We start from the raw sequence: 57,671 nt of genomic DNA on the forward strand, positions 1-57,671 counted from the left end.
GGGCACCGCCGAGTACTACTCCCTGGACGTCGACGGGCGGACCAACCCGGACGCGGCCTGGTACTACGCCGACCCCGAGCCCGCGGCGGAGCACATCCGCGGCCGGGTGGCGTTCTGGCGGGGCGTCGAGATCACCGACTGACAGGGGGACGGCCGCAGCGCGATCCTGGGCCGTCGGGACGACGCCGTGGCCGTCCTGTCGCAGGACCGGGACACCCCCGGAGCGTACCGCCGCGCCCCGCCGGGTACGGCCTCAGCATGGCAATCTTCAGGAAGCCGGGACGCTCCGGGCAGCCCGCGCCCACCCCGGACGACGTCGCCGACGAGTTGGCCGGCCTGGTCGAGGAACTCGAACCGGCCGCCCCCGGGGCGCCCGCCGAGGGCGCCGGGGGCGTCGCCGAGTACCGCGCGGACACCGAGCGCGGTCGGCGGCGCGGCGCCCAGCTGGTCACCGACATCGCCCGCCGGCTCGGCAGCGGCGGCCGGGCGGCGGCCAAGGGCGCCGCGTTCGGCGGCCGGGCGCTGGCCGAGCAGTTGCTGCAGGCCGCCCCGCGGATCCCCGTCCGCGACCTCGCCACCCTGCGCGCCCAGCACCCCGGCGCCACCGACCCGGAACAGCTCGCCGACCTGCTGGTCACCGGCGCGGGCCGGGCCTCCAGCGCGCTGGGCGCGGGCGTCGGCGCCGCCGCGATGCTCCCGGTGCCGCCCGCGATGCCGCTGGAGATCGCCGCCGAGACGCTCGCCGTGGCGGCCGTCGAGATCAAGCTGATCGCCGAGCTGCACGAGGTCTACGGCCTCCCCGCCTACGGGAGCACCACCCAGAAGGCCGGCGCCTACGTCACCGCCTGGGCCAACCGGCGCGGCATCGACGGCTCGCTGCTCGCCAAACCGGCCGGACTGGCGGCGATGGCGCTCGGCGGCGAGGTGCGCCAGCAGGTCCGCCGCCGGCTCACCCGCAGCTCGCTGCGCCGGCTGCCGTCGCTGACCCCGCTGCTGGTCGGCGCGGGCATCGGGGCCACGGTGAACCTGCGCGACACCCGCAGGGTGGCCCGCGAGGTCCGCGCGGACCTGCGGGGCCGCCGCCCGGTCGACCCCGGGTACTGGGCCGCCGCCGCCCCGGTTTCGGGACCGGCCGAGGGAGGACCGAGGCTCACCAAGGGGTCGGCGGGGTCCAGGGCGGAACCGGACGACCGGCCGTGAGGCGTGCGTGAGGTGTGCGTGAGGCGGCTGTGCGGCGGTACTGACCGACCCCGGGCGGGCTCGGTCAGTACCGCCGCACAGCCGATGGGCCGGTCAGCCGGTCAGCCGGTCAGCCGGTCGGGGCCGGCGGGGCCCCGGAGCCGCGCCCGGTCTTGACCGCGTTCACCATCGCCTGGTGGACGGCCCGCGCGGTGGTCTCGTCGGCCGCCGGGACGGGGCTGCCGGCCACCGAGTACCAGTCCAGCGCCCCGGTGTACTGGACGGTGAGCCGCGCCTCGCCGTCCACCCAGGTGGTGTGCACGGTGAGGTCGCCCGAGATCGGGCCGACCTCGACGGTGGTCACCCCGCCCGGTCCACTGATGATCGACTGCGTGGTCCAGGTGGCCCACGAGGCCCGGGGGTCCACCGGCGGCTCCACCGGCCCCGTCGGTCGCTGCCCCGTCGGTCGCTGCGCCGCCGTGCCCTGCTGCTGTTCGGTCATGCGCCCATCCTCTCCGGCCGGTCCGCCGCCGTGCGGGCGGCGACACCGGCGGTCGCGGAGGCCGCCCAGGGGTCGGGCGGCCTCGTGGCAACTCGTCGGTTCGAGCGGATCAGCTGCTCGCCCCCGGTTCATCCTGGGGTTCGCCCTCCGCCTGTGAGGTGTCCTGCGCGTGCAGGTTCTGCATCGAGGTGATGCCCTCCTCCGGGTCGGCCGCGCGGACGTCCTCGTCCTGGTCGACGCTCACCTCGGAGCGTGCGCTCATGTCGGTCATCGCGGGCTCCGTCTCCTCGGCCGGCCGGGGCGTCCGGGCCCGCTGCGGTACGCCGTGGTGCCGGGCGGCCGCCGGTCCGGTTTCTGTCTCGCACCTCCAGCCTGCCCCCGCGCCCCCGCGAGGGCCAACCGGACCGGCGTCCCGATGGTCCGCGGGCCACCGGGACGCCGGTCCACCGAGCCGGGTCAGCCGGTCCGAGCCGTGTCCGGCGGCCCGCGTCCGCCCGTCCGCGCCCGGCCGCCCGCGGGCGGTCACCAGGCGACCGGCAGCTCCCTCAGCCCGTAGATCAGCGCCTCGCTGCGGAACTCCAGCTCCTCCTCCGGCACCGCGAGCCGCAGCCCCGGCAGCCGCCGGAACAGCGTGGCCAGCGCGATCTGCAGCTCCGCCCGGGCCAGCGGCTGCCCCAGGCACTGGTGCACGCCGAAGCCGAAGGCCATGTGCCGGCGCGCCTCGCGGTCGAGGTCGACCTCGTCGACGCCCAGGTGGCCCTCGGTGCCGAAGAGCTCGTCGTCCCGGTTGGCGGTCGACAGCATCGCCATCACGCCGTCCCCGGCCCGGATCAGCGTGCCGCCGAGCTCGACGTCCTCCAGCGCCTGCCGGGGAACCCCGGTGTGCACGATGGTGAGCAGCCGCAGCAACTCCTCCACTGCCCCGGGCACCGCCGCCGGGTCGGCCAGCCGGGCGGCCTGCTCCGGGTGGCGCAGCAGCAGCGCGGTGGAGAGTCCGATCATGTTGGCGGTGGTCTCGTGCCCGGCGACCAGCAGCAGCACGCCGGTCGAGGCGATCTCGCGCGGGGAGAGGTCCTCGCGGGTCACCAGCCGGCTGAGGATGTCGTCCCCCGGCTCGGTCCGCTTGAGTTCGGCGAGCCGGGCCAGGTAGTCCAGCAGGTCCTCCTGCGCCCGGGTCACCACCCGGTCGTCGGCCTCGATGTCCAGCATCAGCCGGCTGTTCGCCTGGAACTCCTCCCGGTCCTCGTACGGGACGCCCAGCAGCAGGCAGATCACCAGGGAGGGCACCGGCAGGGCGAAGTCGGCGACCAGGTCGGCGGGCCCGTTCGGGCCGCCCCGGGCGGTCATCCGGTCGAGCGCCTCGTCCACGATCCGCTGGATGCCGGGGCGCATCTCCTCCACCCGCTTGACCAGGAAGTCCCCGGTGACCATGCGGCGCAGCCGGGCGTGCTCGGGGTCGTCGAGGCGGATGAAGGAGGGGTTGGCGGCGACGAGTTCGCGTCGGCCCTCGGTCAGGAAGGGGAACGCGGGCCGGCGGGCGTCCGCGCTGAACCGGTGGTCCGAGAGCACCGTACGGACCTCCTGGTAGCCGGTCACCAGCCAGCAGGGGCTGCCGTCGGGGAGTTCCGCGCGGGTGACCGGGCCGGTGCTCGCGGCCTCGGTGTAGGCGGGCGGCGGCGCGTACGGGCAGGCCGTGTCGTGCCGGGCGGGGATCAGGGTGACGGGGGCGGTGGGTGTGCTCAAGGTGGTCTCCTCGCGTGACAGGTGGGGCTGTGGGCCCGTGGCAGGCGGTGGGAGACGGCGGGCGGTCGCTAGGGCCGGACAGGCCCTAGGTGGCGGAGCCGGCCCCGTCGTCCTCGGTGACGGTGATCGCGCCGCCCGGGCAGAGCTCGGCGGCGAGCCGCACCTCGGCGAACCGTGGTGCGGGTACGGCGGTCAGGCGGACTCTCACCAGACCGTCCTGGTCGTCCTGTTCGAAGATCTCCGGCACGGTCATGACGCACTGGCCGGAACTGCAGCAGCGGTCCCGTTCGACGTTCACGTGCATGTCGGGCAAACCTCTCTGGTGTGGCACCGGATCGCCCGGGCCGTGCCGCCCCCGCTTTCGTCGTCAAACTAACCCCGGATCCCGTCGCACACGAAGAGAGCACGGCCGTCCGGCGCAGAATGGCCGATTTGCCTCCGGTCGTGAACGAGTGTGAGGAAAAAGAAGTTTGATCACTCGTCAGACGGGATGTCCGGTCCGGCTGCGGGTGCGACCGGCCCGTCCGGTCCGACCGCCGGTGCGAGCCCCTCCGCCGCCGCGATCTCCCGGACGGTCCCGACGGTGTCGGCCTCCGCCGCGCTCTTGTCGGGCCGGTAGCGCACCACCCGGGCGAACCGCAGCGCCAGCCCGGCCGGGTAGCGGGGGCTGCGCTGGAGCCCGTCGAAGGCGATCTCCACGACCAGATCGGGCCGCACCCGCACCGTCCAGGCGTCCCGGTCGACCTCGCGGGCCAGCAGCGCCTCGGTCTGCCGGGCCAGGGTCTCGTCGGTGAGCCCCTTGAAGGTCTTGCCGAGCATCACCCAGGGGCCGAGGCCCGGCTCGCCGCCCGACCGCGCGCCCAGGTGCAGGTTGCTCAGGAAGCCGGTCCGCCGGCCGCTGCCCCACTCGGCGGCCAGCACCACCAGGTCCAGGGTGTGCCGGGGCTTCACCTTGATCCAGCCCGCGCCGCGCCGCCCGGCCCGGTAGCCGGCCGCCGGGTCCTTCAGCAGCACGCCCTCGTGGCCGCGCGCGAGGGTCTCCCGGAAGAACGCGAGGGCCTCCTCCCGGTCCCCGGTCTCGGTGCGGGCCACCCGCAGCCCGGCCGGGACGGCCTCGGCCAGCGCGGCCCAGCGGTCCCGTCCTGGCCGGTCCACCAGGTCCTCGCCGTCCCGGTGCAGCAGGTCGAAGAAGTGCGCGCTGAGCGGGACTTCGGCGCGCAGCAGCTCCGGGTCCCGGCGGGCCGCCGTCCGGGCGGCGGTCTCCTGGAAGGGGCGCGGCCGGCCGTCCGGACCGAGGGCGATCGCCTCGCCGTCCAGCACCGCCGACCGCACCGGCAGCGCCAGCGAGGCCTCCACCACCTCGGGCACCCGGGCGGTGATGTCGTCCAGCGACCGGGTGAAGACCCCGACGTCCCGGCCGTCCCGGTGCACCTGGACCCGGATCCCGTCCAGCTTCCACTCCAGCGCCACCGGCCCGGGGAAGCGCTCCAGCGCCGTGCCGACGTCCGGTGCCGACGCCGCCAGCATCGGCCGCACCGGCCGGCCCACCTCCAGCCGGAAGGCGGCCAGCGCCGGCTCCCCGGCGGTCAGCGCGGCCGAGGCCACCGCCCGCGCCGAGCCGCGGAACATCAGCGCCCGCCGCACCGTCGCCGCCGGCACCCCGGCGGCCCGGGCGACGGCGTCGGCGACCACCGCGTCCAGGGCACCCTGGCGCAGATCGCCGACCAGGACGGCGCGCAGGAAGGCCTGTTCGACGTCGGTGGCCCGGCCGAACAGTCCGGCCAGCAGCCGGTGCCGCTCCGCCCGGGCGCCCGCCCCGTGCACGGCGGCGATCGCCTCCAGCACCTGCTCCGTCTCGCGCACCCCCAGCACCGGCTCGGCGGCGGGCGGCGGGAGCTCGCGCAGGGCGGCCGGGCCGAGGCCGGTGCGCAGCCGCTGCGACTCGCCCGAGAGCAGCGCGACGGCCGAGGGCGCCTCGTCCGGACCGAGTGCGCGCAGACAGTCGGCGAGCAGCTCGGTCTTGGCCCGGCGGCCGGGCTCGGCCGCCACGGCGCGCGAGGTCTGGGCCAGGCGGCGGAGCAGCATCGAGGGCCTCCTCGGGAGGGGCGGTGGGGCGGGCAGGGGGCGGGCGTCCAGGATCGGCGATGCGGGCCGCCCGCGCGCGGGGACGACCGGCCGCCGGCGCGGGGCGGCGACTGCCGCTCCGTAGCAAAGCGGTCGTGTTCTTGGCCGTCCTGTCGATCGGCGCGGATCCGACGGGCCGTCATGCTGTCCGGCGTCCACCCGTGCACGCACGGTACCGACCCCCCACCCACGAGGAGCCTCCCCATGAGCCCGACCAGCAGCGCGCCGACCGCCGACCGGTGGACCGTGGACGCGCCCACCGGCGACGACTTCGCCGCCTGGCGGGAGCTGTTCCGCGACTACTGCGCGTTCTACCGGGTGCCGATGCCCGACGGGAAGGCCGAGCTGGTCTGGTCCTGGCTCACCGATCCGGCCCACGAACTGGACGGCCTGCTGGTCCGCGACACCGACGGCACCCCGGTCGGCCTGGCCCACTACCGCCCCTTCGTCCGTCCGCTGCACGGCGCGGTCGCCGGCTTCCTCGACGACCTGTTCGTCACCCCCGCCGCCCGCGGCACGGGAGCGGTGGACCTGCTGCTCGCCCGGCTGCGCGAGATCGCCGCCGAGCGCGGCTGGAACACCGTCCGCTGGATCACCGCCGACGACAACCACCGGGCCCGCAGCAAGTACGACCAGGTCGCCACCCGCACCATGTTCGTCACCTACGACATGCCCCCGGTCGGCGCCTGACCGGCCAGCGGGGTCGGACGGCGGGATCGGCCGGCGGGGTCGGACGGGGCCCGGTCGGTCGGGCCTACCGGGTCGGCCGGCGATGCGGCATCATGGCCCACCGCCGCCCCGCCGGTGCACCGGTTCGTTCGGAAATCAGTTCGTGCTTTTCTGTTATCCGCCCACCGCCCCGTGGTCTCCCAGGTGTCGGCGGTCGTCCGACGGCTCCACCGGATCGAACACAGGAAGCGTGCGCAGGTGAACAGCGAAGACCGGACCAGCATCCTCCCCGCGACCGGGCGCCCCACCGGCGCCGGCGGGCGCGGCGCGCGCCGCGCCGCCGAACGGCGGCGGGGCCAGGGCCGACGCCGTCGGCGCGGAATGGTGCCGGTGGTGGCCGTGGTCGCGGCCGTCGCCGGGACGGGCGTGATCGCCGCGGTGACCGGCGCCGGGTACGCGGTGTACCGGGGCGAGGAGGGCAGCGACAGCGGGGCGCGGGCGGCGGCCTACGCGCCGCTGGTCGCCGCCGAGGCCGGCGACCTGAACGGCATCCAGGTGCCGGGCGCGGGCGGCGAGCCGGCACCCGACCCCGCCGCGACCGACCAGGCCCGCGCGGCCACGACCACCCCCGCGCCCACCACCGCCCCGGCGACGCCGTCGGCCTCGGCCGGGACTCCGGGCCGGAGCGCCTCCACCGCGCCGACCACCGCCTCCGGCAGCCCGCGCAACCCGGCCGCGAGCCCGAGCGCCGGCACCACCGGCGACAGCACGGCCGGCGCTCCCGACCCGGGGAAGCCGACCACCCCGGCCGCGACCTCCTCCGCCACCACCGCCAAGCCCTCGACGACCGCCCCGCGTCCGACGGCCACCACCGCCCCGGGCGGCTCGTCGAACAGCTCTTTCGCCCAGCAGGTGGTGGACCTGGTCAACAACCAGCGCTCGCAGGCCGGCTGCTCCCCGCTCAGCATGGACTCCAAGCTGACCACCGCCGCCCAGGCCCACAGCGACGACATGGCCAACCGCAACTACTTCGACCACGCCAGCCCCGAGGGCTACCACGCCGACCACCGCATCGAGGCGGCCGGCTACCGCTGGAGCGCCTGGGGCGAGAACATCGCGCGCGGGCAGAAGGATCCGGCGGCGGTGATGGAGTCCTGGATGAACAGCCCCGGCCACCGCGCCAACATCCTCAACTGCTCCTTCAAGCAGATCGGCGTCGGCGTCCGGACCGGTTCGGGCGGCCCCTGGTGGACGCAGGTCTTCGCCTCGCCGTCCTGACTACCTTCCTGACCACTGTCCCCGCACTGTCACGACTGCCCTGCTGACCGCTTTCCCGCATCGCCTTCCTGATCGCGTCACCGCCCCGGCCGGGTCGACGGAGGCCGTTCGGACCCGCACGGGCCCGGCCGGCGGCTCCGTCGTCCGCCAATTTTCCGAATCCGCGCGAATTGTTGTTATCTGAGCACTCCCCACAGGTCTCCGAGGAGGCAGCGGCGGACGGACGACAGCTGGACGGAGTGCGGACCCATGAACGTTGACGTGCAGAGCAGGACCGGGACGACCCTCGTGCGCGCGGCACAGGCGGGCGACCCGCAGGCGCGCGAGGCGCTGGTCGCGGCCTGGTTCCCGCTCGTCTACAACGTCGCCGGCCGGGCGCTGAACGGCCATGCCGACGTGGACGACATCGCGCAGGAGACCATGATCCGGGCCCTCGACGGCCTGGAGGGGCTGCGCGACCCGGGGGCGTTCCGGTCCTGGCTGGTCGCGATCACCATGAACCAGGTCCGCAGCCGGTCGACCGGCCAGCAGCAGGCGGCCGTCGGCGGCCTGGACGAGACCTGGGAGATGGCCGACCCGCGCGCGGACTTCACCGACCTGACCATCCTCCGGCTGGGCCTCTCCGGCCAGCGCCGGGAGGTCGCCGAGGCCACCCGCTGGCTGGACCCGGACGACCAGGAACTGCTCGCGCTCTGGTGGCTGGAGGCCTCCGGCGAACTCACCCGCGCCGAGCTCGCCGAGGCGCTCGACCTGACGCCGCAGCACACCGCGGTCCGGGTCCAGCGGATGAAGAAGCAGTTGGAGGCCGGCCGGGTGGTGGTCCGGGCGCTCACCGCCTACCCGGCCTGCCCGGGGCTGGGTGAGGTGACGACGGGCTGGGACGGCACACCGAACTCGGTCTGGCGCAAGCGCATAGCCCGGCACGTCCGCAGCTGCGTGTCCTGCGACGGGCTGGGGCGCGACCTCTTCCCGGCCGAGGGGCTGCTGGCCGGGCTGGCGCTGGTGCCCGTGCCGATGGACTCCCCGAGCGCGCTCGCTTTCCAGGCCGCGGGCGCCACGGCCGACGGATCGTCCGGCGCCGCGACGTCCGGCGGAAGCGGTGGCGGCGCCTCTGGCGGCACCCCGCCCACCGACCCGGCCGGCGGCTGGGCCCTCCGTAAGACCGTACTGGCGGGCGGGACGGCGGCGGTGCTCGCGGCGGCGACGCTGGCGATGGTCTGGCCCCAGCTCACCCAACCGGCCGGGCCTGCACCCGAACCGACCACTCCGGCCACCGCCCTGGACGCCACCCTGCCGCAGTCCGCCGCGCCGACACCGGCGGCCGAACCGCCCGCGCCCAGCCCGACGGCCACCACCCCGCCCGCGCCGAGCAGCCCGGCGGCCACCCCGACCGCGACCCCGAGCAGCAGTCGGCCGAGCACCGCCCCGCCGAGCCTGGAACGCCAGCTGGTCGACCTGGTGAACGCCGAACGGGCCCGGCGCGGCTGCGGCCCGCTGCGGATCGACCCGAAGCTGCACACGGCCGCCCAGAAGCACTCCGAGGACATGGTCGCCCGGAACTTCTTCGACCACCTGACCCCCGACGGCACCCGGGCCGACGCCCGGCTCAACGCGGTCGGCTACCGCTGGTCGCAGTGGGGCGAGAACCTCGACCGGGGGCCGAGCGCCCCGTCGACGGTCTTCTCCCGGTGGATGGACGGCGGCATCCACCAGTCGAACATGCTGGACTGCGCCTTCAAGGACGTCGGCATCGGCGTGGCCACCGGCCCGGCCGGCCTCTACTGGACCCAGGACCTGGGGGCCCCGCTCGGCTGACCGGCGCGCTCGGCCCGTCGGGTCCGACCGCCTGCCCGTCCGCGTACCGGTACGTCAGGACGGCAGGCTGACCAGACCCGGCGCCTCGCCCGTGACGTGGCCGGTCGCCTGGCCGACCACGCCGCCGGCGTCCCCGACCTGCCCCGGCAGGGCGTCCGGCGCCGCGGCGAGCGGGCCGCTCTGGAGCGGTCCGGCCAGGTCGCCCTGACCGCCGACGGCGGCCGCGTGGGCGCTGGGAGCGGTCAGGGAGGCCACGACGCCGACGGCGAGCGAGGCGACGGCGAGCATGCTGCGCTTCTTCACGCCCTGTCCAACGACGCTCGGCCACCCGGGTTACGGGGCAGGGCTCAGCCGGCCGAGGTGACCGGGCTGTTCGTGGCGGTCCCGAACAGGCGGACCGAGGCGGCGAACCGCTCCAGCATCGCGAGGGTCTCCTTCGACGGGCGCCGCGTACAGGCCGACAGGTCCACCACCTCCGCCTGCCCGGTCGGGATGATCACCTGCTGCGCGCGGAGCTGCCGGGTGCCGCCCTGGGCCGAGCACTCCCGGTCGATCGTGGTGTCCTGGAGCAGGACCGACTGGCCGATGGCCTTGGTGACCACCTCGTTGTCGCGGATCAGCCGGATCGAGACGAACACCCCGTCGTCGGCCAGCACCCCCGAGGCGGGGCACAGCGGCGCCTGCCGGCCGTCGCGGATCGGGCAGTCGGGCTCCCGGGCCAGCGGCTGGGAGGCGACGGAGCCGACGCTCTCCGGCCATCCGGGGGCGGCCAGGAGCGTGCGGTCGTACCAGGCGTCCGGGACGTCGATGATCACGCCGTCCAGCGGGGTGAACCGGGTCGGCCTGACGGGGTAGGACCCGTCCTCCGCGGTGTCCGCCGAACCGTCACCACCGGCTTCGACGCCGGGCGCGCCCTCCGGCGTGGGGCGCGCCGGGACAGCCGGTGACGTGTTGGGCAGCATGGCGGTCGGCGTGGCGGTCGGTGTGCCGGCCGGCATGTCGGCCGAGGCCCCCGGGGAGCCGGCGGGCGAAGCGGTCGGGGAACCGGCCGGCGGGATCGCGCCGAGGGCCGGTCCGGAGGCGGCGGGGCTGAGCACGATGCCGGTCGGACCGGGGGCGAGCGCCGGGGCGGCGGCCAGCACGGCCGCGGTCAGACCGACGGCCAGTCCGGCCGCGAGGGCGGCCCGCCGACGGTACCGCCGCGTCCGGGCGGCCCGCGCCAGCACGCGTTCCATCCGGTCCTCGGGCGCCGGCAGATGGGGCGCGGCCAGCTGGAGCAGGACCCGCAGTTCGTCCGCCACCTCGCGGTCCTCGTCCGCCGCACGGTTCAGGGCCGCCTCCGGGTCCCAGCCGGAGTAGTCATGCTCCGTCACGACGACCCCCGTCCAGGAGCAGCTCCCTGGCGGGGAGCTTGCCGCGCAGCGCCTGCAGGGCGCGGTGCGTCTGGCTCTTGACGGTGCCCGTGCTGCAGCCCAGCGCCTCGGCGGTGTCCTCCACACTGAGGTCCTCGAAGAACCGCAGCACCACCACCGCCCGCTGCCTGGCCGGCAGCGCCCGCACTGCGGCCACCACCACCTGGCCGGTCACCACGTCGTCGAAGGGGTCCTCGACCGTCGGCGGCTCGGGCAGCCGATCGTGCGGCAGCTCGCCCTGCCAACGGCGCCGCCACCAGGAGACGTGCGAGTTCACCAGGACCCGGCGGACGTACGCCTCGGGCCGGTCGATCGCGACCTGGTCCCAGCGCGGCCACACCTTGGCCAGCGCCGTCTGGAGCAGGTCCTCGGCCAGATACGGGTCGCCGGTCAGCAGCCAGGCCATCCGGAGCAGCCGGGGGCTGCGGGCGGCGACGAACTCCTCGAAGTCCGGTCTCGCATCGCTCATCCCGCCGCCCCTGCCATGCCGCTCCCGCTGCCGTGTCCGTTACCCGCGCCGCCAGGTCAGTGGCGGCGGTCCTGCCGGTCGGCCGTGGCCGCCGGGTCCTCACTCTCGTTCTCACGGCTGCTGAACGCGCTGAGGTTCGCCCCTGGTTGCCTGGCCGACCGGCCAATTTTCCCGGGTGGCCCGGTTCGGGCCCTCGGCGGGGTCGCCCGGGGCGCTGCGCGACGGCGGTCCGGGCCGGAGGAAGGGGCGGGCGGGGGTGCGGGCGACGGGGTGGGCACGGGTCGGCCGCGAACGTTGGACGGCCCGCGAGCCGGCCGGGACTGGGCCGGGCGGCGGGCGGGCCGTGGTCACCACGATCCGCTCGCCACCGGCACCCGCCAAGGGCGCGCGGAGGGCGCCCGGGCGCACCGGCCGGGCGCGCCGGGTGCGGCCGGTTCACCGCCCCCGCGCCGTCCCGCCCCGCGCCTCCCCGGCCCCGGCCCGTCCCTGGCCCGTCCGCGTACGTCCCCGTACGTCCCCGGCCCGTCCCCGCCGCTGCGGCACGTCCGCCGTCAGAGCGTCCCCGACCCGTGCGGCGCACCTCCCGTCCGCCGTGCGGCGCCCGGGTCGACCGGGTCCACCGTCCAGTCGGGGTGCCCCGGCATCGGCGGGGTCCGCTCGCCGTAGAGCCACTCGCGCAGGAAACCGCTCAGCGGCTGCCCGGAGACCTCGTCCGCCGTGCGCAGGAAGTCCGCGGTGGTGGCGGTGTCGTGGCGGTGGCGCCGCAGGAAGGCCTGCTCGATCCGGTCGAACACCTCGGGCCCGACCCGCTCCCGCAGCGCGAACAGCACCAGAGCGCCGCCGGTGTACCGCTGGCTGTCGAACAGCGTCGCGGCGGTCGGCGCGGCCACCGGGCCGGAGTCGTGACGCCACTGGTCGCCCTTGGCGTAGACGCTCCGCATCCGGTCGGCGAGGGTGGTGAAGCCGCCGGAGTCCGGCCAGCCGCGCTCGTAGCGGTACATCAGCCCGTAGAGGTCGGCATGGCCCTCGTTCAGCCAGAGGTCGGCCCACGTCCCCGGGGTGACGCTGTTGCCGAACCACGAGTGCACCAGCTCGTGCATCATGTGCGAACCGATCTGCCGCTCCGGCTGGCGCAGGAAGTTCGGCTTGTAGAGCGTGAGCGTCTGCGTCTCCAGCCCGGTGAAGTCGAACGCCGCCGGGTCGTCGGTGTCGGCGGGCAGCAGCCCGTACGTCTCGAACGGGAACGGCCCGAGGTGCCGCTCGACCCAGGCCAGCTGGTCCGGCGTCAGGGCGAGCGCCGGCTCCAGGTCGGCGGCCCGCGCGGTGGGCACGACGTCGCGCAGCGGCAGCCCGTCGTGGCTCCGGCGCTCGCGGACGGTGTAGCGGCCCACCGAGGCCTGGAGCAGCTCGGTCGCCATCGGCTCGCGCGAGGTGTACCGCCGGGTGGTGGTGCCGTCGGGGTGCGGCTCGGTGGCGGTGAGCAGACCGTTGGCCACGCCGTACAGCTCGTCCGGCGCGGTGACGGAGACGGTGAAGCGGGCCTTGTCGCCCGGCCGGTCGTTGCACGGGAAGACGGTGTGCGCGCCGTCCGGCTGGCCGGCCACCGCGAAGCCGTCGGGCGTCACCACCCAGCCGGTGTGCGGCAGCGCGGCCCGCGGATCGGCGGTGTACGCGACCTCCACCTTCAGGGCGGCGCCCGCCCGGACGGGCCGCGCCGGAACCACGGTCAGCTTCTCGTCGTGCGCCCGGAAGCCGGCCGGGCGCCCGTCGACCCGCACGGAGTGGACGTCCAGACCGAGGGCGTCCAGCTCCAGGCTCGCCAGCGCGGTGCGCGCGCGGGCGGTCATCACCATGGTGGCGTCGACCGTCCTGGTCGCGGGGCGGTAGGTGAACGCGAGGTCGTAGGAGCGCGCGTCGTAGTCGGTGGTGCCGAGCGCGGGGTACACCGGATCGCCGGTGCCCGGCGGCCGGGCGTCCATGGCCGGCGGGCTCTCCTCGGGGGTGTCCGCGGCCGCCGGGGCCAGGCCGAGCGGGAGCGCCGCGAGCGCGAGCGTGGCGGCGAGGACGGAACGGTGCCAGGACAAGGTGATCACCTCTCTCAGGTCGGACGGTCCCGCGCCCCGGTCCGGGCGGGGCCCGTTCCGGTGAGCGATCTTCCGGGCACGGACCGTAGCAGAGGGCTCCGACAATCCGCCGCCCCCACTGCCCTGACCTGCGAAGATCGCCTCTGGACCCGGGCCGCGGGGACCGGGGCGACACGCGGCCGTCCCCCGGACGGACCACCGTGGTGGCCGAGCGGCTGCGCGGTGTCATACCTTCGAAGAGCCCCACCCCCTGACGGGTGGGGCCACGGCCGTCGGAGAACCTGGCCAGGTCCGGCGGCCGTACTCATGCCCGCGTGCGGACGCCCGCACGCCTCTGCCCGGCCCCGTGCACGCCGTCCCCGGGGGTCCGGGCCACCTCGTAGGCTGGGCAGCCGTGCCGGCCGCCCGCAGCCCCGCCGGCGCACCGGACCGGCAGGAGCAGCCCCGTGACCAGCCCGCACTTCGTGGTGATCGGCGAGTGCGTCGCCGACGTCGTCCGCACCGACGGCGGACCCGATGCCGTCCACCCCGGCGGCAGCCCGGCCAACGTCGCGTACGGGCTGGCCCGGCTGGGCGAGCCGGTCACGCTGCTCACCCAGCTCGCCGAGGACCCGTACGGCCGGCTGATCCGCGCGCACCTGGAGTCGGCCGGCGTCGCCGTCCGGTCCGAGCAGCCGGCGGACGGCACCCCGCGCACCCCCTCCGCGGTCGTCCGGCTGGACGGGCAGGGGCTGGCGCACTACACCTTCGACATCGGCTGGACCCTGCCGGTCGTGGATCTGCCTCTTACGCCGGGGCACCTGCACATCGGCTCGATCGCGGCCGTCACCGAGCCCGGGGCGGCGGCGGTGCTCGCCCTGGTCGAACGGTGGCGCGGCCGGGCCGCCGTGAGCTACGACCCGAACGTGCGGCCCGCGCTGATGGGCGAGCACGCCGGGGCCGTCCGCCGGGTCGAACGCTGTGTGGCGCTGAGTGACCTGGTCAAGGCCAGCGACGAGGATCTCGCCTGGCTCTACCCCGGCCGCACCCCGGAGGAGGTGGCCCGGCACTGGCTCGGCCTCGGCCCGGCCACCGTCGCGGTCACCCGCGGGCCCGCCGGCGCCTTCGCGCTCACCGCCGACGGCCGCCACGCCGAGGCGCCCGCCCGCGCGGTCGAGGTCGCCGACACCGTGGGCGCCGGTGACGCCTTCACCGCCGCGCTGCTGCACGCCCGGCACACCGGCGCGAGCCTCGACGCCGCGCTCGCCCGTGCCACGGCCGCCGCGACCCTGACCGTCACCCGCCCCGGCGCCACCCCGCCCGACGCCGCCGAACTCGCGGCATCCCTGGGCCGGTCTTGGTAACAGGGGTCAGCCGCTGTCGCCCAAAGGGCGGGTCTGCCCGGTCTCGGAGTCGAAGCTGCGGGCCGCGGTGAAGGTGCCCGTGAGGTCGGGGTGGCGGCCGAGGACGGTGTGGGCGCGGGTGAGGTCGTCCGGGGTGAGGCGGCGGGTGAGGCCGAGGTGCGGGGACCAGCGGCCGGGGACGTAGTGCCGGTCCGGTTCCTCGGCGCCGTCCAGCGCCTCCCAGGCCCGCTGGTGGAGCCGCACCAGCTCGACCGTGGGGACGATCGACCAGCTGAGCACCCGGCGCCGGCTGCGCGCCGCGAAGGACAGCAGGCCGGTCAGCCGGACGGTCAACGGCAGGGCCCCGGCGAGGAGTTCGTCGAGCCGCTCGGGCGCCCCGGCGGGCATCCGGGCGCAGGCGGCCAGGGTCAGGTGCGGGCGGTGGCCGGGGTGGGGGTTGTGGGCGAGGCTGTCCACCCCGCCGTCCGCGAGCCGCTGCCAGACGGTGCGCACGGCGCGGTCGAACGGCGGGTCGCAGAGCAGCTCAACGGTCTGCACGGGCCCCGTCCGGCAGCTGCTCCGGCGCGAGGTCCTTGGCGTACCAGACCTCGGCGTAGGGCCCGTGGCTGTACGCGGGGATCTCGCGGTACCCGTGCCGGCCGTACAGCGTCCGGGCCTCCACCAGGTCGAGCCGGGTGTCCAGGACGATCCGCCGGGCGCCGAGGGCCCGCGCGGCCTCCTCGACGGCGGCGAGCAGCCGCGCGCCGCCGCCGCTGCCGCGCCGGGAGGGCCGGACGTACACCCGGGTCAGTTCGACGGTCGTGGCGTCCACCGTGCGGAGGCCGGCGCAGGCGTCCGGCTCACCGCCGTACCGGCCGAGCAGGAAGACGCCGGTGGGCGGGGCGAGGTCGTCGCTGGGCGAGTCGGCCAGCCCGGTCTCGATCTCCTCGGGCGTGCAGTCCCGCCCGAAGTGGAGCCGGTAGTACCGGTTGGCGACGTCGGTGTAGTACTCGCGCAGCAGGGCCAGGGCCTCGGCGGACCCGACATCGGCGGGCGCGACCGCCCAGCTTCCGGTGGTGCTCTGCCGCGTACTGATCGTCATGCGCGCATTATCGGTCGCCGGTCGATCGCGCCGCGAACCCTTTTCGATCATCGACGGGCGGGAAGGCGCGCGGGAGGGTGGGCGCGCGGGCGCGGCTCCCGATGGGCCGGGTGGGTGACGGGGGGATTGGGTGGACGGCGTGTCGGGGGAGCAGTGGGTCTATGGATAGACCATCAGATAGTCGTACTAATGGGGGGTTGGCGGGGCGTCGCCGGGCACCGGCCGGGCTGGTCGCCGCGGCGTGCCTGGCCGCCGCCGTCGCGGGGTGCGGCGGGCCGGCCGGGGAGGGCGCGGTGCCGTCGTCGGAGCGGACCGGGGCGAGCACGGCCGCCGACCGAGGCGCACCGCGGCCCCCGGCCGCACCGGTGGCCCTGCCGGGGCCGGCCCTGGCGGAGGAGGAGACCAGCAGCGAGGCGGTGGCCCGCCGGGCCGAGGCCGTCCGGGCGACGCTGGAGACCGCCCGTCGCTGGGGCCTGGCACGGCCGCCGCTGCCCGCCCCGCAGCCCCCGGCGAGCCGGCCCGCGCTGCGCGCCGCGCAGGGGGTGAAGCTCGCGGACGGGCTGCCGCCGGTGGTCTACCGGGTGCCCACCGAGGAGCGGATCGTCTTCCTGACCGTGGACGACGGCGCCGAGAAGGACCCGGAGTTCAGCCGGATGGCCGGCGAACTGGGCATCCCGCTGTCCACCTTCGTCGCCGACTACCTGGCCCGCTCCGACTACGGCTACTTCCGCGGGCTGGCCGCCCAGGGCGACGCGGTGAACAACCACACCATCAACCACCGCAACCTCAAGGTCCTCGGCTACGCCACCCAGCGCGACGAGATCTGCCGCCAGCAGGACCAGTTGGAGGGGCAGATCGGCGCCAGGCCGCGGCTGTTCCGCCCGCCCTACGGCGAGTACAACGAGGACACCCTGCGGGCCGCCGGCTCCTGCGGCATCGAGGCGGTGCCGATGTGGAACGAGGAGGCGTTCCCGGACCGGATGGAGTACCGCTACGACGACCAGCGGCTCCACCCGGGCGACATCATCCTCACCCACTTCCGCGGCACCGACCTGTGGCCCGGCACCATGCCCGAGCTGCTGCGCAAGGTGGTCGACGAGGTCACCGCGCAGGGCTTCGCCCTGGCCCGCCTGGACGACTACCTCTAGGGCCCGCCCGCTCCGGTCGGCGGCTCAGTCGAGCGAGAGGGCGTCCAGGTAGGGGTCCCAGTAGTTCTCGCCGAAAAAACAACGCTAAGGATTGAGCCCCAGGTCAGGCTGTGGGCTCCAGAGTGGCTGTGGCTGTCTGTTCGTCGTGTTCGCGCAGCATGCGCATGACGGTGGCCGGGGCTGGGTGCTGGCCGCGCTTCTTGCCCGTGCGGATAACGAGGCGGGAGGCGATCTCGCGCAGGGACAGGTGTTCCTGGTCGCGCAGTCGGAGGGCGGTGGCGAGCATGTCGTCGTCGGAGACCTTGACACCACCGATGGCCTTGCCGTTCTTGCGGGCGGTCTCCTGCCCTTCGAGGGTCTTGTCGCGGATGTAGTCACGTTCGGACTCTGCCATGGCGGCGAAGAAGGCGAACAGGGCGGCCCCGTGGCCGGACGGGTCGTGCTTTCCGGCGAGGGGGCCGGTGAGGAACTCCAGCTCGATTTCCGCGTCCCGCAGTTCCTCGGCAACCTTCAGCAGTTCCAGGGCCCCGCGGCCCAGACGCTTCATCTCGTGCACCACGAGGGTGACCTTCGCTCCCAGAGAGCGGTACTCGCGGGCCGCCGCCAGGGCCGCCTTCATTTCGGGGCGCTCGCGGACCCGGGTGCTGATCTGTTCCTGGAACAGCCGGTGCACGCCGGAGGCTTCGAGGGCGTCGACCTGGGACTGGATTTCCTGCGTCCGGGTCGAGATGCGGGCGTACGCGAGCCGGACCTCCATCGGCACGGCCGGTGCCGCGAGCTTCTGCACCGGCAGGGCTGTCCAGACGGAGCCGGGATGGCGTACGGCCGGGATGGCGACGTGCAGTTCGGAGCGGAGCGCGGGGACGAGCTGGAAGCGGGCGGTGTGGTACTTGAGTGCGACCTTGCCGGAGGTGGTGCGGCAGGGCGAGCCCGCCGGGGCCTGGCAGGTGGACATCGGGCAGACGTGCGACTCGACGAGCCGGTACGGATCAGTGATCACGCCGGGATCGTTTCAGGAATGCGTTTCACTGGTCAAGAGGAAGGAAACGACCGGTGAAACAATTCGACCTGCGGCGATGCCGTCGGCGCCCGGTGTTGAAACGGGGGCCACCTATGAAACGCTGCCGCCGATCGTTGACGGCACTGCGGCTCACGCCGGACCTACCGCGACGTTGGTGCCGTCAGTGGAACGGATTCACTGGCGCAAGCGCTGTTGTGCCTGTTCTTCGGCGGCGTCGAGTGCGGGTTCGAGTGTGGCGAGCGCGGAGCGGAGCAGGTCTGGTAGCGAGCCGGACGGCACGACGAGCCCACCGCTTGCGAGGGGTGCGGCCGGAGGTTGGAGCCACTGCTGGAGTGCGATCCGAACCGCAGCGGCCACGCTCGCCGCGAGCACGCGGGGGGCGGGCGTGCCGGTGTAGCCGAGGCGCTGGTCGATCGCGGCGGCGAGGGGGTGTTCGATCGCCGCGGCGGCGTCGAGGAACGTGTCACGCAGCGCGGGACTGGCGGTGATCAGCAGCAGCTCGTCGTGGTCACGCGGTTCGGTGTACTGCTCCAGGACCGCTTCGGCCAAGGCGTCGGCGAGGCGGACGTGGGCGGGCCTGGCTGCCACGGCCGCGGCGACCCGGGATTCCCGTTCGGCGGTGACGGCGGCGACGATCGCCTGTTCGCGACTGGAGAAGTAGTTGTTGTAGGTCCTCGGCGAGACCCCGGCTGCCTCGGCGATGTCGTCGACACGGACATTGTCGGGCCCGTGCTTGAGGGCCAGCCGAAGTGCCGCCTCACGCAATGCCACTCGGGTGGCCTGCTTCTTCTCCTCGCGCAGCCCGGTCCGCCTTGTCGTCACCCTCGAAGTATCCCAGCCTGAATGCGTGCACGCAAACTTGCGTGCACGCAATATTTGCTTCTACTCTCGGGCCTTCCTACAGAAAGGTCAGACGCATGCGAGCCAAGGGCATCTGCTACGACACCGGCTTCCTCCGCAACGGCAGCAGCTCCCGGGAGCACTTCGACCCCGACCTGGTCAAGAAGGAGCTGACCATCATCCGCGACGATCTCCACTGCACCGCCGTCCACATCACCGGCGGCGACCCGGGCCGCCTGGAGCTCGCCGCCCGTCACGCCGCCGAGCTCGGACTGGAGATCTGGTTCTCGCCCTACCCGCTGGGGCTGACGACCGACGAAATCCTCATCCTGATCGCTGACTGCGCAGAGCGGGCCGAGCGACTCCGGACACAAGGAGCCGAGGTCGTGTTCGTTACCGGCGCCGAGCTGAGCGTCATGAACCATGGGTTCCTCGAAGGCGACAGCACCGAAGAGCGACTCGGCTGGCTACTGAGCGACCCGGCCCGTCGGCCCGAGAGAATCGCCGCAGTCGGCACCCGCCTCAACGCCTTCCTCCGCGAAGCCGTGGCGGTGGTCCGCGAGCGCTTCCACGGCAAGGTCACCTACGCCGCCATCCAGTTCGAAGCCGTCGACTGGGACTTGTTCGACTTCACGACCTTCGAACTCATCCGATCTGCGGAGGTAGCCGACCGATTCCGAGACGCTGTGCGCAGCCTCGTCGCACAGCCCAAACCGGTCGCTATCACCGGCTTCGGCACCGCCACCTGGCGCGGCGCAGGTGACGTCGCACCCCGCAGCATGGAAATCCTCGAAACCGACGAAGCCACCGGGGCGCCGATCCGGCTGACCGGGGAATACGAGCGCGACGAGGCCGGCCAAGCGGCATACCTGAGCGAACTGCTGGAGATCTTCGACAGCGAGGGCGTCGACAGCGCCTTCGTATTCCTCTTCGCGCTGTACAACCTGCCCCACCGCCCCGACGGCGATCCTCGCGACGACCTCGACCTCGCCAGCCTCGGCATCGTCAAGATCCTCGAAGACCGCCACGGCGACACTTACCCCGACCTGCCCTGGGAGCCCAAGGCCGCCTTCGCCGCAATCGCCGACCACTACCGCGACTGAGTCCGCTCGGGATCAAGGCATGGGGGACGGATGAGGCCCTGGAAGCCCTCATCGTTTCTCCGTGATCGATCGGTCGGCAGTGTCTGGCGGGGTCCGGGACGGGGCACAGCGGCGGCCAGCCCCAGGTCGAGGCGCTTGTCCCCGGAGCCGGGTAGGCGGACCGTCGCGGCCTGTGCCTCCCACCCCGGACGCCCCGGCACCTTCATCTCCGCTGGGGCGGCGCCGGGGCCGGCTACTACTACAGCCCGGCTCCGGGGTCGTCCGTGTCCACGGTCCGTAGCGGCCGGTGTCCCTGGTCGTCGAGCTGGGCGAGTTCGTGCTCGTAGTCGACGGTGATGGAGCCGTAGTAGTTGACCACCGAGCTGCGGGCCGGGGAGATGTGTGCCAGTACCTCGGAGTCCACCTCGCGGCCGGCGGCACGGAGTTCATCGACGGCCAGGCCCATGTACTCGGTGTGCCAGCAGACCACGCTGTTGGTCACGACGGTCAGGCACCACGCCTGCTCGCTCTGCTGCTCGGGCTGGCGCCGGGCGACCTTGCCCTCACGGGCGTAGTGGAGCTGGCGGCGCAGGGCGTGCAGGGACTCGCCCTTGTTGAACTGGCGGGCGATCTTGCGGCGGTAGCCCTCGTCCGACAGGTACTTCGCCGCATAGATCGTTCTGCGGATCGCCCCGTACTCCTTCAACGCGGCGGCCAGCGCGTTCTGCCGGGAGGACGCGGACAGCTTGCCGACGATCAGGGAGGCTGTGGCGTGCCCGTACTTCAGCGAGCCCGCCAGACGGAGCAGGTCGTCCCAGTGGTCGGCGACCAGGTCCAGGTTGGCCTTCTTGGTCAGCAGCGGCCCGGCGGTCGGGAAGCGTTCCTCGTAGTCGGCCTTCGCGCCCAACCGGTACAGGGTGATCTTGCCCAGGTCGCGGATGCGGGGCGAGAGCTGCTTGCCGACCAGGTCGAAGAGCCCGAAGTTGACCAGGGTCACGCCGTGCGTATCGGTCGCGTGCTCGCTGATCGGCAGGTCGGTGGCGTTGCCCAGGATCTCGTCCAGCACGTAGTGGGCCTCGCGGTGCGTGGCCACGATGACCTTCGTGCCGAAGGTGGAGTGCTGGTCGGAGACGTGGGTGTAGGTCGAGATGCCCTCCGAGACGAAGTACTTGTTCAGATGCCGGGCGGTAATCGACTTGCCCCGCGTCGGGAACCGCTGCCCGTCGGAGGACGACAGCGTGCCGGACCCGAACATGGTCGTCATCGGCAGCCTGTGGTGGTAGTTGACCAGGCAGATGTTCGCCTCACGCAGCGTCTCCTCCCGGATGTACCACTCCGCGGTCCACGCCAGCACGTCGTACGGGATGCCGCAGGACGCGGCCATCCCGTGCAGTCCGAGGTTGGTGGAGAGCCCGATCAGACAGGCGATCAGGTTCCGTTTCAACTGCGGGGAACGGGCCTGCTTGCCGCCGGCGTGGGTGAAGCAGTCCAGGAACCCGGTGTGCCGGTCCATCTCCACCAGCAGCGAGGCGATCGGCACGTTCGGCAGCATCTTCTCCAGCTCGCCGTGCAGCCCCTCGGCCTCGGACGGGATGTCCTCCGCCGTCAGCGGCGAGATGACCAGCTCACCGGCGTCGTTGAGCCGCACGGGCCCGTCACCGCGCCTGAGGACTCCCTCCAGGTCGGTGAGGGCCTCGTCCAGCTCGTCCATCACCAGTGGTAGGGCCTCGGAGAAGTCGGGGCCCTTGCCGACCAGGCGGCAGAACTCGGCCCGGTGCGCCTCCCACTGGGCGGGCTTGAACAGGTAGACGGCAGGGTTGTCATAGCGGCGCGAGCCCGGCACATACACGTCCCCCGACCGCAGGCCGTCGCGCAGGGCCAGTAGCGTGCACAGCTCCCAGTAGTGCCGGTAGGCGGTCGCATCGCCCTTCGCTGCGGCCTCATCCAGGTAGCCCTGCCACCGCGTCGGCACGAACAGCGTGGGGGCTCCGTCGGGGACGTTGCGGGCGCCGGTGGCGTTCAGCTCCCGCAGGATCTCCAGGGCCTCGATCAACGGCTTCGCCTCGGTGCCGCCCTTGAACCGCACCGTTTCCAGGACCTTCGGGGCGAACTGCCGGATGTAGGTGTAGGAGCCGTCCAGCAGCGCCAGGTGCCCGTGGTCGCGCGGCAGCCGCACGGTGGCCCCGGCGTGCGCGGCCCGCAGTCGGCTCAGGCCGATCTTCCCGCGCAGCAGCGTCCCGACCTCCTCGTCCGGGATACCCGTGTCCGCGAGCACCGGCAGGATCTCGTCCAGCAGGGCGAGCCGATCCTCCGACAGCTTGGCCCGCTCGGCGAGCACCTCGCGCAGCTTGATCTTCGCCCGCGACTCCGAGCCCGACAGGGTCTGGTCGAACAGCTGCACTACCGAGTCCAGGACATCGACCGCGGACTGCGCCAGCAGCGTGAGCAGGATCGGGTGACGCCGGTTGGGCTCGCGCCGCACCAGGGCCTGCGCCGTCAGACGGCGGCCGATCTGAGCCAGGTAACGGCGGCGTTCGGCGGGCAGCGCGGACAGATCCAGTACGTCGGCGCCCAGTCCCCGCAGGAACAGCAGCTTCTCGACCTCGCCCTTCACGCTCGTCGGCGACCCCTGCACCGGTCCCGTCACCATCCAGTGCAGCCGCGTCGAGCCCAGCGCCGGCTCGACCACCAGCAACCCGTCCAGCCCCCGCACCCGCTCGCCAATGAGCAGGTGCGCCACCCGGCCGTGGGTCTCCTTCTCCGCGGCCTGGCGTGCGGTGGCGACCTTCTCCAGCAGCGAGACGACACCCGGCCGGGTCACCTTCGCCGAGCGCAGATACTCACACCCCAGCCGGAACAGCAGACTCGGGGAGTCGTGCTCCATCGCGCGGGCCAGCAGGAACTCGTCCAGCTCCTTGAACTCGATCGCTTTTGCGGGCTTCCACGACAGGTACTCGGCAATCTCCCGCAAGTGATCCGTGCGGGTCTGCCCGCGCTCTCCGTAACCCGCCAAGTCGGCGACGGCGACCCCGAGCTGCCTCGCCAGACGCCCCACCGCCGCAGGAGGAGCGGAAGGGACGTCGTCAGGAACGAACCCCAGCCAGGGCAGAGCCGAGAGCTGCACAGCGGCGCCGAGTACGTTCTGGGCCCGGCGGAACTTGCCGAGGAACGCCTGATCGGCCGAGGTGAGCGTGAAGTAGCGGATCAGTTCGTCCTTGCCGATCGCCGGAAAGGACCGTAAGCCCTCCAGTTCCTCATCCGAGAACACCCGCGTGGCCATCGGCCCCTCCCGCCCCATTCGATCAGCACAGTCGGGCACCACCGATACCCGGCCGGGCGGCACGAGCAGACGGAAACCCCCGAACTGGCGGCGCCAGGGCGGGGGTTGCTCTACTCTTTCGCGCTCGTGACACGAGCTGGTCCCTCATCGCACAGGTTCACCATGGTCGGGTCGCCCTGATCTGGCTTCGAGCTCCGCACCGAGCACCGCGGCCAGCAGCTCAGCCGGCTACTCCGCGGACTCGAATCAGGCCAGATCAGGAGCCGCTGCACGGCATAGCGTTGTTTTTTCGGCGAGAACTACTGGGACCCTAGGTAGACCCAGGCGCCCTCGTGCCGCACGAACCGGCTGTGCTCGCTGAGGACGCCCTCCTCCCGCCCCTCCGTGTAGTGGGCCCGGAAGGCCACGGTGCCCTCGGTGTGGAACGCGCCGCCCTCGGTGGTGGAGAGCACCTCCAGCCGCACCCAGCGCAGCGCCGGGTCGAAGTCCACCCCGTCCGGCCGGGTGTCCGGGTGCCAGGTGCGCAGCAGGTAGGCCTCGTCGCGGGCGGCGAAGGCGCTGTAGCGGGAGCGCATCAGGGCCTCGGCGGTGGTGGCGGCGGCCTGGCCGCGGTGCAGCCGGCCGCAGCAGTCGGCGTAGCTGCCGGGCAGGCCGCACGGGCAGGGGGAGGAGGGCAGCAGGCGCGGCGCGGGGGTGGCGGCGCGGGGCGCGGGGCGACGTCGGGACATGCGGTCCATTCTCGCCCCTCCCCGGACGGCGGTCGGCTCTCAGGGGCGGGACGGCGGCGGGACCGGGACGCGACCGGTGCCCCGGGCGCCCGGGACGGCGGGCACCGGACCGTGGGGAGCGCCCGGGGACCGAACCGGTGCGCACGCCTCCCCGGAGCCCTCATGAACGCACGCAGTCCGCACACAATTCACCGCGTCCGCGACCCTTCACCCCGCCACACCGAGGCCGCACAACCGGCCAATTCTTGACTGTCCCCCGACAATATTTGGTCCGGAAATCTGCTTGCGGTGCCGAGGGGGCGCACGCATGCCCCATCTGACGAACCGTCGGCGAAACGGTATCGGCACGATCCGCCGCTGCCAAGGGGGCTGACACTCTGTACGGAATCCCTGAGGATCCGTCACACATGCGAACCCCCGCCCGGCCCGGCGGAGGTGATCTTTCCGGCATATCGAACGAGTGACGGAAATGTGCTGGTGATTCGTAGATCTTTACCCCACCATCTCCGATGGCACACCGCCCATTTCTCGCCGACCACAAGTCGATGCGGCAACACCCCTCGGGAGAGAGCGATGAGTTCGACGGGACTTCCTCCACTGGACCCGGCAGCACCGCTGGCCGAACTGGTGGCCGCGCAGGTCAGACGGACCCCGGACGCCACCGCCGTGATCGACGGCACGCGCCGGCTGACCTACCGCGAGCTGGACACCGCCGCCGGCGCGGTCGCGGGCCGGCTGGCCGCCGCCGGGGTCCGGGCCGAGACCCTGGTCGGTGTCTGCCTACCGCGAACGGCGGACCTCGTGGTCGGCGTCCTGGCGGTCCTGCGGGCCGGCGCCGCGTACGTACCGCTGGACCCGGCCTACCCCCGGGACCGCCTCGAACTGGTCGTCGGCGACGCGCAGGCCCCGGTCGTGGTCACCGACCGCGCCCACGAGCACCTGCTGAACGGTGCCGGCGCCACCCTCCTGCACATCGACGGCGACGGCCCCACCGCCCCGCTCGACCCGGCCGCCGCGCGCCCCACCACCGGCGACGCGGCCACCGACGCGCCGGCCTACGTGCTCTACACCTCCGGCTCCACCGGCCGCCCCAAGGGCGTCTCGGTCACCCAGCGCGGCGTCAACGCCATGCTCCGCTGGGCCGCCGACACCTACACCGCGGCGGACCTCGCCGGTGTGCTGTTCGGCACCTCCGTGTGCTTCGACATCTCGGTGTACGAGCTGTTCCTCCCGCTCTCCGTCGGCGGCACGATCGTGGTCGCCGAGAACGTCCTCGCCCTCCCCGAGCTGCCCGCCCGGGACGAGGTCACCCTGGTCAACACCGTGCCCAGCGCCATGGCGGCGCTGCTGCGCGGCGACGGCCTTCCCGGCGGGGGCGGCCTGCCGGGCGGCGTGCGGGTGGTCAACCTGGCCGGCGAGGCGCTGCCCCGCCACCTGGCCGACAAGGTCCACGCCCAGCCCGGGGTCGAGCGCCTCTACAACCTGTACGGGCCCACCGAGGACACCGTCTACTCCACCTGGTCGCTGGTCGCCCGCGGCGGGGCCGGCGAGCCGGTCATCGGCCGCCCGCTCCCCGGCACCCTCGGCCACGTCCTGGACGAGCACCGGATACCGGTGCCCGACGGCGGCATCGGCGAGCTCTACCTCTCCGGCGAGGGCCTGGCCCGCGGCTACCACGGGCGCCCCGACCTCACCGCGGAGCGCTTCGTCCACGTCGACGGCGTGCGCTGCTACCGCACCGGCGACCTGGTCCGCCGGCTGCCCGACGGCGACCTGGAGTACCACGGGCGCGTCGACCACCAGGTGAAGGTCCGCGGCTTCCGGGTCGAGCTGGGCGAGATCGAGGCCGTGCTCGCCACCCACCCCGCCGTCGAGGCCGCCGCCGCCGTCGTCCAGCGCGACGAGGCCGGCGACTACCTGGCCGCCTTCGTCCAGCCCGCCCCCGCCCCAGGCACCGCCCCCGGCACCGCCCCCGGCACCGCCGAACCGACACCCGCCGAACTGCGCGCCCACTGCGCCGCCGCCCTGCCCGGCTACATGGTGCCGCTGGCCGTCGCCGTGCTGGAGCGCCTCCCGCTGACGCCGAACGGCAAGACCGACCGCAAGGCGCTGCCCCCGGTCGCCCGCAGCCGCGCCGGGCACGAGCTGTTCGTCGCCCCCCGCACCCCCGCCGAGACCCGGATCGCCGAACTCTGGCAGGGCCTACTCGGCGTCCCCGAGGTCGGCGTGCACGACGTCTTCCTCGACCTCGGCGGCCACTCCCTGCTCGCCGCCGGCCTGCTCGCCCGGGTCGAGCGGGAGTTCGGCACCCGGGTGCCGCTCGCCGAGTTCTTCGCCGCCCCGACCGTCGCCGCGCTGGCCGTCCGGGTCGCCAACGGCGGCGGCGGACGCCCCTCCGTCGAGCCCCCGCGCCGCGAGGCCTTACTGCCCGCCCGGGCCACCGGCTTCCAGCGCGAACTCTGGCTGCACGAGTCCCTCCAGCGCGACAGCCCGCTCTACAACGTGCCGCTGCGCATCCGCGCCGAGGGCGCCCTGGACCGGGCGGCCCTCGGCCGCGCGCTCACCGAGGTGATCCGCCGCCACGAGGTGCTGCGCACCGCGCTGCGCGGCACCCCGAACCCTATCGGCGAGGGCGACGAGGTCGTCGCGGACGTCCGCCCGCCCTACCCCGTCGACGTCCCGCTGCTCGACCTCACCGGCCCCGGCGGGGCGGCGCCCGACGAGCAGGCCCTGGACGCCGCGCTGCGCGCCGAGGCCGCCCGCCCGCTCGACCTCGCCGGCGGCCGGCTGCTGCGCGCCCTCGCCGTGCGCACCGCGGCGGACCGGCACGAGCTGCTGCTGACCGTGCACCACGCCGCGATGGACGGCTGGGCCGCCGGACTGCTGCTCGCCGAGCTCGCCCGCGCCCACCGGGACGGCGAACTGCCCGAGCCCGAGCTCCAGTTGTCCGATGTCGCGCGCTGGGAGGAGCGCCATGTCGCGGCCGGCCGGGAGGCCGCCGAACGCTGGTCGGAGCGGCTGCGCGGCATCGACGCCGAGCAGCACCTGCCCGGCGACCGCCCGCACCCCAACCCGCAGGACGTCGCCGGCCGCCGGATCGCCCGCCGACTGGACGCCGGCTTCGTCAAGGGCGTCGAGAAGTGGGCCGCCCAGGAGGGCGCCAGCCTCTACATGGCGGTGCTCGGCGCGCTCGGCGGAGTGCTGCACCGCTACACCGGCCGCACCGACATCGCCGTGATCAGCCCCTTCGCCGTCCGCCCCGTCCCCGAGCTGGAGACCGTGCTCGGCTCGCTGATCAACACCGTGGCGCTGCGCTTCGACGCGGCCGGCACCGACACCTTCCGCGAGCTGCTCGCCCGGATCCGCCCGGCCGTCCTGGACGCCGCCGAGCACAGCGGCCACCCGTTCGTCGACCACACCCGCCGCTACGGCGGCTCGGCCGGCCTCACCGCCTCGCCGATCTCCCAGGTGCTGCTCGCCGTCCAGAACCACCCGGTGGCCGGCGTCGAACTGCCCGGCCTGAGCCTGACCTTCGTCGCCGAGGTGTGCAACAGCACCGCGAAGACCGACCTCTCGCTGTTCCTGGAGTTCCCGGCCGACGGCCCGCTGCTGTCCGCCGAGTACCGCACCTCCCGCTACGAGGAGCGGTCGGTGCGGGCCGTGCTCGACCACCTGGTCGCCCTGCTCGCCGCGGCCGTCGCCGAGCCCGACCGCCCGCTCGGCGAGCTCGCCATGCTCTCCGCCGCCGAACTCGCGGCCGACGCGCCGGTCAACCGCACCGAGACGCCGATCCCCGACGCCCCGCTGCACCGGCTGGTCGCCGACCAGGCTGCCCGCACCCCGGACGCGCCCGCCGTCTCCGCCGCCGACGGCACCCTCAGCTACGCCGAACTCGACGCCGCCGCCGACCGGTTGGCCCACCTGCTGGGCGCCCGCGGGGCGGGCCCCGGCAGCCTCGTCGCGGTCGCCGTCCGGCGGGGCCGGCTGCTGCCCGCCGCCCTGCTCGGCGTGCTGCGCAGCGGCGCCGCCTACCTGCCGGTCGACGTCGACCAGCCGCTCGCCCGCAACCGGGGCGTGCTCGACGACGCCGGCGTCACCCTGGTGGTCGCCGAGACCGCCACCGCCGGCGACGAACTGCTGCACGGCCGGGAGAGCGTCCTGGTGGACGGCCCCGAGCACGCCGCCGCCCCCGCGCAGGCGCCGGACGTCGCGGTCGGCCCGGAGGACCCGGCCTACCTGCTGTACACCTCCGGCTCCACCGGCCGCCCCAAGGGCGTCGCCGTGCCGCACCGCGCGATCGTCAACTTCCTCACCTCGATGGGCCGCGAACCCGGCCTCAGCGGGCAGGACGTGATGGCCGCCGTCACCACCGTCACCTTCGACATCGCCGGCCTGGAGCTGTGGCTGCCGCTGGTCACCGGCGCCCGGGTGGAGATCGCCGACCGGGCCACCGCCACCGACGGCGCCGCGCTCGCCGCCTGGCTGGCGAAGCGGGGCGTCACCCACCTCCAGGCCACCCCCGCCACCTGGCGGATGCTGCTGGAGGCCGACTGGGCCGGCCGCCCCGGCCTGACCGCCCTGTGCGGCGGCGAGGCGCTCACCGCCGACCTCGCCCGCGCGCTGCTCGGCCGGGTCGGCGCCCTGTGGAACCTCTACGGCCCGACCGAGACCACCGTCTGGTCCACCGTCCAGCGGGTCACCCCCGAACTCGCCGCCCACGGCGGTGTGGTGGCCCTCGGCGCGCCTGTCGCCAACACCCGGCTGCACCTGCTCGACGCCTCCGGGCAGCCCGTCCCGGTCAACGGTATCGGCGAACTCTGCATCGCCGGCGCCGGCGTCGCGCTCGGCTACCACGGCCGGCCCGAGCTGACCGCCGAACGGTTCACCGCCGAACCGGGCCGTACCGACGGCGCCCCGATGTACCGCACCGGCGACCTCGCCTGCCGCCGCGCCGACGGCCGGCTGGAGTACCACGGCCGCGCCGACGCCCAGGTCAAGCTCCGCGGCTTCCGCATCGAGCTGGGCGAGATCGAGGCCGCGCTCACCGCCGTCCCCGGCGTCACCGCGGGCGCCGCCCGGCTCCTCACGACCCCGGCCGGACCGGCCCTGGCCGGCTACGCCGTCGCCCCGGGCCTGACCGAGGACGCGCTGCGCACCGCCCTGGCCGAGCGGCTGCCCGACTACATGGTGCCCGCCGGGCTCGTCCTGCTCGACGCGCTGCCGCTGACCCCCAGCGGCAAGGTCGACCGGGCCGCCCTGCCGGTCCCGCAGCTCGGCGGCGCCGGCGCCCCGCCCGAGGGCGACTGCGAGGAACTGCTCGCGGAGCTGTGGACCGAGGTCCTCAAGGTCGACCGGGTCTCCCGGCACGACGACTTCTTCGCCCTCGGCGGCCACTCGCTGCTCGCCACCCGGCTGCTGGCGCGGATCCGGGACACCTTCGAAACCGAACTGCCCCTGCGCGTCGTCTTCGAGGACCGCACGCTGGCCGCGCTGGCCCGCCGCGTCGAGGAGCGCCTGCTGGAGGAGATCGACGACCTCGACGACCTCGGCGACGGTCCGGACGGCCTGGGCGCACTCGACGCGACCGTCGGGAGCGCCCGGTGAACCACCCCACCCACCGCGAACCCGCCGGCACCACCGCGCGGTTCGTGACCTTGGAAGCATGCCCGGCCGCCGGCGACACCGGTGCCCGAACGGGGGAGACCGCATGACCGACCAGCACACCACCGGGCCGGACCCGGCCACCCAACCGGACCCGGTCACCGAACCGGACCCCGCCACCCAAGCGGACCCCGCGACCGAACCGGACCCCGCCGCCCAACTGGACCCCGCCGCCCGGCGGCAGGAACTGCTGCGCCGCCGCCTCGCCAAGGCCAAGGCCGCCCAGGCCGCCAAGACCGCCGCCGGCGGCACCGGGCAGCGCACCATCACCCCGCGCCCCGAGGGCACCCCGGCGCCGCTCTCCTCGGCCCAGCGCCGGATGTGGTTCCTCGCCCAGTACGAACCGGACAGCGCCGCCTACCACATCCCGCTCGCCCTGCACCTCGACGGCGAGCCCGACGAGGCCGCCCTGGCCGCCGCCCTCACCGACGTCCTCGCCCGGCACGAGGTGCTCCGCACCGTCTACCCGACCGTCGACGGCGAGGTGCGGCCCGAGCCGCTGCCCGCCGGGCGGGCCGCCCTCGCCGTCGCCGACGTCCCCGCCGACCGGGTCGACGAACGGCTGGCGGCCGAGGCCCACCGCCCCTTCGACCTGGCCGTCGACCTGCCGCTGCGCGCCACCCTGCTGCGCACCGGCGAGGGGGCCGTGCTCAGCCTGGTGCTGCACCACATCGCGGCCGACGGCTGGTCGATCGGCGTGCTGTTCGAGGACCTCGCCACCGCCTACGGCGCCCGGCGCGCCGGGCGGGAACCGGCCTTCGAGCCGCTGCCCGTCCAGTACGCGGACGTCGCGCACTGGCAGCAGACCGAACTCGCCGCCGAACTCGACCGGCAGCAGGCCTGGTGGCAGGAGCGCCTGCGCGGCGCCACCGCCACCGTCACGGTCCCCGCCGACCACCCCCGGCCGGCCGTCGCGAGCACCGCGGGCGCCCGGTTCACCGAGGGGTTGGGCGCCGAGCGCACCCGCCGGATCCGCGCCCTCGCCGAACAGACCGGCAGCACCGTCCACATGGTGCTGCTGGCCGCCCTGCAGACCGTCCTCGGCCGGTACGCCGGCAGCGAGGACGTCACCGTCGGCACCCCGGTCGCCGGCCGCACCCGCAGCGAGACCGAGCCGCTGGTCGGCTGCTTCGTCAACACCCTGGCGCTGCGCACCGACCTCTCCGGCGACCCGACGGTCCGCGAACTCCTGGAGCGGGTCAAGGACACCACCCTCGGCGCGTACGCCCACCAGGACCTGCCGTTCGAGCGGCTGATCGACGCGCTCGGCCTGGAGCGCGAACTCGCCCACACCCCGCTGTTCCAGGTCCTGCTCAACGTCCACAACCAGGCCGAGGCCCGCCCCGAACTGCCCGGCCACAGCGTCCGCTGGCGGCCGATCGGCACCGACACCGCCAAGTTCGACCTCTCGGTGGCCGTCGTCGACCACGGCGGCGAACTCGCCGCCGACCTCGTCTGGCGCACCGGGCTGTACGAGGAGTCCACCGTCCGGCGCGTCCTCGGCCACCTCACCACGGTGCTCGACGCGATGGCCGCGGGCCCCGACCGGCCGCTCGCCGAACTGCCCCTGCTCACCCCGTCCGAGCAGCGTCAGCTCACCGCCTGGGACGACGAGACGCCGCGCGGCTGGGACCTCGGCGGCACCCTGCACGGCCTGGTCGAGGAGCAGGTCCGCCGCACCCCCGACGCGCCCGCCGTACGCGGCGCCGACGAGGTGCTCGGCTACGCCGAACTCGACCGGCGCGCCAACGCGCTGGCCCACCGGCTGCGCGCGAAGGGCGTCGGCCCGGACCGCCCGGTCGGCCTGCTGGTCGAGCGCTCCGCCGCCCTGGTCGTCGGCATGCTCGGCATCCTCAAGGCCGGCGGCGCCTACCTGCCGCTCGACCCGGTCTACCCCGACGGGCGGATCAACGCCCTGCTGGACGCCGCCGGCGCCGTAGCAGTCGTCACCACCGAGGACCTCTGCGGCCGGCTCACCGGCGACCACCCGGTGGTCGTCCCGGACGGCGCGGAGCGCGCCGACCCGCCCGAGGTGGACGTCCGCCCCGAGCACCTCTGCTACCTCCTCTTCACCTCCGGCTCCACCGGCGCGCCCAAGGGCGTCGCCGTCGAGCACCGCAACTACCGCAACTACCTGCACGGGCTGCGCGAGCGGATCGGCGGCGACCAGACGGGCTGGAACTGGGCGCTGGTCTCCACCTTCGCCGCCGACCTCGGCACCACCAACGTGTTCGGCGCGCTCACCGGCGGCGGCTGCCTGCACCTGCTGACCCGCGACCAGGCCACCGACCCGGCGGCCTTCGCCGCCTACACGGCCGAGCACCGGATCGACGCCGTGAAGCTGGTCCCCAGCCACCTGGAGGGCCTGGCCGCGCACGGCGCCGGCCTCGGCGCGATCCTCCCCGCCCGGCTGCTGATCTGCGCGGGCGAGGCGCTGCGGCCCGACCTGGTGGCCCGGATCCGGGCCGCCCGGCCCGACCTGCCGCTGCACAACCACTACGGGCCCACCGAGACCACCGTCTCGATGCTCGGCGCGCCCGTCCCCGCCGACCTCGGCGACGCGGCCACCGCGCCGCTCGGCCGCCCGTTCGGCAACGTCACCGCGCACCTCCTGGACGCCCGCCGCCGCCCCGTCCCGGTCGGCGTCCCCGGCGAGCTGTACGTCTCCGGCCCCGGCGTCGCCCGCGGCTACCTGGGCCGCGAGGACCTCACCGCCGAGCGCTTCGTGACGGTGGCCGGCCGCCGCTGCTACCGCACCGGCGACCTGCTCCGCCGCCGCCCCGACGGCGCGATCGAGTTCCTCGGCCGGATCGACCAGCAGGTCAAGATCCGCGGCTTCCGGGTCGAGATCGGCGAGGTCGAGGCCGAGCTGACCGCCCGCCCCGAGGTGCGCGAGGCCGTCGTGGTCGCCCGCGGCGAGGGCGCCGCCCGCTCCCTGGCCGGCTACCTGGTGCCCGCCGACCCGGCCGCCGCGCCCGACCCGGGCGAGTTGCGCGCCGCGCTGCGCACCCGGCTGCCCGACTACCTGGTCCCGGCCGCCCTGGTCGTCCTGGACGCCCTGCCGCTGAACGCCAACGGCAAGGTCGACCGGGCCGCCCTGCCCGAGCCGGCCGCCGTCCAACCGGCCTCCGGCGGCGGGGAGTTGTCCACCGACACCGAGCACGCGGTGGCCGCCGCCTACCGGCAGGTGCTGGCGGTCGACGAGATCGGCGCGGCGGACGACTTCTTCGCGCTCGGCGGCGACTCCTTCTCCGCCGTGCACGCCGCCCGGCTGATCGGCGACGGCCTGTCGGTCATCGACCTGTTCCAGCACCCGACGGTCCGCGAACTCGCCGCGCTGCTCGACGCCCGGGCCGGCGGCACCGCCGACGAGGGCCCGCGCACCCTGCTGCACAAGCTCACCCGCGGCGACGCCCCGGCCGGGCTCAACGTGGTCTGCGTCCCCTACGGCGGCGGCAGCCCGATCACCTTCCAGCCGCTCGCCGACGCACTGCCGGCCGGCCACCGGCTGTACGCCGTCGAGCTGCCCGGCCACGACCCGAGCCGCCCGGACGACGAACTCGCCGAACTCGACGCGCTCGCCGACACCCTGACCGCCCAGGTGCTGGAGCGGATCGACGGCCCGGTGCTGCTCTACGGCCACTGCCTCGGCGGCGCGCTCGCCACCGCCCTCGGCTCCCGGCTGGAGGCGGCCGGCGTCGACCTGCGCGGCGTCGCCCTCGGCGGCACCTTCCCCGCCGCCCGGCTGCCCGGACGGTTCGCCGAGTGGATGGCCCGCCGGCACCCCGGCGACCGGATGCTCTCCAACCGCTCCTACCTCGACTACCTGCGCGCCATGGGCGGCTTCACCGACGTCTACGACCCGGCCGAACAGGACTTCCTGGTCCGGGCGCTGCGCCACGACGTGCGGCAGGCCGAGGACTTCTACACCCGCGCCTACGGGGACGGCCAGCCGAAGCCGATCGAGGCCCCGATCCTCTGCGTGGTCGGCGAGAAGGACCGCGCCACCCTGCTGTACGAGGAGCGGTACACCGAGTGGGAGCACTTCGGCGGCACCGTCGACCTCGCGGTGGTGCCCCGGGCCGGGCACTACTTCCTCAAGCACCAGGCCGACGAACTCGCCCGGGTACTGGCGGAGTTCGCTGCGGGCGAGGTGCCCGCCGCCCCGGCCGAGGTCAAGCGCCCGGCCGCCCGGGCCGAACTCGCGACCTTCGCCAAGGTGGCGATCGGCCAGTTCGTGTCGATGATCGGCACCAGCCTCTCCACCTTCGCGCTCGGCGTCTGGGTCTACCAGCAGACCGGCTCGGCCTTCGACTTCGCGATGATCTCGGTGGTCGCGGTGCTGCCCGCCGTGCTGCTGCTGCCGATCGCCGGCGCGGTCGCCGACCGGGTCGACCGGCGCAAGATCATGATCGTCACGGACACCGTGGCCGCGGCCGCCATGCTCGGGCTCGGGCTCCTGCTCTGGGCCGACCTGCTGGAGGTCTGGCACATCTATCTGGTGGCCTGCGTCGGCTCCACCTGCTCGGCCTTCCAACGGCCCGCCTACCTCGCGGCGATCACCCAACTGGTGCCCAAGCGCTACCTGGGCCAGGCCAACGGCCTCGCCCAACTGGGCACCGGCGCGGGCGACATGATGGCCGTCCTGGCCGGCGGCGTACTGGTCTCGCTGATCGGCCTGCACGGCGTGGTGCTCTTCGACATGGCCACCTTCCTCACCGGCGTGACCTGCCTGCTGCTGGTCCGCTTCCCGGACGCGATGTTCGACAAGCAGGAGGAGCCGCTGCTGCGCGAGGTGGTCACCGGCTGGCGGTACATCGTGCGCCGGCACAGCCTGGTCGCCATGGTGGTCTTCTTCGTGGTGTTCAACTACCTGTTCGCCGTCGCCACCGTGCTGGTCACCCCGATGGTGCTGGCCACCGGCTCGGCCGTGCAGCTCGGTGTGGTCACCGCCCTCGGCGGCCTCGGCGCGATGACCGGCGCCCTGGTGATGGCCCTGTGGGGCGGCACCCGCCGCCGCACCACCGGCATGATCGGCTTCACCTCGGTGGTCGGCCTCGCCGCCGTGCTGGCCGGTAGCCGGCCCGGCGCCGCGCTCACCGCCTGCGGACTCTTCGTCCTCTGGGCGGCCATGATGATCCTCAACTCGCACTGGATGGCGCTGATCCAGACCAAGGTCGGGATGGAGCTCCAGGGCCGGGTGCTGGCCACCAACCAGATGCTGGCCATGTCGATGATGCCGCTCGGCTTCCTCACCGCCGGCCCGCTCTCCGACCACGTCTTCGAGCCGCTGATGCGCCCCGGCGGCGCGCTCGCCGACTCGGTCGGCCTGGTGCTCGGCACCGGACCGGGCCGCGGCGCCGGCCTGCTGCTCGTCGTGGTCGGCCTGGTGCTCGCCGTCTGGGGCCTGCTCGGCCTCGCCTACCGGCCGCTGCGGCTGCTGGAGGACCTCCTCCCGGACGCGCTGCCGGACGCCGAGATCGGCGACAAGGACGCCATCCAGGCCGAGGCCGACCGTCAGCTCGCGCTCACCGAGGCCGCCCGCGGCGCGAAGCGGCCGGACCGGGGCACCCGTGGCGCGGAGCGGCCCGGCACCGGCACCGGCGCCGTCCGGCTGCCCCGCCCGTCCGGCACCCCGGAACCGGTCGAGGACGACCCGGCCGACCGGGTGCACGCCTCCACCGCCCGTCGGTAACCGGGCACAACGGCGCGCCCCCGTCCCCCCGGTGAGGGGACGGGGGCGCGCAAGGCTGGCGGGCGGGCTACTTCGCGTGCTTGAAGGAGTAGTTGAACTCCGCGGTGCCGAAGGCCCGCATCAGGCGGATCCAGAACGGCATCATCATCTCCATCGCCCGGGCGCCCGTGATGTCGCCCAGGTCGATCACCGACCCCGCCGGCCAGCCGAAGGTGCCCAGCAGCGCGACCGTACGCTCCTTGGCCCCCTCGTCGTCCCCCGCCACGAACATGTTGTGCTCACCGGCCAGCCGGGACGGGTCCACCATCACCGGAGCGGTCACCGTGTTGAGCGTCTTCACCACCAGGGCCTGCGGGAACTCGCGCTGGATCCGCTCGCCGACGCTGTCGGTGTTCACCGGGTCGAGCGTCAGCTCGCCCTCGGGGGAGAACACCAGCGGGTTGGAGAGGTCGATCAGGAGCTTGCCCGACAGCCGCTCCGCGCCCGCCGCCCGCAGCGCGTCCAGGGCGACCGTCCCCGGCGTGGCGTTCAGCACGACCGCGCCGAACTCCGCCGCCTCGGCGAAGGTGCCGTGGTGGCCGTTCGGCCCGGCCTGCTCGGCCCAGGCCACCGCCGCCTCGTTGTCCTTGCTGCGCGAGCCCAGCGTCACCTCGTGGCCGAGTTCCACCAGCTTGTCCGCGATCGTCCGCGCGACACCGCCCGTGCCGATGATTCCGTACCGCACCGCTCTACCCCGTTCCTCGGTTGACTGCCGGGACGACGATAGATCAACACCGGCCGGGTGTCCGGCGAACGCCGCGAACGGCCGCCCGCCGACTGGACCACCCCCGCCGGTGGGAGCGCCCGGCCCGCCGAACGATGGCACCGGGGACCACCGCCCGGTGGCCCTCGGCCGCCCGTCCGCCTTCGCCCGACGACGGCGTCGCCGGTCCGGGCCGCCCGCTGTCCGCGCGGGCGGCCCGGACCGCTTCGGCCGGGGTGTGCGAGGTACTCAGACGCCGTCCCGGAGCCGGGCGGTCACCGTCTTCGGGCGCTGGTACTCGTGCAGGGCCAGGGTGGAGAGGTCGGTGCCCTGGCCGGAGGCGCCGCGGCCGCTGTGCGGGAGTTCGGCGGTCTGCGCCAGGTGGCAGTTGATCCACGTCTCGCCGGCGTCCAACCGGGCGGTGAGGTCGAGGGCGGTCGACAGGTCGGCGGTCCACACGCTGGCGGCGAGCGCCTGCGGCACGGCGTTGGCGAGCGCGAGCGCCGCCTCGACGGTGGGGGCATGCTGGACGGTGAGCAGCGGGCCGAACACCTCCTCGACGACCGCCGGATCGTCGTCGGGGAGGTCGGCGAGCAGCCGGGCGGGGCGCCAGAGGCCGTCGCCGCGGCCGGGCGCGGCCAGCGAGCGCTTGGCGGCCGAGGCGGCCAGCAGCCGGTCGTAGCGGGCGGCCTGGTCGGGGTTGTTGAGCGGGCCGAAGTCGCGGCCGGCCTCGCGGGCGCCGAGTGCGGCGGCCAGGGCGGTGACGGTCCGCTCGTAGTGCTCGGTGAGGGTGATCACCCGGGCGGGCGCGGCGCAGCTCTGGCCGGCGTTGTAGGTGCACGCGTCGGCGAGCGCGGACCAGGTGTGCTCGGGCGCGTCCGGCAGGACGAGCACCGGGCTGTTGCCGCCGAGTTCGAGGCTGACCCGGCGGTGCCCGGCCCGCGCGGCGATGTCGGCGCCGGCGGTCGCGCTGCCGGTGAAGGCGATCAGGTCGACGTCGGCGGCGACCAGCAGCCGGCCGGTCTCCCGGTCGCCGGGGAGGGTGGTCAGCACGCCGTCGCCGAGCGCCTCGGCGGCGTGGGTGGCGAGCAGCGCGGCCGAGTCGGGGGTGGTCTCGGCGGGCTTGACCACCACGGTGTTCCCGGCGGCGAGGGCCGGGGCGCAGCGCCAGGCGGCCATCAGCAGCGGGTAGTTCCACGGGACGACGGCCGCGACCACGCCGACCGGCTCCCAGCGCACCCAGCTCTCGTGCCCCGGCAGGTAGCGGCCGGCGGCGGGCGCGGTGCCGGTGCGCGCGGCGCCGGCGTAGAACCGGAACAGGTCGGCGACCTCGCGGATCTCGGCGGCGGCCTCGCTCTCGGGCTTCCCGGTGCCGGCCTGCTCCAGCACGGTGTACTCGGTGAGGTGCCGCTCGATCAGGTCGGCGAGCGCGTCCAGCCGGCGTTCGCGTTCGCGCGGGGTGAGCGCGCGCCAGCCCGGCGCGACGGCCCGGGCCCGGGCCACGGTCGCGGCGACCTGCTCGGCCCGCGCGGGGACGAGCGTGCCCCGGGGGTGGCCCGTGCGGGGGTCCGTCAGACGGAGTTCGGGGGCGGCGGCGATGGTCTCGGTGGCGGGGGAAACGGTGGACGGTGCCATGGCGGGGCCTTCCGGGGCCGGGACAGCAGCGGACGGGACAGCGGACGGGGCGGAGGAGGGAGCAGTGGACGGGGTCACAGGTCGTAGGCGCGCAGCCAGAGTTCCAGGGTCAGCACCAGCCAGAGCTTGCCGCCCTGGCGGGGCAGCAGCGTCCCCTCGCGGCGCATCCAGGTCCGCACGGTGTCCGGCCGGACCAGCCCGCGCTCCCGGGCGGTGCGCCCGAGCAGCAGCTCGGCGGAGAGGTCGCGCAGCGGCCCGCGCAGCCACTGCTGGACCGGCACCCGCATGCCGCTCTTCGGCCGGTCCACGACCGCCGCCGGCAGGAGGTCCCGGACGGCCTCCTTGAGCACCCACTTCTCCACCGTGCCGCGCAGTTTGAGGGTCGGCGGGGTGGCGAAGGCGTGGTCGACGACCCGCCGGTCGAACAGCGGCGACCGGCCCTGCACCCCGCGCGAGGCGGTGAGCCGCTCGACCTTGGTGAGGATGTGGTGCGCGCCCTTGGTCCGCAGGTTGCAGTGCAGCAGCTGGTTGAGCAGCGCCTGCATCGGCCCGGGGGAGAGGTACGGCGCGACGAAGCGGCGCGGCTGCGGCTCGTCCGCCAGCGCGCGCAGGGCGTGCGGGGTGAGCAGCCGGGGCAGGTCCTCGTAGCACTTGCGGTAGGACCGCAGATAGGCCTCGGCCCGCACCTCGGGGGCCGGGTCGTCCCGGTGCATCTCGTGGACCAGCATCGGCAGGTTCTTCGGCCCGCCGTACACCGGGTCGCCGCCCTCGCCGTTGAGCGAGACGGTGATCCCGTCGGCGGCGACGGCCTCGGCGAGCATCAGGTTGGGCACGGTCAGCGGGTCGCCGACCGGGCTGTCGAGCAGCGCCACGGTGTCGGCGAGCCGGGCGGCGACCTCCTCGCCGGAGACGGTGAGGATCCGGTGCCGGGTGCCGCAGTGGCCGGCGACCAGCCCGGAGTACCCCAGCTCGTTGGGCAGTTGGTCGCCGAAGCTGATCGAGTAGGTGTGCACCGGGTGGTCGTGCAGCCGGGCGGCGAGCGCGGTGACCAGTGAGCTGTCGACGCCGCCGGACAGCAGCACCCCGACCGGCCCGCCGGCCGGCAGCCGCCGTGCGGTGGCTCCTTCGAGCAGGGCGCGCAGCTCCCGCGCGTACGCCTCGGGCGGCGGGGCATCGCCCTCGGGCAGCCGCTCGGCGGGCTCCCAGAACGGTTCCTGGTGCGCCGTGCCGTCGGCGGCGAGCCGCAGCACCCGGCCGGGCAGGGCCTCGTGGACGCCGCGCAGCAGGGTCTCCTCGCCGGGCAGGTAGGCGAAGGTGAGGAAGGAGCGGACGGCGGCCAGGTTGAGGCCGGTGCCGAGCGCGGGCCAGTGGCGCAGGGCGCGCAGCGAGGTGGACGCGGCCCAGCAGCCGTCGGCGCGGGCGTGGTACAGGGTGCGGGCGCCGGCGTGGTCGCGGATCAGCACGAGGTCCGCGCCGTCGACGACGACGAGCGCGAACATCCCGTCGGCCCGTCGCAGGCCGTCCGTGCCGAGCCGCAGCCAGAGCCGCAGCAGCAGTTCGCCGTCCGGGCGGTCGGCGGGCGCGGGGGAGCCGGCCGTGGCGAGGGCGGCGAGCAGTTCGGTCCGGTTGTGCAGGGTGACCTCGCCGACGGCGGTGCGGCCGTCGACGGTGAACGGGCCGGTGGCGAAGCCGGGTTCGGCGGGCAGCAGGGCGGCCTGGGCGCCGCGGGGCGCGGTGGCGCCGGTGAGTGCGGCGAGGTGGGTGCGGGCCCGGTCGGCGTCGGGGCCGGCGCAGGCGCAGCAGCGGGGCATGGGGGAGCGGTGCCTTTCGTCGAGGGGGCGGCCCCCGGGGTGGAGGGCCCAGCGGAGGAGGGGTGGCGGCTCAGCCGAAGTCGTCGCCGTCCCAGCCGTCGTCGGAGTCGTTCCAGTCGCCGAAGTCCTCGGCGGCGCCCGGGTCGTCGTGGCCCCCGTCATGCCCGCCGTCGTCGGCGGAGCCGCCGCCGCCCCCGCCGCTGCCGCCGTCGCCGCTCCCGGAGGAACCGGAGGCCTGCTGCCGGGCCTGCTGGCGCAGCTCCTCCTCCTCGGCCTCGGAGAGTGCGGAGGGCGGCAGCTGGGCGGCGGTGATCGCGGCGACGCCGGCCACCCCGAGGGCGCCGACCACCACCCCGAGCCGCCCGCCGAAGGAGCTGCGGTTGAGGGTGACCAGCCCGCCGGCCCAGACGGTGCGGCCGTAGCCGATGTCGCGGCCGTACTCGGCGGTGCCGTCCGCGTACCGCCGCTTGACCAGGTCGCGGCCGAGCGGCTCGTCGGTGCCGGAGCGGCCGAGGCTGTCGTGCCAGTGGATCTGCCGGTCGGTGCCGCGCCGGCGCCACTCGCTGCGGCCGTCCTCGTACCGGCGGTGCACTTGGCCGTCCGCCAGCAGTTCGTCGCGGTAGCCGAGGTGGCGTGCGTTGCTCATGGGTGCGGGGTCCTCACAGACTCGGACGGGGCCGGGCGGCGGGTCGGGCGTGGCGGCGGTGCGGTGCGATACGGCGGCGCGGGTTCAGCCGGTCGGCCAGCTGAGGAAGCCGCTGCCGCGCACGGTGCGGACGCGCCGGTGCAGCGGGGTGCGGCGCGGTCCGGCCGTCCCGCCGCCGCGGACCTGGCGGATCACGGTGTGCAGCAGCCGGGCCGGGGCGACGGCGGCCAGCTCGACGGTCCGCCCGCTGCCCAGCCAGGCCCGCTCCTCGGGCCGCAGCCCGGCGGGCAGTGGCCCCCGGTGCCCGTGCGGGCCGCGCCCCGAGGTCAGGTGCAGGGTGCCGGCGTGCCGGGGCACCAGGCCCATCGAGCGCACCCGCACGCCCGCCGGCCCCGCCCCGGCCGGCCCGTACCGGGCCCGGACCCGCTCGAAGCAGGCGAGCCCGGAGGGGCTGGCGTCGTGCAGCACGTGCACCACGGCGCCGCCGGCCCGCTCCAGCGAGGCCACCAGCCGTTCGTCCAGGGGCAGTTCGTCGGCCGCGAGGACGGGGCAGGCGGCCTCCAGGTGCAGATCGTTGGCGATCAGCATCGCGGTGATCTCCCGGCTCTGGCAGACCAGCAGCCGGGGCACCCCGTAGTCGTAGAGGTCGTGCTCCCCGGCGGCCGCCGGGCGGGGGCCGGCCGGCCGGGGCGCGGGCGGCGGCAGCAGACCGGGCAGTTCCTCGCGGCGGGCGGCCAGCGCGGCGGCGAACCGCTCGTACCGCACGGGCGGCGCCAGGGTGTACGGGATCCGGCGCGGCCCGGCGTGCAGCGGCTGGAGCACCCGGCACAGCTCGTAGTAGAGCTGCCGCTCGGTGTACCGCAGCCCGCCGGGCTCCCCGGCCCGGGCGGCGGCGACGGTCAGCGCGCCGTCCAGGAGCGGACGCAGCGTCATGCGGTTCCTGCCTTTCGTCGTTCCCGCCGTCATGCGGGTCCCCTACCGAGGTCCGGTCCGCCGGGCCGGCTCCCGCCGCCGCCGCTCTCGGGCGTGCCGTCCGCCGCGGGTTCGGGCCAGGTCATGAAGCCGACGGCGAGGGCCCGCCGGCGGGTCTCCAGCGGGTTCTCCGGCCGTCCCGCCGCCGGGGAGCGCACCGGGGCGGCCCGGAGGGCGGCCGGGTCCCGGGGCGCCGGCGGCGCGGTGATCCGTTCGGCGGCCCGGTCGGCGAGCGCCATCAGCCGTTTGGGCGCCAGCGCGGCGAGCGGGGTCCACCAGCCCTCGGCGAACCACGCCCGCTGGCTGCCGGTCAGCTCCGGGACGGTCCGCTCCAGCCGGAGCCGAAGGTCCTCGGAGCGGTGCAGGTCGCGCAGCAGCGTGTACCTGGTCTCGTCGACCAGCACGGTGCGCACCGACAGCCCGGCGTCCAGCACCCGCGGGCCGGGCCGCGCGGCGCGCGCGTCGGCGGCCAGCAGGTGGCCCTGCGGCGAGGCGTCGTGCAGCACCACCAGCGGCAGTCCGGCCGGGACGGCCCGCAGCTCGGGCACGAGCAGCGCGCGGTGGCGCTCGGCCCAGCGGTTGGCGTGCAGGAAGGCGAGGACCGTCCGGTCCGGGCAGAGCAGGGCGAACGCCGGCTCGGCGGGCGGCGGCCCGGGCCGGACCAGTGCGTCGTCCACCAGCCCCGGCGGCAGCGCGCCGTAGACGGCCCGCCAGCGCTCCAGCACGACGGTGCGGAACTCGTCGGCCGTCCAGCGCGGGCCCACCGAGGTGTCCGGCGCGGGCTGGTCGGCCAGCCACAGCTGGCGGATGCCGAGACCGATCAGCAGCAGCGCCACCCCGAGGAACAGCGGGGCGAGGCCGAGGTCGATCACGGCGACGGCCATCACGAGCCCGATCAGGCCGGGGACGATCAGCCCGGCCGCCTTGCTCGCCTCGCCCCGGAACCGCTGGGGCGGCCGGCCCCGGTGCTGGAGGGCGAAGACCAACTGTCCGGCGGTCACGGTCAGCCGCCCCTGGTCGGAGAGCTTCCCGGTGAGCTTGCGGATCCGCACGTCGTGCAGGCCGGCGCCGTCCAGCTTGGGGTCGAGGGCGAAGTGCTTACGGCAGTAGGAGCAGCGGCGCTTGGTGCGCTGGCGCTGCAGGAGGTCCTTGGAGCAGTGCGGGCAGATCATCGCGACACCTCCGGCTCCGGCCAGCTCAGGAATCCGACCTCGCCGAGCAGGGCCTGTTCGGCGGCCCGCTCGGCCGTCCTCAGCAGCCGCCGGGGCGGCACGGCCGCGAGCGGGCTCCACAGGCCGGCGCCGAACCAGGCGCGCTCCGCCGGGCGCAGCCCCGGCAGCCGGTCCAGCCGCGCCTCCAACTCCTCGCGCTGCTGGTGCGCGTAGAACTGGACGGCCCGGTCGCCCGCCGCCAGCACGGTGCGGACGGACAGCCCGGCGTCCACCACGGGGACGCCCGGCCGCGCGGCGCGGGTCTCGGCGACCAGCAGGTGGCCCTCCGGCGAGGCGTCGTGCAGCACGATCACGGGCAGGCCGGCGGGCACCTCGGCCGGCGTACCGACGAGCACCGCCCCCTGGCGCGCGCCGAAGGTGTTGGCGTGCAGGAAGGCGGCCACCGCCCGGTCCGGGCAGAGCACCGCGAGCACGGGCGGCCCGTCCGGCAGGGAGGGTCGGACGACGGAGGCCCGGACCACGCCCTCGGGGAGGGCGCCGTAGACCTGGATCCACCGGTCCAGGACCGTCTGCTCGAACGACTCGACGCTCCAGCCGGGGAGTTCGGCCAGCGGCGCCGTCCAGGCGTCCTGCTGCTGCCACTGCCGGTCGCGCCGCGCCTGCCACTGCTGATCGGCCAGTTGCCAGGCGGCCAGGATCCGCTTGCGCCGCAGCAGGCGGACCGTGTCGCGCGCCATGGCGGCCAGCAGGACGATCCCGAAGCCGCCGGCCGGCACGGCCAGGATGACCGCGGACGGCAGGTAGGCCGCCAGCAGGTAGGCGACGGCCAGCAGCCCGGCGCCCATGCCGAGGCAGAAGACCAGCACGCCGGTGCCCTCGAACTCGGGCTCCTTCGGGCGCCCCGGCGGGACGTTCCGGGGCCGGGCGGGCGGGCGTCCCCGGCCCTGCAGCGACCAGCGGAGCTGTTCGGTCGTCAGGAGTAGCCGGCCGCCGTCGCCCAGCCGCTCGACGGTGCGCCGCAGGCGGACGTCGTGCAGGCCCCGGTCGAGCTTCGGGTCCAGGGCGAACGGCCGGCGGCAGCGGCCGCAGGTCCGGCCCGTGCGCTCACGGGCGAGTAACCGGGCGTCGCAGCGCGGACAGATCATCGAGGGGACTCCTCCAGCACCGCCGCCAGCTTCCGCAGCCCGGCGGCCAGCCGCTCCCGCCGGCCGACCCGGCCGATCCGCTGCCCGCGCTCCACCGCCCGCAGCGTCTCGGCGAGTTCGGACTCCGCCCGGCGCTCGGCCTCGGCCGCGGTGATCGCGTAGTCCTCGTGGTCGATGCCGTACCCGGTGTTGGCGGCCAGGATGTTGAGCGGCTCGCGGCCCCGGTTGGCGAAGGAGTGCGGCATCAGCTCGGGTATCCGTATCAGCAGCCCGGGCGTCAGCGGCACCTCCACCACCCGGCGCCGCTCGGCGTCGTACAGGCCGCAGGCGGCGTGGCCGAGGCTGAGCACCAGGTGCTCGCCGCCGTGCGCGTGCGGCGTGAAGGCGCTGCGCGGGGCGACGATGCCGAGCTTGTACGTGGCGTTGGACGGCCGCTCCGGCGAGGTCTTGGCGTCGCCGACCAGGTAGTGGGCGAACTGGCCCTCGTCGATGAAGCGGAGCAGCTCCTCACCGGCCGGTCCGTGCGCGGCCCGCGGCCCCAACTCCCGTGCGCCGTCCCGGTCCGCGAGCAGCACCCGGCCGTCCGGCCGCAGCCGGTACAGCTCCGCGCCGGCCGGCAGCCGCCCGGCGAGCCGTTCGAGTTCCCGCAGCCCCGATCGTACGGACATCGGCCACCCCACCCCCAGTTTGACCCTCGCGACGTCATCCGCGGTGACGCGGACCGCCGCACGGCCGGTTCCCGCCGTCCGGGGCCGACGTCGTGGATCCTACGCACAGGGTGTGACAGCGGGCCCGTCCTTGCGGATCCGACAGGACGGGAGAGGCCTGAGGGAGGCCGGGTGCGGTCAGCGCCCGCGGGCCACCACGAAGTCGGGCAGCGCCCGCAGGAACGCCCGGGCCTGCTCGGCCTCCGCGCCGTCCCCGTCCCCGTCCCCGTCCGCCGCCGGCTCCGGCACCCCCGCCAGGACCCCTTCGATCTCCCGCTCGGCGGCCGCGACCAGTCCGGCCGCCGCCTCCTGGGCGTGCGCCACGCAGTCGTAGGCCGTCATCCGGTCGAGCAGCCAGGCGACGTCCTCCGCCGCCCCCGGACCGCGCTGCGCCCTGGTGAGGCTCAGGTGGCGCACCACGCGGGCGCGTTCGGCGGGGGTGGCGCGCTCCAGCAGCTGGATGAGCATCAGGGTCCGCTTGCCCTCCCAGAGGTCCCCGGCGATCTCCTTGCCGTACTCCTCGGCCGCCCCGACCAGGTTGAGCACGTCGTCCTGGATCTGGAAGGCGGCGCCCAGGTACCAGCCGAACCGGTCCAGCCGGGTGGCGTCGGTGCCCGCCCCCTCGGCGACCAGCAGGCCGGAGCGGCACGGGTAGAGGAAGGTGTACCAGGAGGTCTTCTTGAGGCACATCCGGTAGTAGTCGGCGCTGGTCAGGTCGCAGACGTTGTCCCGGATCCAGGCGATCTCCATCGCCTGCCCCTCCAGGGACTGGCGGCACATCAGCTCGGTCTCCTCGAACAGCCGCCAGGCCAGCTCCCCGCCGAGCGCCCGCCGGTTGGCCATCACCCGGCGCAGGCCGAGCAGGTTGATCGCGTTGCCGACGTTCAGCGCGACCTCCACGCCGTACCGGGCGGGCAGCGTGGGCGTGCCCCGGCGCAGTTCGCTGCCGTCCTGGATGTCGTCGTGGACGAGGAAGGCGTTGTGGAACAGCTCCACGGTGACGGCCGGGTTGAGGGCCCGGTCGGGTGCGCCGCCGAACGCGGCGCAGGTCACCAGGCAGAGCGCCGCGCGCAGGCCCTTGCAGGGGCGGGTCGGGTAGTCGGCGGCCAGGTCGTAGAGGTACGGCGGGCTCTGCTCGGGGATGTGGCGCAGGAGTTCGGCGAGGGTCCGCTCGCGGTAGTGGGCCAGGACGCGCTCGACCAGCGGCGCGCCGACGGCCGGGCGCTCGGCCGCGGTGGTCACCCCTGGGGCCGCTCGTCCGCCCCGTCGCCGCCGCCCGCGCCCTCGGCGGCCCCCGGCGCGCGCTGCGGCCCGAAGGCGCTCTGCAGGCCGCGGTTGGCGAGGCCGGGGGCGAGCGAGCCCAGGCTGAGCAGCAGGTCGAGGACGTCGTGGGCGTTGGAGGTGAGCCGCTGGGCCTGCTCGGACACCTCGCCGGTGGTGTTGGCGAGGACCCGCTCGCTGACCGCGTCGATCAGCTGGTGGGTGTTCTCCGAGACCCGGCGCACCAGCTGGTCGAACTCCTCCTGCTCGACGCGGTGCTCGCCGGTGAGCCGGGCGGTCGCCGCCTTGGCGTCGGCGAGTCCGGCGGACAGCTCGCGTTCCAGGACGGCCGCCGCCTCCATGACCGCGCGCGAGCCCTGCTCGCCCAATTCGCTGAATCGACCGGCGTCGGGCATGGCTGACCTCCTGGTTCGCGCCCCGGACGGGGGCGGGGCGGGTGGACCGGCGCGCGGCAGAGCGCCGTCCCGATCGCTGATGGTACACGGGTGTGTGCGGAGCGTGTCCATGGTGGCACGGTGGTGGCGCCGGGTGCGCGCGGGTTCCGTCGTGCGCCGGAGTCGCCCCGGCGCGCGGCGCGGCCCGTGCGCCGGGTCCGGTCGGTCCGCGCGGCGGTCGCCCGGCCGCCCGGCGAGTCGGGGGCCGCCCGTCGCCCGGTCACTGATAGTGATTGCCTCGTCGCGGAGCGAACCGCCGGGGGTGGCGGACGGACGGCGCGGAGCAGCACGGGACCTCACAGGACACCAGCAGGACAAGGAGCGGTCATGGGTGGCAGACAGCGTCCGCCGAAGGCGCGGAACGCCCGGCCGGAGGCGCGGCGGCGGACCGGTCGGCCGGGCGACCCGCGAACGGACGGGCCGGCGGTGAACCCCGGGCTGGAGATCGCCCGGCTGGAGGGCTACCTCGCCTGGGAGGCGGAGGTCTCGGCGGCCGAGCGGGACGCCCGGGCCTTCGCCGACCGCTTCCCCTGGCTCGCGCCGGACGATCGCGAGGCCCTGGAGCAGGCGTACACCGACGACCGCCTCCGGTACGCGGAGGAGGTCGTCGACCGCGCGGTCGGCCGCTGCCGCGCGCTGGCCGCCCGCTACCGCGCCGAGTGCCGCCGGATCTGCGCCCGCTGGGCGGCCCTCTGCCTGTCCGTGGCGTTCGCCGCGGCGCTGCTCGCCGCCCTCCCGGCCGCGCTGCACGGCTGAGCGGCCCCGCCCGGCTGAGCCGCCCTGCCGGCGCGACCGGGCCCGCACGACGTGAGCGGCCCCGCACGACGTGACCGGGCCCGCCGCAGACCCCTGGGGTGCGGCGGGCCCGGTGGTTCGTCCGGTCCGCGCCGGTCAGCGCTGACCGGCGCGGCGGACGGGCTCAGTGGACGGGCTCAGTGGTGGCCGTGTCCGCTGGTGATCTCGTGGTGCTCCTCGGCCGTCGGCTTGGCGATCTGGCTGCCCTCGCCGTAGAAGCCGCGGGACAGCCTGGCCCGGGTGCGGGCCCACAGCCCGGCCCGGCGGGCCACGCCGTTCTCGTCCACCTCGGCCGGCAGCTCGAACGGTTCCACCTGCTCGTGCGCGGTGAGCGTGTGCAGCCGCTCCGGCGGCAGCGGCGCGTGCACCTCGATGAACTCGCCGTGCTGGAGCCGCTTGATGACGCCGGTCTCCCGCCCGTGCAGCACCTTCTCCTTGTCCCGGCGCTGGAGGCCCAGGCACCAGCGCTTGGTGATCACGAAGACGATCACCGGCCCGACGAAGAAGCCGATCCGCGCCGCGTTGGTGATGGCGTTGATGGACAGGTGGAGGTGGGTGGCGAGCAGGTCGTTGCCGCCGGCGGCCAGCAGGATCAGGTAGAGGCTGATCCAGGCCGCGCCGAACGCGGTGCGCACCGGCGCGTTGCGCGGCCGGTCGGCGATGTGGTGCTCGCCCCGGTCCCCGGTGATCCAGGCCTCCAGGAACGGGTAGGCCCAGATCGCCACCAGCACCAGCGGGAAGATCATCAGCGGTACGAACACGCCCAGGTTGAGCGTGTGGCCCCAGAGGCCGATCTCCCAGCCCGGCATGATGCGGATCAGGCCCTCGGAGAAGCCCATGTACCAGTCCGGCTGGGCGTCGGTCGACACCTGGTCGGGGCGGTACGGGCCGTACGCCCAGATCGGGTTGACGGTGGCGACCGCGGACATCGCGGCCACCATGCCGAACACCAGGAAGAAGAAGCCGCCCGCCTTGGCCATGTAGACCGGCATCAGCGGCATGCCGACCACGTTGTCGTTGGTCCGGCCGGGCCCGGCGAACTGGGTGTGCTTGTGGTAGAAGACCAGGATCAGATGGGCCACCAGCAGGCCGAGCATGATGCCCGGGATCAGCAGGACGTGCACGGTGAACAGTCGCGGCACGATCGCGGTGCCGGGGAACTGGCCCCCGAAGAGGAAGAACATCAGGTACGTGCCGACGATCGGCACGGCGAGGAGCGCGCCCTCCATGAACCGGATGCCGGTGCCGGAGAGCAGGTCGTCCGGCAGCGAGTAGCCCATGAAGCCGTCGAACATGCCGAGGATCAGCAGGCCCGCGCCGAACAGCCAGTTGATCTCGCGCGGCTTGCGGAACGCGCCGGTGAAGAAGACGCGCATCATGTGCACGAACATCGCGGCCACGAAGACGATCGCGGCCCAGTGGTGGATCTGGCGGATCAGCAGACCGCCGCGGATGTCGAAGCTGATCCGCATGGTCGAGGCGAAGGCCTCCGACATGGGGATGCCCTGGAGCGGCACGTAGGAGCCCTCGTAGGTCACCTCGCCCATGGACGGGATGAAGAAGAGCGTCAGCCAGACCCCGGTCAGGATGATGATGATGAAGGTGTAGAGGCAGATCTCGCCGAGCATGAAGGACCAGTGGTCCGGGAAGATCTTGCGCAGATTGGACTTGGACAGGCCGTAGACGCCGAGCCGTCCGTCGGTCCAGTCGACGAGCGCCTCCACCTTGTTGGCGGGCGCCGCGCGCGTGCTGGTGACCGGCTGCGGGCCAGGCCGCTGCTCGGCTCTCACGACGGGCTCCCCGGCGTCCGCCGCGGCACGTCCTGGACGCCCGGCCGTGCAACGCCCGGCCGGTGGAGTGATGTGATCATCGGACCTCTCGATACGGGGGTGCCGGGCAGCCCGGCGCGCAGATCCGGCGACCCGCCGCCCCCGTTGCTCAAAGTGATGGAGCGCTTACTCTGTCATGCTGTCGGGAGCGCGCCGACTGTGCACGTCCATCGGCCCGTCCGGCCGCTCGTGTCGGCCCGTCCGGGGGGTCGGGCGCCGCGGCGGACGGCCCGTGCGCGCCCCGCGCGCGGCTGCGGCGCGGCTCCGATGCTGCGCTCGGGTGCTGTTGACGACGCGCCGGGGCGTTTCGGCGCGCGCCGCGCCCGGGGAGGGCGCGGGACCGGGCCTACGCTGCGCCAATGGTGGATCACCGGGAACTCTTCGAGGACGTGACAGCCGACCTGGCGCGGGCCGGCTTCGACACCGACCGCGGGCCCTCGGGCCTGCGGATCGACCAGGGCCCGCAGGGGGTGCTGATCGGCTGGCCGCCCTCGGACGGGGACGCCGCCGAGCCGCCGCCCGCCGAGGGCATCCGGACCGCGGTGACCGGCGCGGTCGCCACCGTGCTGCGCGAGTCCGGCTACCTGGTCACGGCGGCCGGTCCGGACGAACTGCTCGTCACCGCCGACCCCGCCCGGGCCGCCGCCCAGGACGCCCGGGCCGCCCGGGCCGCCCAGGGCGCCCAGGACGCTCAGGACGCCGACGGGCGGGAGCCGGCCGGCGTCCCCGAGCAGTGGTGGGGGTGAGGGGCGGGCGCGGTCGCCGGATTGCCCCTGGTTCGCACCACGTGCAACCATACAGTTGCAACTGTGGGTGACGGTGCTGAGGAGCAGGCGATGACGGACGCCGCGACGGACGCCGCGACACGGCATCGGAACGTCGGCGGCGAGGCGGTCGACCTGGTGCTCGGCGCCCTGGCCGACCCGACCCGGCGCCGACTGCTCGACCTGCTCGCCGCCCAGGGCGAGGCCACCGCGACCGAGTTGGCCGGGCGGCTCCCGGTCACCCGGCAGGCGGTGGTCAAGCACCTTGCCGTGCTCGACGCCGCCGGCCTGGTCGCCGGGCACCGGACCGGGCGCGAGGTGCGCTACGCCGTCCGGCCGGTGGCGCTGGACGCCGCGGCGCGCTGGATGGCCGAGCTCGCGGCCGACTGGGACCGCCGGCTCGGGCACCCCGGGGCCCCCTCCGAAGCACCCCTGGCGCACCGGACGGCCGCGCCGCCCGGGGACCGCGTCTGACGGTCCCCGGGCGGCACGGCCGAGGCGGGTGGTGGGCCGGGAGGCGGGTCAGCCCGCCGTCCGGCCCGTGGCGGCGGCGAGCGCGGCGGCCAGCTCGTCCACGCCCTGCTCCCGCAGCACGCCGTAGTGGTCCCCGGCCAGCTGCACCATGCCGGGCACGGCGGCCGACCAGCCGGAGCTGCCCTCGATGAACGAGTAGTCGTCACCGGTGGCCTTGAAGACCGTCACCGGGGCCGACAGCCGCCGCTCGGCCAGCTCGCGGAAGCTGTACTCGAACTCGTACGTCTCCCCGACGATCCGGGCCACCCGGCGGATCAGCTCCTCGTCGAGCTCCGGCAGCCGCCGGTGGACGAAGGCGGCGAAGCCGTCCTCGTCGCGCACCTCGGCCAGGCACTCCGCCAGCCCCGGCCCGGCGACCGAGCCCGCGAACACCGAGTGGAGGATCGTCAGGTACGCCGGGTTGCGGTACGAGGACTCCCGTCCGTACCGCTCGCCGTCCGCCTGCCGCAGCTCCGGGTTGCCGGGGCAGATCAGCATCACCTCCGCCACCCGCTGCCCGGCCTGCTCCAGCTGCCAGGCCGCCTCGAAGGCCACCCGGGCGCCGAAGGAGTACCCCCACAGGGTGTAGGGGCCCTCCGGCCGGACCGACCGGATCTGCGCGACGTCGGCCGCCGCCATCTCCCGGATCGTCGGGTACGGCGTCTCCCCGGGGTTGATGCCGTACGCCTGGACGCCGTAGAACGGCCGGCCCGAACGCCCGGCGAGCGGACGCAGGTTCATCGGGTAGCCGCCCAGCCCCGGCCAGCAGAACACCGGCTCGCCCGCGCCCTCGCGGTGCAGCGGCACCAGTCGGGAGGCCGGACCGTCGGCCGGGCCGCCGCCGGCCAGGGCGCCGTCGATCCGCGCCGCCAGCTCGGCCGGCCGGGGGCACTCGAACAGCACCTGGAGCGGCAGCCGGGTGCCGAACTCCCGGTTCACCCGGTTGACCAGGGCCACCGCGATCAGCGAGTTCCCGCCCGCGGCGAAGAACTCGTCCGCCGTGGAGACGGTCTCGTACTTCAGCGCGGCAGCCCAGATCCCGGCCAGCCGGCGCTCGGTCGGCGTCGACGGCGCCACGAACGGCGCGCCGGCGGTGGCGTCCCGGACCTGCTCGGCGGCGGCCAGCGCCTTGGCGTCCACCTTCCCGTTGGCGGTCAGCGGCAGCGCGTCCAGCACCAGCACCCGGTTGGGGATCATGTAGTCCGGCAGCACGGTGGCCAGCTCGTCCCTGATCAGCTCCGCCGGGCCCTTCATGTGCACGGCGTCCTCCCGCATGCCCTCGCTGCGGATCTGCTCCTCGCTCACCCGCCCGCCGAGGAAGAAGTACGACGGGCCGCCGGCGATCCCGCACCCGGCCAGGATCGCGTCGATCCGCCGGGCGGCCGGCAGCGGGTGGCCGCTCTTCGAACTGTAGCCCGAGGACATGAAGCCGAAGCCGAGCCCGTTGCGCTGCAGGTGGTGCAGCCGGGTGCCCAGGCCGATGTACTCCAGCCACGGCTCGGCGGCCCGGCTCACCGCGGTGATGCCGAAACCCGCCCGCCGGTACACCTGCTGGTTGATCGCGATGACGTGCCGGGACTCCACCACCTCGTCGGAGATCCGGGTCAGCTCGCCGCCCTCGTACCGGTACAGGCCGGCCGGCAGGCCCTCGACGCCGCCCGGACGGGTCTGGACGAAAAGCTCGGTGTCCTCCCGGCGCGGTCGCCCGTCCTCCGGGACGATCGTGAAGCTGCCCAGGTAGAAGTCCTCCTCGGCGACGTCCAACCGCCGCTGGACGGCCGGCTCGTGGCCCAGCGGACGCACCGCCAGCCCGTACTCCGGCAGCACCTCCTCCAGCACGCCCAGCATGTGGCCGGCCTCGAACTCCAGCACCTCCTGGATGTTGTTCCGGTACACCGGCTCGATCGCGCCGCGCCGGCCGAGGAAGTGCAGGGCGAGCCCGGAGCCGCCGGCGGCGTCACCGACCCGGACCAGGGCGTGGTCCACCGGGTGGTAGTAGTACACGCCCGCGCCGAGGCCGTGCGAGCCGTCCGTCTCCAGGTACAGCTGGGTGGCGTACAGCGCGCCGGGGGAGGCGTACGCGTACTTCGGCAGCAGCCGCTCCTCGCTGTGGAACTGGCCGAACCACCGCAGCACCGGGCCGAGTTCGGCCAGGGTGACGCCGCCGTCCGGTCCGGACACTCGCGGAGCGGCGGCCGGGTGCGGAGCGGCGAGCAGCGCCAGCAGCGCGTCCCGGGTGACCGGGCCGCCCTCGAAGAAGCGGTAGGTCTTGCGGGCGAAGGTCTCCCGCCGCTGCCGCCCGGTCGCCCGGCGCCCCGGCAGCTCGACCACCGGCCGGCCGGCCAGCTCGGCCGGGCCGCGCAGCCCCGGATTGGACAGCTGGGCCCGCACCTGGAGCTTGCTCGCCTTGGACTGGTGGTGGCCGCCGTGGTTGCCCTGGTCCATCAGGGCGGCCTCCTTCGGGTTGAGCTCCACACAGGCCACCAGGTTCTGATGGCCCGTCCGCGGGTCGTCGGTGACCACGGCGGCCGCCCGGCGCACCCAGGTGTGCTCCTCGACGGCGAGGGCGATCTCGTCCAGCTCGACCCGGTAGCCGCGCAGTTTGACCTGGTTGTCCACCCGGCCCGCGCACTGCAGGGTGCCGTCCGGGTTCCACTCGGCGAGGTCGCCGGTGCGGTACAGCCGCTCGCCCGGCAGGTACGGCGAGGCGACGAACCGCTCCGCCGTCAGATCCGGCCGGTTGAGGTAGCCGCGGGCCAGCTGGACGCCGCCGATGTACAGCTCCCCGGTCGCGCCGACCTCCACCGGCGCCAGCTCCTCGTCCAGCACGAAGCAGCGGGTGCGGTCCACCGGCACGCCGATCGGGACGGAGCCGGCCCCGTCGCCGAGCGCCTGCGGGTCGACCCGGTGGGCGGTCGCGTTGATGGTGCACTCCGTCGGGCCGTAGAGATTGACCAGCGCCGCGCCCGGCAGTGCCGCCGTGAGCGTCCGGGCCAGCCGCACGGAGAGCGCCTCACCGCCGGAGTAGAGCCCGCGCAGCGTGGTGCAGTCGGCCAGGCGCTCGGTGTCGAGCAGCGCCTGGAGCAGGGTCGGCACGCACTGCAGGGTGGTCACCCCGTGCGCGAGGACGGTGTCGATCAGGGCCTCCGGATCCCGGTAGACGCCCGGCGCGCCCATCACCACGTGCGCGCCGGCGGCGGGCGCGAGGATCTCCCACTGCGCCGCGTCGAAGCTCATCGGCGTCTTCTGCAGCACGGTGGCGTCCGGGCCGAGATGGCCGGCGTCGGCCAGCCAGCGCAGCTGGGACACGATGCTGTGGTGCTCGATCATCACGCCCTTGGGGCGGCCGGTGCTGCCGGAGGTGTAGATGACGTAGGCCAGCGACTCCGGGCCCGGGCCGTCCGGGCCGTGGCCCTGGTGCGGGATGTGGCCGTGGTGCCGACCGTCGTGCGTGCTCTCGCCCGGGTCGGGCGGATCGGCCTGGTCCGGCAGGTCGGCGGGGGTGACGATCCGGGTGCCGGGCGGGACCAGCTCGGCCAGCCGGGACCGCAGCCGCTCCTGGGCGACGATCACCCGGGTGCCGCTGGACTCGATCATCCAGCGGATCCGCTCCTCCGGGTACTCGGGGGAGAGCGGGAGGTACGCGGCGCCCGCGTGCAGGATGCCCCAGGCGCCGGTCATCAGTTCCGGGGACGGCTCGGTGTACAGGCCGACGCAGTCGTCGGCGGCCACCCCGAGCCGGTGCAGGTGCGCGGCGAGCGCGTCGGCGGCGGCGCCGAGCTCGCGGAAGCTGAGCCGGACGCCGTCGCCGGTCACGGCCGTGGCGTCGGGCCGGGCGGTCACCTGGGCGCGGAGGAGGTCGGGGAGGCAGACGGAGCGGCGGGCTTCGAGGAGTGCGGCGGACAGGACGGACTGTGCGGTCATGAGGGGGTTCCCTGGGTGGGTGCGGGCCGGTTCGGCCGCCCGGTGCCGACCGGGCGTGACTTCCAAGGTCGGCCGCCCGCTGTCCCGAACGCCTGGGGCAGCGGCCGCTTCCCGGCCCGACTTCGGGCCCGGCCGCGGGCCCGCCCCGGTCCCGGGTGTCCCGGGCGGCGGCCGGGGATGTCCCGGGCGGGGGCGTGTGCGCTCGGGACCGGGCCGTGCCGCGCTGGCGCCATTCGCTGACGGATAGTCAAACTCTTGAACACGTGGATCTATTTGTCCCGAACCTGTCAAGAATCGCCCCGATCGCGCATCGACCCTCGCACGTGCACCGATCGACGGTTTGTCCCTCAGGTACGTACCAGGTCGTGCCTAAGGTTTGTGAACGATACGTCCGTTCTGCCACGTCCTGTCATGGCTTGGGTCGGAGGATCATCCAAGCCGCAGGGGTGGGTAGGCGTTCACGAAGATAACGAAAGAGCAGGGATTTGCCCGAGCTTGAGTTTACTTATTGACGACATGGTTGGCCGCCGGGTTAACTCCTGCCACCTAGCCGCAGTGTTGCGGCCCCTGTCATGGAGGCATCCCCCTATGAACGCAACGATGCGTCGCGTCCTCGTCGGCACCGCCGCGGTTTCGATGGCCCTGTCGCTGGCCGCCTGCGGCAAGGCCGGCGCCGACAAGAAGGACAGCGCGAGCTCCGGGGACTCCAAGTCCATCGGCCTGCTGCTGCCGGAGAACGCCTCCTCCACCCGCTACGAGTCGTTCGACCGCCCGTTCATCGAGGCCAAGGTCTCCGCCCTCTGCCCGGACTGCAAGGTCCGCTACAGCAACGCCGAGGGCAGCGCGGCCAAGCAGAAGCAGCAGTTCGACACCCTGATCGCCGAGGGCGTCAAGGTGATCGTCCTCGACGCCTTCGACGCCAAGTCGACCCAGGCCTGGGTCAAGGAGGCGGCCGCGAAGGGCGTCAAGGTCGTCGCGTACGACCGCCTCGCCACCGGCCCGGTCGCCGCCTACGTCTCGTTCGACAACGAGAAGGTCGGCGAGCTCCAGGGCCAGGCCCTGGTGGACGCCCTCGGCGCGAAGGCCGCCGACGCCAACATCGTGATGATCAACGGCGACGAGGCCGACCCGAACGCCGCGCTCTTCAAGGCCGGCGCCCACAAGGCGCTCGACGGCAAGATCAAGAAGGTCGTCTACGAGCAGTCCGGTGAGTGGAAGCCCACCGTCGCCGGCCAGAAGACCGGCGCCGCCATCACCCAGCTCGGCAAGGACGGCTTCCAGGCCGTCTACTCCGCCAACGACGGCATGGCCGGCGCGATCATCACCCAGCTGAAGGCGGCCGGCCTCAGCATCCCGGTCGGCGGCCAGGACGCCGGCCTCGACGCGATCCAGCGGATCGTCGCCGGGGACCAGGCCTACACCATCTACAAGGCGTACAAGCCGCTCGCCGACAGCGCCGCCGAGCTGGCCGTCAGCCTGCTCCAGGGCAAGGACGTCAAGACCGTCGCCACCGCCACCGTGGACAGCGACACCGACAAGGGCATCCCGGCCAAGCTGCTGGAGCCCAAGGTCGTCACCAAGGCCAACATCAACGACACCGTCATCGCCGACGGCCTCTACAAGGCCTCCGACGTCTGCACCGCGGACTACGCCGCCGCCTGCGCCGCCGCCGGCCTCAAGTGACACCCGGCCGGCCACGTCCGGCGCGGCCGACCCCGGCCGAGGCCGACGGGCCGGCACCCGGCCGCTGACACCCGGCGGCTGACATTCGGTCGCTGATGTCCGGCGGCCGGCTCACGGCCGCTGAGGCCCACCGGCCGACACCCGGCCGCTGACACCCCGCGGCCCTCCGGGTCCACGCCCGGCCCACGCCCGTCCGGCGCCCTCGCGCGGCGCCGGACGGCGGGCGGCCGGTCGCCCGCGAGCTCCTTCCCCCCTTCCTCCCCGCCCCGAACACCCCCGCAGGAGATGGTTCACGTGACAGGCGCACCCGTACTGGCGCTGCGCGCGGTCTCCAAGCGCTTCGGCGCCGTCCAGGCGCTCACCGACGTCGACCTCGACGTCCACGCCGGCGAGGTCGTCGCCCTCGTCGGCGACAACGGCGCCGGAAAGTCCACGCTGGTCAAGACGATCGCCGGGGTCCACCCCATCGACGAGGGCACCATCACCTGGGAGGGCCGTCCGGTACGGATCGGCCGCCCCCAGGACGCCCAGGCGCTCGGTGTCGCCACCGTCTACCAGGACCTCGCGCTCTGCGACAACCTCGACGTCGTCGCCAACCTCTTCCTCGGCCGGGAGCTGCGCCGCAACGGCGTCCTGGACGAGGTCGCCATGGAGCGGCGCGCCAAGGAACTGCTGGACACGCTGTCGATCCGCATCCCCAGCGTCCGGATCCCGATCGCCGCGCTCTCCGGCGGACAGCGCCAGGTCGTCGCCATCGCCCGCGCCCTGGTCGGCGACCCGCGGATCGTCATCCTCGACGAGCCGACCGCCGCCCTCGGCGTTGAGCAGACCGCGCAGGTCCTGGACCTCGTCGAGCGGCTGCGCCAGCGCGGCCTCGGCGTCATCCTCATCAGCCACAACATGGCGGACGTCCGCGCGGTCGCGGACACCGTCGCCGTCCTGCGGCTCGGCCGCAACAACGGGACCTTCCCGGTCGCCGGCACCACGTCCGAGGAGATCATCTCCGCCATCACCGGCGCCACCGACAATGCCGTCACCCGGCGCCAGGCACGCATCGCGGAGGAAGCGAAGTGAGCACCAGCCAGACCACCCCCACCACGGAGAACCCGGCGCCGGCCCCGGCCGTCGACCCGCGCCTGCTGGTCCGCAAGAGCGGCGTGGCCGGCTACGCCGAGGAGTTCCGCCGCAAGATCCGCAGCGGCGAGCTCGGGGCCATGCCCGTCGTCCTGGGCCTGATCCTGATCGCGATCATCTTCCAGAGCGTCACCGGCCACTTCCTCCAGGCCGACAACCTGACCAACATCACCAAGTGGATCGCCGGCTACGGCCTCATCTCGGTCGGTGTCGTCTTCGTCCTGCTGCTCGGCGAGATCGACCTCTCGCTCGGCTCGGTCGCCGGGACCTGCGCCGCGATCACCTCCGTGCTCGCCGTGCGACAGGGCCTGAACGAGTGGCTGGCCATCCTGCTCGCCCTCCTCGCCGCCGCCGCGATGGGCGCCCTGCACGGCTTCTTCTTCGCCCGGATCGGCGTGCCGGCCTTCGTCGTCACCCTGGCCGGCATGCTCGCCTGGAGCGGCCTCCAGGACTTCGTCCTCGGCAAGCTCGGTACCGTCAACAACATCAACGACGGTGTCGTCGCCCACCTGGACAACTACTTCCTCGGCGACGGCGACATCCTCTTCGCCTGGCTGCTCGCCGTCCTCGCCATCGGCGGCTTCCTCGCCGCCCAGCTGCTCACCGCCCGCCGTCGCACCGCCGCCGGCCTGCCGGCCCGGGCGATCGGCGAGATCGCGCTGCGCACCGGCGGCCTGGCCGTGGTCGCGCTGGTCGGCGCCTACACGCTCAACCAGGACAGCGGCCTGCCGCTGCCGCTGGTGGTGCTGGTCGGCGTGGTCGCCCTCACCGACTTCGTGCTCCGCCGCACCTCCTACGGCCGGCAGATCTTCGCGGTCGGCGGTGGCATCGAGGCCGCCCGCCGGGCCGGCATCAACGTGGCCCGGGTGCGGATCTCGGTCTTCATGATCTCCGCGACGCTGGCCGGTCTCGGCGGCCTGTTCATCGCCTCCCAGCAGGGTTCGGCGGACAAGCTGCTCGGCGGCGGCAACGTGCTGATGAGCGCCATCGCGGCGGCCGTCATCGGCGGGACCAGCCTGTTCGGCGGTCGTGGCAGCACCTGGTCGGCGCTGCTCGGCATGCTGGTGATCCAGTCGATCACCACCGGCTTGGACATGGTGCACGCGGCCCAGGCCATCCAGTACATGATCACCGGCGCGGTGCTGCTGGCCGCCGTGGTGCTCGACTCGGTCTCCCGGCGCACCCAGAAGTCCGCCGGCCGGGGCTGATCCCGGCGGCACACCCCGAACGGCCCGGTCCCCACCTGCATGGGGGCCGGGCCTTCGTCGTACCCGGGGCCTTCGTCGTGCCCGGGCCTTCGTCGTTCGCTCGGTGGGTGGGGCGACGCGCC

Annotated in this window: 43 protein-coding genes (1 of these 43 running past the window's edge); 16 read left to right on the forward strand and 27 right to left on the reverse strand. The window is 74.6% G+C overall.

The window, feature by feature from the left end:
- Together ACFP3U_RS01140 and ACFP3U_RS01145 are read left to right on the forward strand one after the other, a co-directional pair.
- Positions 1–142: the 3' portion of a DUF427 domain-containing protein gene (locus tag ACFP3U_RS01140; protein WP_380223138.1), read on the forward strand. It extends 143 nt beyond the left edge of the window; 142 of the gene's 285 nt are visible here — the last part of the coding sequence; the start codon falls outside the window, past its left edge; the stop codon is at positions 140–142.
- A 116-nt stretch (positions 143–258) separates the two neighbouring features.
- Entirely contained in the window at positions 259–1,200 is a 942-nt protein-coding gene (locus tag ACFP3U_RS01145) for a hypothetical protein (RefSeq protein WP_380223139.1), read from the forward strand.
- Positions 1,201–1,309: 109 nt separating this feature from the next.
- On the opposite strand, the gene ACFP3U_RS01150 is transcribed toward ACFP3U_RS01145, so the two are convergent.
- From ACFP3U_RS01150 to ACFP3U_RS01170, 5 genes are all read right to left on the reverse strand, one after another.
- Positions 1,310–1,681 carry a hypothetical protein gene (locus tag ACFP3U_RS01150; RefSeq protein WP_380223140.1) on the reverse strand — a complete coding sequence of 124 codons (372 nt, stop codon included), beginning with the start codon at positions 1,679–1,681 and terminating at the stop codon, positions 1,310–1,312.
- Positions 1,682–1,790: 109 nt separating this feature from the next.
- Complete coding sequence (locus ACFP3U_RS01155; RefSeq protein WP_380223141.1) at positions 1,791–1,952, reverse strand: hypothetical protein; 162 nt, start codon at positions 1,950–1,952, stop codon at positions 1,791–1,793.
- A gap of 251 nt (positions 1,953–2,203) precedes the next feature.
- Positions 2,204–3,424, reverse strand: a complete 1,221-nt coding sequence (locus ACFP3U_RS01160) for a cytochrome P450 (protein WP_380223142.1) — start codon at positions 3,422–3,424, stop codon at positions 2,204–2,206.
- Between the two features lie 85 nt (positions 3,425–3,509).
- On the reverse strand, positions 3,510–3,728 hold the full coding sequence (locus ACFP3U_RS01165) for a ferredoxin (RefSeq protein WP_380223144.1): 219 nt from the start codon (positions 3,726–3,728) through the stop codon (positions 3,510–3,512).
- A 170-nt stretch (positions 3,729–3,898) separates the two neighbouring features.
- Entirely contained in the window at positions 3,899–5,509 is a 1,611-nt protein-coding gene (locus tag ACFP3U_RS01170; RefSeq protein ID WP_380223145.1) for an ATP-dependent DNA ligase, read from the reverse strand.
- 243 nt (positions 5,510–5,752) lie between these two features.
- Here ACFP3U_RS01170 and ACFP3U_RS01175 point away from each other — a divergent pair, with 243 nt between their 5' ends.
- From ACFP3U_RS01175 to ACFP3U_RS01185, 3 genes are all read left to right on the forward strand, one after another.
- Positions 5,753–6,238, forward strand: a complete 486-nt coding sequence (locus tag ACFP3U_RS01175; RefSeq protein ID WP_380223146.1) for a GNAT family N-acetyltransferase — start codon at positions 5,753–5,755, stop codon at positions 6,236–6,238.
- A gap of 237 nt (positions 6,239–6,475) precedes the next feature.
- Positions 6,476–7,495 (forward strand): CAP domain-containing protein, encoded by a 1,020-nt coding sequence (locus ACFP3U_RS01180; RefSeq protein ID WP_380223147.1) that lies wholly within the window; start codon positions 6,476–6,478, stop codon positions 7,493–7,495.
- Between the two features lie 249 nt (positions 7,496–7,744).
- A complete protein-coding gene (locus ACFP3U_RS01185) occupies positions 7,745–9,310 on the forward strand; it encodes a sigma-70 family RNA polymerase sigma factor (RefSeq protein WP_380223148.1) in 1,566 nt (521 codons plus the stop codon).
- Between the two features lie 54 nt (positions 9,311–9,364).
- Here the strand turns inward: ACFP3U_RS01185 and ACFP3U_RS01190 are convergent, their stop codons facing one another.
- From ACFP3U_RS01190 to ACFP3U_RS01205, 4 genes are all read right to left on the reverse strand, one after another.
- The gene (locus ACFP3U_RS01190) at positions 9,365–9,613 is read right to left on the reverse strand and encodes a hypothetical protein (protein WP_380223149.1); all 249 of its coding nucleotides are present in this window, start codon (positions 9,611–9,613) and stop codon (positions 9,365–9,367) included.
- Between the two features lie 44 nt (positions 9,614–9,657).
- Positions 9,658–10,683, reverse strand: a complete 1,026-nt coding sequence (locus ACFP3U_RS01195) for a hypothetical protein (protein WP_380223150.1) — start codon at positions 10,681–10,683, stop codon at positions 9,658–9,660.
- Positions 10,670–11,191, reverse strand: coding sequence for a SigE family RNA polymerase sigma factor (locus tag ACFP3U_RS01200; RefSeq protein WP_380223151.1), 522 nt, complete (start codon positions 11,189–11,191; stop codon positions 10,670–10,672). The genes ACFP3U_RS01195 and ACFP3U_RS01200 overlap by 14 nt, the downstream gene beginning before the upstream one ends.
- A gap of 551 nt (positions 11,192–11,742) precedes the next feature.
- Complete coding sequence (locus ACFP3U_RS01205) at positions 11,743–13,284, reverse strand: M1 family metallopeptidase (protein ID WP_380223152.1); 1,542 nt, start codon at positions 13,282–13,284, stop codon at positions 11,743–11,745.
- A 437-nt stretch (positions 13,285–13,721) separates the two neighbouring features.
- On the opposite strand from ACFP3U_RS01205, the gene ACFP3U_RS01210 reads away from it, so the two are divergent.
- Positions 13,722–14,618 carry a carbohydrate kinase family protein gene (locus ACFP3U_RS01210; protein WP_380223153.1) on the forward strand — a complete coding sequence of 299 codons (897 nt, stop codon included), beginning with the start codon at positions 13,722–13,724 and terminating at the stop codon, positions 14,616–14,618.
- Positions 14,619–14,624: 6 nt separating this feature from the next.
- Here ACFP3U_RS01210 and ACFP3U_RS01215 read toward each other — a convergent pair whose 3' ends face one another.
- Both ACFP3U_RS01215 and ACFP3U_RS01220 read right to left on the reverse strand, forming a co-directional pair.
- On the reverse strand, positions 14,625–15,155 hold the full coding sequence (locus ACFP3U_RS01215) for a 2'-5' RNA ligase family protein (protein WP_380223154.1): 531 nt from the start codon (positions 15,153–15,155) through the stop codon (positions 14,625–14,627).
- Positions 15,142–15,699 (reverse strand): GNAT family N-acetyltransferase, encoded by a 558-nt coding sequence (locus ACFP3U_RS01220; protein WP_380223156.1) that lies wholly within the window; start codon positions 15,697–15,699, stop codon positions 15,142–15,144. The genes ACFP3U_RS01215 and ACFP3U_RS01220 overlap by 14 nt, the downstream gene beginning before the upstream one ends.
- Before the next feature lie 197 nt (positions 15,700–15,896).
- Here ACFP3U_RS01220 and ACFP3U_RS01225 point away from each other — a divergent pair, with 197 nt between their 5' ends.
- Positions 15,897–16,847, forward strand: coding sequence for a polysaccharide deacetylase family protein (locus ACFP3U_RS01225; RefSeq protein ID WP_380223157.1), 951 nt, complete (start codon positions 15,897–15,899; stop codon positions 16,845–16,847).
- Between the two features lie 103 nt (positions 16,848–16,950).
- Here the strand turns inward: ACFP3U_RS01225 and ACFP3U_RS01230 are convergent, their stop codons facing one another.
- Complete coding sequence (locus tag ACFP3U_RS01230; protein ID WP_380223158.1) at positions 16,951–17,847, reverse strand: recombinase family protein; 897 nt, start codon at positions 17,845–17,847, stop codon at positions 16,951–16,953.
- A gap of 195 nt (positions 17,848–18,042) precedes the next feature.
- Positions 18,043–18,690 carry a TetR/AcrR family transcriptional regulator gene (locus tag ACFP3U_RS01235; protein WP_380223159.1) on the reverse strand — a complete coding sequence of 216 codons (648 nt, stop codon included), beginning with the start codon at positions 18,688–18,690 and terminating at the stop codon, positions 18,043–18,045.
- A 95-nt stretch (positions 18,691–18,785) separates the two neighbouring features.
- Between ACFP3U_RS01235 and ACFP3U_RS01240 the strand changes: the two genes are divergently transcribed.
- Positions 18,786–19,811 carry a hypothetical protein gene (locus tag ACFP3U_RS01240; protein WP_380223160.1) on the forward strand — a complete coding sequence of 342 codons (1,026 nt, stop codon included), beginning with the start codon at positions 18,786–18,788 and terminating at the stop codon, positions 19,809–19,811.
- Between the two features lie 238 nt (positions 19,812–20,049).
- Here the strand turns inward: ACFP3U_RS01240 and ACFP3U_RS01245 are convergent, their stop codons facing one another.
- Positions 20,050–23,070, reverse strand: a complete 3,021-nt coding sequence (locus ACFP3U_RS01245) for a Tn3 family transposase (protein ID WP_380223162.1) — start codon at positions 23,068–23,070, stop codon at positions 20,050–20,052.
- A 299-nt stretch (positions 23,071–23,369) separates the two neighbouring features.
- Positions 23,370–23,798, reverse strand: coding sequence for a YchJ family protein (locus tag ACFP3U_RS01250; protein WP_380223163.1), 429 nt, complete (start codon positions 23,796–23,798; stop codon positions 23,370–23,372).
- Positions 23,799–24,371: 573 nt separating this feature from the next.
- Here ACFP3U_RS01250 and ACFP3U_RS01255 point away from each other — a divergent pair.
- Positions 24,372–29,402 (forward strand): amino acid adenylation domain-containing protein, encoded by a 5,031-nt coding sequence (locus tag ACFP3U_RS01255; protein ID WP_380223164.1) that lies wholly within the window; start codon positions 24,372–24,374, stop codon positions 29,400–29,402.
- 103 nt (positions 29,403–29,505) lie between these two features.
- Positions 29,506–35,154, forward strand: coding sequence for a non-ribosomal peptide synthetase/MFS transporter (locus ACFP3U_RS01260; RefSeq protein ID WP_380223165.1), 5,649 nt, complete (start codon positions 29,506–29,508; stop codon positions 35,152–35,154).
- 67 nt (positions 35,155–35,221) lie between these two features.
- Here the strand turns inward: ACFP3U_RS01260 and ACFP3U_RS01265 are convergent, their stop codons facing one another.
- The 10 genes from ACFP3U_RS01265 to ACFP3U_RS01310 form a co-directional block, all read right to left on the reverse strand.
- Entirely contained in the window at positions 35,222–35,878 is a 657-nt protein-coding gene (locus tag ACFP3U_RS01265; RefSeq protein ID WP_380223166.1) for an NADPH-dependent F420 reductase, read from the reverse strand.
- Positions 35,879–36,145: 267 nt separating this feature from the next.
- The gene (locus tag ACFP3U_RS01270; protein ID WP_380223167.1) at positions 36,146–37,531 is read right to left on the reverse strand and encodes an aldehyde dehydrogenase family protein; all 1,386 of its coding nucleotides are present in this window, start codon (positions 37,529–37,531) and stop codon (positions 36,146–36,148) included.
- Positions 37,532–37,605: 74 nt separating this feature from the next.
- Positions 37,606–39,342 carry an asparagine synthase gene (locus tag ACFP3U_RS01275; protein WP_380223168.1) on the reverse strand — a complete coding sequence of 579 codons (1,737 nt, stop codon included), beginning with the start codon at positions 39,340–39,342 and terminating at the stop codon, positions 37,606–37,608.
- Positions 39,343–39,412: 70 nt separating this feature from the next.
- Positions 39,413–39,988 (reverse strand): hypothetical protein, encoded by a 576-nt coding sequence (locus tag ACFP3U_RS01280; protein ID WP_380223170.1) that lies wholly within the window; start codon positions 39,986–39,988, stop codon positions 39,413–39,415.
- 84 nt (positions 39,989–40,072) lie between these two features.
- Positions 40,073–40,921 (reverse strand): hypothetical protein, encoded by an 849-nt coding sequence (locus tag ACFP3U_RS01285; protein ID WP_380223171.1) that lies wholly within the window; start codon positions 40,919–40,921, stop codon positions 40,073–40,075.
- Between the two features lie 29 nt (positions 40,922–40,950).
- A complete protein-coding gene (locus tag ACFP3U_RS01290; RefSeq protein ID WP_380223172.1) occupies positions 40,951–42,132 on the reverse strand; it encodes a hypothetical protein in 1,182 nt (393 codons plus the stop codon).
- The gene (locus ACFP3U_RS01295; RefSeq protein ID WP_380223173.1) at positions 42,129–43,277 is read right to left on the reverse strand and encodes a hypothetical protein; all 1,149 of its coding nucleotides are present in this window, start codon (positions 43,275–43,277) and stop codon (positions 42,129–42,131) included. Before ACFP3U_RS01295 ends, ACFP3U_RS01290 begins: the two co-directional genes overlap by 4 nt.
- On the reverse strand, positions 43,274–43,945 hold the full coding sequence (locus ACFP3U_RS01300; RefSeq protein ID WP_380223174.1) for a cupin domain-containing protein: 672 nt from the start codon (positions 43,943–43,945) through the stop codon (positions 43,274–43,276). The genes ACFP3U_RS01295 and ACFP3U_RS01300 overlap by 4 nt, the downstream gene beginning before the upstream one ends.
- A 177-nt stretch (positions 43,946–44,122) precedes the next feature.
- A complete protein-coding gene (locus tag ACFP3U_RS01305; protein ID WP_380223175.1) occupies positions 44,123–45,226 on the reverse strand; it encodes a polyprenyl synthetase family protein in 1,104 nt (367 codons plus the stop codon).
- Positions 45,223–45,660: a hypothetical protein gene (locus ACFP3U_RS01310; protein WP_380223176.1), complete on the reverse strand. Its 438-nt coding sequence runs from the start codon at positions 45,658–45,660 to the stop codon at positions 45,223–45,225. The genes ACFP3U_RS01305 and ACFP3U_RS01310 overlap by 4 nt, the downstream gene beginning before the upstream one ends.
- Positions 45,661–46,026: 366 nt before the next feature.
- On the opposite strand from ACFP3U_RS01310, the gene ACFP3U_RS01315 reads away from it, so the two are divergent.
- The gene (locus ACFP3U_RS01315; RefSeq protein WP_380223177.1) at positions 46,027–46,455 is read left to right on the forward strand and encodes a cytochrome C oxidase subunit I; all 429 of its coding nucleotides are present in this window, start codon (positions 46,027–46,029) and stop codon (positions 46,453–46,455) included.
- A gap of 176 nt (positions 46,456–46,631) precedes the next feature.
- On the opposite strand, the gene qcrB is transcribed toward ACFP3U_RS01315, so the two are convergent.
- A complete protein-coding gene (gene qcrB, locus ACFP3U_RS01320; protein WP_380223305.1) occupies positions 46,632–48,218 on the reverse strand; it encodes a cytochrome bc1 complex cytochrome b subunit in 1,587 nt (528 codons plus the stop codon).
- Positions 48,219–48,682: 464 nt separating this feature from the next.
- Between qcrB and ACFP3U_RS01325 the strand changes: the two genes are divergently transcribed.
- Both ACFP3U_RS01325 and ACFP3U_RS01330 read left to right on the forward strand, forming a co-directional pair.
- On the forward strand, positions 48,683–49,069 hold the full coding sequence (locus ACFP3U_RS01325; protein WP_380223178.1) for a hypothetical protein: 387 nt from the start codon (positions 48,683–48,685) through the stop codon (positions 49,067–49,069).
- 90 nt (positions 49,070–49,159) lie between these two features.
- Positions 49,160–49,561, forward strand: a complete 402-nt coding sequence (locus tag ACFP3U_RS01330; protein ID WP_380223306.1) for an ArsR/SmtB family transcription factor — start codon at positions 49,160–49,162, stop codon at positions 49,559–49,561.
- Positions 49,562–49,609: 48 nt separating this feature from the next.
- Here the strand turns inward: ACFP3U_RS01330 and ACFP3U_RS01335 are convergent, their stop codons facing one another.
- Positions 49,610–53,524, reverse strand: a complete 3,915-nt coding sequence (locus tag ACFP3U_RS01335; protein WP_380223179.1) for a non-ribosomal peptide synthetase family protein — start codon at positions 53,522–53,524, stop codon at positions 49,610–49,612.
- A gap of 588 nt (positions 53,525–54,112) precedes the next feature.
- On the opposite strand from ACFP3U_RS01335, the gene ACFP3U_RS01340 reads away from it, so the two are divergent.
- From ACFP3U_RS01340 to ACFP3U_RS01350, 3 genes are all read left to right on the forward strand, one after another.
- Positions 54,113–55,207 carry a sugar ABC transporter substrate-binding protein gene (locus tag ACFP3U_RS01340; RefSeq protein ID WP_380223180.1) on the forward strand — a complete coding sequence of 365 codons (1,095 nt, stop codon included), beginning with the start codon at positions 54,113–54,115 and terminating at the stop codon, positions 55,205–55,207.
- 285 nt (positions 55,208–55,492) lie between these two features.
- A complete protein-coding gene (locus ACFP3U_RS01345; RefSeq protein ID WP_380223182.1) occupies positions 55,493–56,281 on the forward strand; it encodes an ATP-binding cassette domain-containing protein in 789 nt (262 codons plus the stop codon).
- A complete protein-coding gene (locus ACFP3U_RS01350; protein ID WP_380223183.1) occupies positions 56,278–57,549 on the forward strand; it encodes a sugar ABC transporter permease in 1,272 nt (423 codons plus the stop codon). Before ACFP3U_RS01345 ends, ACFP3U_RS01350 begins: the two co-directional genes overlap by 4 nt.
- The last annotated feature ends 122 nt before the right edge of the window (positions 57,550–57,671 follow it).

Source organism: Kitasatospora misakiensis, from assembly GCF_042656005.1.
GTDB classification, from domain to species: Bacteria; Actinomycetota; Actinomycetes; order Streptomycetales; family Streptomycetaceae; genus Kitasatospora; species Kitasatospora misakiensis.

Excerpts from the sequence above, each read along its gene's own strand:
- ACFP3U_RS01145 (WP_380223139.1), top strand. The coding sequence starts at position 259 with ATGGCAATCTTCAGGAAGCCGGGACGCTCCGGGCAGCCCGCGCCCACC.
- ACFP3U_RS01150 (WP_380223140.1), bottom strand. The coding sequence starts at position 1,681 with ATGACCGAACAGCAGCAGGGCACGGCGGCGCAGCGACCGACGGGGCAG.
- ACFP3U_RS01155 (WP_380223141.1), bottom strand. The coding sequence starts at position 1,952 with ATGACCGACATGAGCGCACGCTCCGAGGTGAGCGTCGACCAGGACGAG.
- ACFP3U_RS01165 (WP_380223144.1), bottom strand. The coding sequence starts at position 3,728 with ATGCACGTGAACGTCGAACGGGACCGCTGCTGCAGTTCCGGCCAGTGC.
- ACFP3U_RS01170 (WP_380223145.1), bottom strand. The coding sequence starts at position 5,509 with ATGCTGCTCCGCCGCCTGGCCCAGACCTCGCGCGCCGTGGCGGCCGAG.
- ACFP3U_RS01175 (WP_380223146.1), top strand. The coding sequence starts at position 5,753 with ATGAGCCCGACCAGCAGCGCGCCGACCGCCGACCGGTGGACCGTGGAC.
- ACFP3U_RS01185 (WP_380223148.1), top strand. The coding sequence starts at position 7,745 with ATGAACGTTGACGTGCAGAGCAGGACCGGGACGACCCTCGTGCGCGCG.
- ACFP3U_RS01200 (WP_380223151.1), bottom strand. The coding sequence starts at position 11,191 with ATGAGCGATGCGAGACCGGACTTCGAGGAGTTCGTCGCCGCCCGCAGC.
- ACFP3U_RS01220 (WP_380223156.1), bottom strand. The coding sequence starts at position 15,699 with ATGACGATCAGTACGCGGCAGAGCACCACCGGAAGCTGGGCGGTCGCG.
- ACFP3U_RS01240 (WP_380223160.1), top strand. The coding sequence starts at position 18,786 with ATGCGAGCCAAGGGCATCTGCTACGACACCGGCTTCCTCCGCAACGGC.
- ACFP3U_RS01245 (WP_380223162.1), bottom strand. The coding sequence starts at position 23,070 with ATGGCCACGCGGGTGTTCTCGGATGAGGAACTGGAGGGCTTACGGTCC.
- ACFP3U_RS01250 (WP_380223163.1), bottom strand. The coding sequence starts at position 23,798 with ATGTCCCGACGTCGCCCCGCGCCCCGCGCCGCCACCCCCGCGCCGCGC.
- ACFP3U_RS01255 (WP_380223164.1), top strand. The coding sequence starts at position 24,372 with ATGAGTTCGACGGGACTTCCTCCACTGGACCCGGCAGCACCGCTGGCC.
- ACFP3U_RS01260 (WP_380223165.1), top strand. The coding sequence starts at position 29,506 with ATGACCGACCAGCACACCACCGGGCCGGACCCGGCCACCCAACCGGAC.
- ACFP3U_RS01270 (WP_380223167.1), bottom strand. The coding sequence starts at position 37,531 with ATGGCACCGTCCACCGTTTCCCCCGCCACCGAGACCATCGCCGCCGCC.
- ACFP3U_RS01275 (WP_380223168.1), bottom strand. The coding sequence starts at position 39,342 with ATGCCCCGCTGCTGCGCCTGCGCCGGCCCCGACGCCGACCGGGCCCGC.
- ACFP3U_RS01280 (WP_380223170.1), bottom strand. The coding sequence starts at position 39,988 with ATGAGCAACGCACGCCACCTCGGCTACCGCGACGAACTGCTGGCGGAC.
- ACFP3U_RS01285 (WP_380223171.1), bottom strand. The coding sequence starts at position 40,921 with ATGACGCTGCGTCCGCTCCTGGACGGCGCGCTGACCGTCGCCGCCGCC.
- ACFP3U_RS01290 (WP_380223172.1), bottom strand. The coding sequence starts at position 42,132 with ATGATCTGCCCGCACTGCTCCAAGGACCTCCTGCAGCGCCAGCGCACC.
- ACFP3U_RS01295 (WP_380223173.1), bottom strand. The coding sequence starts at position 43,277 with ATGATCTGTCCGCGCTGCGACGCCCGGTTACTCGCCCGTGAGCGCACG.
- ACFP3U_RS01300 (WP_380223174.1), bottom strand. The coding sequence starts at position 43,945 with ATGTCCGTACGATCGGGGCTGCGGGAACTCGAACGGCTCGCCGGGCGG.
- ACFP3U_RS01310 (WP_380223176.1), bottom strand. The coding sequence starts at position 45,660 with ATGCCCGACGCCGGTCGATTCAGCGAATTGGGCGAGCAGGGCTCGCGC.
- ACFP3U_RS01315 (WP_380223177.1), top strand. The coding sequence starts at position 46,027 with ATGGGTGGCAGACAGCGTCCGCCGAAGGCGCGGAACGCCCGGCCGGAG.
- ACFP3U_RS01325 (WP_380223178.1), top strand. The coding sequence starts at position 48,683 with ATGGTGGATCACCGGGAACTCTTCGAGGACGTGACAGCCGACCTGGCG.
- ACFP3U_RS01330 (WP_380223306.1), top strand. The coding sequence starts at position 49,160 with ATGACGGACGCCGCGACGGACGCCGCGACACGGCATCGGAACGTCGGC.
- ACFP3U_RS01335 (WP_380223179.1), bottom strand. The coding sequence starts at position 53,524 with ATGACCGCACAGTCCGTCCTGTCCGCCGCACTCCTCGAAGCCCGCCGC.
- ACFP3U_RS01340 (WP_380223180.1), top strand. The coding sequence starts at position 54,113 with ATGAACGCAACGATGCGTCGCGTCCTCGTCGGCACCGCCGCGGTTTCG.
- ACFP3U_RS01345 (WP_380223182.1), top strand. The coding sequence starts at position 55,493 with ATGGTTCACGTGACAGGCGCACCCGTACTGGCGCTGCGCGCGGTCTCC.